The 57,671-nt window shown below is 46.6% G+C and carries 36 protein-coding genes, 1 tRNA gene and 2 pseudogenes; 25 read left to right on the top strand and 14 right to left on the bottom strand.

What is annotated here, in order from left to right:
* Window positions 1-56: 56 nt before the first annotated feature.
* Complete coding sequence (locus QUB52_RS11175) at window positions 57-311, bottom strand: type II toxin-antitoxin system RelE/ParE family toxin (protein WP_332973251.1); 255 nt, start codon at window positions 309-311, stop codon at window positions 57-59.
* On the bottom strand, window positions 308-715 hold the full coding sequence (locus tag QUB52_RS11180; protein WP_332973250.1) for a ribbon-helix-helix domain-containing protein: 408 nt from the start codon (window positions 713-715) through the stop codon (window positions 308-310). The genes QUB52_RS11175 and QUB52_RS11180 overlap by 4 nt, the downstream gene beginning before the upstream one ends.
* A gap of 25 nt (window positions 716-740) precedes the next feature.
* Here QUB52_RS11180 and QUB52_RS29255 point away from each other — a divergent pair, with 25 nt between their 5' ends.
* The 8 genes from QUB52_RS29255 to QUB52_RS11215 all read left to right on the top strand — a co-directional run bounded on the left by QUB52_RS29255 (window position 741) and on the right by QUB52_RS11215 (window position 8,661).
* On the top strand, window positions 741-887 hold the full coding sequence (locus tag QUB52_RS29255; protein WP_442923401.1) for a TPR end-of-group domain-containing protein: 147 nt from the start codon (window positions 741-743) through the stop codon (window positions 885-887).
* A 54-nt stretch (window positions 888-941) separates the two neighbouring features.
* Window positions 942-1,340 carry a type II toxin-antitoxin system Phd/YefM family antitoxin gene (locus QUB52_RS11185; protein ID WP_332973249.1) on the top strand — a complete coding sequence of 133 codons (399 nt, stop codon included), beginning with the start codon at window positions 942-944 and terminating at the stop codon, window positions 1,338-1,340.
* Window positions 1,327-1,668 carry a type II toxin-antitoxin system PemK/MazF family toxin gene (locus tag QUB52_RS11190; RefSeq protein WP_332973248.1) on the top strand — a complete coding sequence of 114 codons (342 nt, stop codon included), beginning with the start codon at window positions 1,327-1,329 and terminating at the stop codon, window positions 1,666-1,668. The genes QUB52_RS11185 and QUB52_RS11190 overlap by 14 nt, the downstream gene beginning before the upstream one ends.
* Before the next feature lie 282 nt (window positions 1,669-1,950).
* Window positions 1,951-3,153, top strand: a complete 1,203-nt coding sequence (locus QUB52_RS11195) for a tetratricopeptide repeat protein (RefSeq protein WP_332973247.1) — start codon at window positions 1,951-1,953, stop codon at window positions 3,151-3,153.
* Between the two features lie 79 nt (window positions 3,154-3,232).
* Window positions 3,233-4,756 carry a carboxypeptidase M32 gene (locus tag QUB52_RS11200; RefSeq protein ID WP_332969886.1) on the top strand — a complete coding sequence of 508 codons (1,524 nt, stop codon included), beginning with the start codon at window positions 3,233-3,235 and terminating at the stop codon, window positions 4,754-4,756.
* 133 nt (window positions 4,757-4,889) lie between these two features.
* The gene (locus QUB52_RS11205; RefSeq protein WP_265233378.1) at window positions 4,890-7,310 is read left to right on the top strand and encodes a sucrose synthase; all 2,421 of its coding nucleotides are present in this window, start codon (window positions 4,890-4,892) and stop codon (window positions 7,308-7,310) included.
* Between the two features lie 389 nt (window positions 7,311-7,699).
* Window positions 7,700-8,449, top strand: a complete 750-nt coding sequence (locus QUB52_RS11210; RefSeq protein WP_265233377.1) for a peptidoglycan-binding domain-containing protein — start codon at window positions 7,700-7,702, stop codon at window positions 8,447-8,449.
* Between the two features lie 130 nt (window positions 8,450-8,579).
* Window positions 8,580-8,661 (top strand) — tRNA-Leu (locus tag QUB52_RS11215).
* A gap of 162 nt (window positions 8,662-8,823) precedes the next feature.
* On the opposite strand, the gene QUB52_RS11220 is transcribed toward QUB52_RS11215, so the two are convergent.
* The 3 genes from QUB52_RS11220 to hetZ form a co-directional block, all read right to left on the bottom strand.
* Window positions 8,824-11,196 carry a transglutaminaseTgpA domain-containing protein gene (locus tag QUB52_RS11220; protein WP_332973246.1) on the bottom strand — a complete coding sequence of 791 codons (2,373 nt, stop codon included), beginning with the start codon at window positions 11,194-11,196 and terminating at the stop codon, window positions 8,824-8,826.
* Between the two features lie 345 nt (window positions 11,197-11,541).
* Window positions 11,542-12,597: a hypothetical protein gene (locus tag QUB52_RS11225; protein WP_332973245.1), complete on the bottom strand. Its 1,056-nt coding sequence runs from the start codon at window positions 12,595-12,597 to the stop codon at window positions 11,542-11,544.
* Entirely contained in the window at window positions 12,590-13,771 is a 1,182-nt protein-coding gene (gene hetZ, locus QUB52_RS11230) for a heterocyst differentiation protein HetZ (protein WP_265233373.1), read from the bottom strand. Before hetZ ends, QUB52_RS11225 begins: the two co-directional genes overlap by 8 nt.
* A gap of 151 nt (window positions 13,772-13,922) precedes the next feature.
* Here hetZ and QUB52_RS11235 point away from each other — a divergent pair, with 151 nt between their 5' ends.
* Complete coding sequence (locus QUB52_RS11235) at window positions 13,923-14,387, top strand: hypothetical protein (RefSeq protein ID WP_265233372.1); 465 nt, start codon at window positions 13,923-13,925, stop codon at window positions 14,385-14,387.
* A 187-nt stretch (window positions 14,388-14,574) separates the two neighbouring features.
* Here QUB52_RS11235 and sds read toward each other — a convergent pair whose 3' ends face one another.
* Window positions 14,575-15,546: a solanesyl diphosphate synthase gene (sds, locus tag QUB52_RS11240; protein WP_332973243.1), complete on the bottom strand. Its 972-nt coding sequence runs from the start codon at window positions 15,544-15,546 to the stop codon at window positions 14,575-14,577.
* Between the two features lie 1,272 nt (window positions 15,547-16,818).
* Between sds and QUB52_RS11245 the strand changes: the two genes are divergently transcribed.
* The 5 genes from QUB52_RS11245 to QUB52_RS11265 all read left to right on the top strand — a co-directional run bounded on the left by QUB52_RS11245 (window position 16,819) and on the right by QUB52_RS11265 (window position 23,530).
* On the top strand, window positions 16,819-16,962 hold the full coding sequence (locus QUB52_RS11245) for a hypothetical protein (protein WP_332973241.1): 144 nt from the start codon (window positions 16,819-16,821) through the stop codon (window positions 16,960-16,962).
* A gap of 373 nt (window positions 16,963-17,335) precedes the next feature.
* Window positions 17,336-17,659, top strand: coding sequence for a CBS domain-containing protein (locus tag QUB52_RS11250; RefSeq protein ID WP_265233369.1), 324 nt, complete (start codon window positions 17,336-17,338; stop codon window positions 17,657-17,659).
* Between the two features lie 42 nt (window positions 17,660-17,701).
* On the top strand, window positions 17,702-19,927 hold the full coding sequence (locus tag QUB52_RS11255; RefSeq protein ID WP_332973239.1) for an ATP-binding protein: 2,226 nt from the start codon (window positions 17,702-17,704) through the stop codon (window positions 19,925-19,927).
* A gap of 49 nt (window positions 19,928-19,976) precedes the next feature.
* A complete protein-coding gene (locus QUB52_RS11260; protein ID WP_265233367.1) occupies window positions 19,977-20,375 on the top strand; it encodes a response regulator in 399 nt (132 codons plus the stop codon).
* Complete coding sequence (locus QUB52_RS11265; protein ID WP_332973238.1) at window positions 20,372-23,530, top strand: PAS domain S-box protein; 3,159 nt, start codon at window positions 20,372-20,374, stop codon at window positions 23,528-23,530. The genes QUB52_RS11260 and QUB52_RS11265 overlap by 4 nt, the downstream gene beginning before the upstream one ends.
* A 55-nt stretch (window positions 23,531-23,585) precedes the next feature.
* Here the strand turns inward: QUB52_RS11265 and QUB52_RS11270 are convergent, their stop codons facing one another.
* On the bottom strand, window positions 23,586-23,729 hold the full coding sequence (locus tag QUB52_RS11270; protein ID WP_265233365.1) for a hypothetical protein: 144 nt from the start codon (window positions 23,727-23,729) through the stop codon (window positions 23,586-23,588).
* 154 nt (window positions 23,730-23,883) lie between these two features.
* Between QUB52_RS11270 and QUB52_RS11275 the strand changes: the two genes are divergently transcribed.
* The 4 genes and pseudogenes from QUB52_RS11275 to QUB52_RS11290 all read left to right on the top strand — a co-directional run bounded on the left by QUB52_RS11275 (window position 23,884) and on the right by QUB52_RS11290 (window position 27,814).
* On the top strand, window positions 23,884-25,833 hold the full coding sequence (locus QUB52_RS11275; protein WP_265233364.1) for a response regulator: 1,950 nt from the start codon (window positions 23,884-23,886) through the stop codon (window positions 25,831-25,833).
* A 123-nt stretch (window positions 25,834-25,956) separates the two neighbouring features.
* Window positions 25,957-26,562 (top strand): annotated as a pseudogene (locus QUB52_RS11280) (zinc ribbon domain-containing protein); the annotation flags it as partial.
* 510 nt (window positions 26,563-27,072) lie between these two features.
* Complete coding sequence (locus QUB52_RS11285) at window positions 27,073-27,363, top strand: hypothetical protein (RefSeq protein WP_265233363.1); 291 nt, start codon at window positions 27,073-27,075, stop codon at window positions 27,361-27,363.
* Window positions 27,347-27,814, top strand: coding sequence for a response regulator (locus QUB52_RS11290; protein ID WP_265233362.1), 468 nt, complete (start codon window positions 27,347-27,349; stop codon window positions 27,812-27,814). Before QUB52_RS11285 ends, QUB52_RS11290 begins: the two co-directional genes overlap by 17 nt.
* Window positions 27,815-27,817: 3 nt before the next feature.
* On the opposite strand, the gene QUB52_RS11295 is transcribed toward QUB52_RS11290, so the two are convergent.
* Complete coding sequence (locus QUB52_RS11295; RefSeq protein ID WP_265233361.1) at window positions 27,818-27,979, bottom strand: hypothetical protein; 162 nt, start codon at window positions 27,977-27,979, stop codon at window positions 27,818-27,820.
* 619 nt (window positions 27,980-28,598) lie between these two features.
* On the opposite strand from QUB52_RS11295, the gene QUB52_RS11300 reads away from it, so the two are divergent.
* Window positions 28,599-30,260 (top strand): diguanylate cyclase domain-containing protein, encoded by a 1,662-nt coding sequence (locus QUB52_RS11300; RefSeq protein ID WP_332973236.1) that lies wholly within the window; start codon window positions 28,599-28,601, stop codon window positions 30,258-30,260.
* A 294-nt stretch (window positions 30,261-30,554) separates the two neighbouring features.
* On the opposite strand, the pseudogene QUB52_RS11305 reads toward QUB52_RS11300, so the two are convergent.
* The 3 genes and pseudogenes from QUB52_RS11305 to QUB52_RS11315 form a co-directional block, all read right to left on the bottom strand.
* Window positions 30,555-30,785 (bottom strand): annotated as a pseudogene (locus tag QUB52_RS11305) (sensor histidine kinase); the annotation flags it as partial.
* A 273-nt stretch (window positions 30,786-31,058) separates the two neighbouring features.
* The gene (locus tag QUB52_RS11310) at window positions 31,059-32,297 is read right to left on the bottom strand and encodes a hybrid sensor histidine kinase/response regulator (RefSeq protein WP_332973233.1); all 1,239 of its coding nucleotides are present in this window, start codon (window positions 32,295-32,297) and stop codon (window positions 31,059-31,061) included.
* Between the two features lie 107 nt (window positions 32,298-32,404).
* Entirely contained in the window at window positions 32,405-38,890 is a 6,486-nt protein-coding gene (locus QUB52_RS11315; RefSeq protein WP_332973232.1) for a PAS domain S-box protein, read from the bottom strand.
* A 668-nt stretch (window positions 38,891-39,558) separates the two neighbouring features.
* Between QUB52_RS11315 and ppsA the strand changes: the two genes are divergently transcribed.
* The 4 genes from ppsA to QUB52_RS11335 all read left to right on the top strand — a co-directional run bounded on the left by ppsA (window position 39,559) and on the right by QUB52_RS11335 (window position 51,811).
* Window positions 39,559-42,036, top strand: coding sequence for a phosphoenolpyruvate synthase (gene ppsA, locus QUB52_RS11320; RefSeq protein WP_332966590.1), 2,478 nt, complete (start codon window positions 39,559-39,561; stop codon window positions 42,034-42,036).
* 384 nt (window positions 42,037-42,420) lie between these two features.
* On the top strand, window positions 42,421-42,741 hold the full coding sequence (locus QUB52_RS11325) for a DUF6464 family protein (RefSeq protein ID WP_265233356.1): 321 nt from the start codon (window positions 42,421-42,423) through the stop codon (window positions 42,739-42,741).
* Window positions 42,742-44,026: 1,285 nt separating this feature from the next.
* Window positions 44,027-50,605 (top strand): DUF4347 domain-containing protein, encoded by a 6,579-nt coding sequence (locus QUB52_RS11330; RefSeq protein ID WP_332973230.1) that lies wholly within the window; start codon window positions 44,027-44,029, stop codon window positions 50,603-50,605.
* 396 nt (window positions 50,606-51,001) lie between these two features.
* Complete coding sequence (locus tag QUB52_RS11335; protein WP_332973228.1) at window positions 51,002-51,811, top strand: AMIN domain-containing protein; 810 nt, start codon at window positions 51,002-51,004, stop codon at window positions 51,809-51,811.
* 53 nt (window positions 51,812-51,864) lie between these two features.
* Here QUB52_RS11335 and QUB52_RS11340 read toward each other — a convergent pair whose 3' ends face one another.
* Entirely contained in the window at window positions 51,865-52,464 is a 600-nt protein-coding gene (locus QUB52_RS11340) for a DUF3172 domain-containing protein (RefSeq protein WP_265233353.1), read from the bottom strand.
* Between the two features lie 841 nt (window positions 52,465-53,305).
* Between QUB52_RS11340 and clpS the strand changes: the two genes are divergently transcribed.
* The gene (gene clpS, locus QUB52_RS11345; RefSeq protein ID WP_265233352.1) at window positions 53,306-53,587 is read left to right on the top strand and encodes an ATP-dependent Clp protease adapter ClpS; all 282 of its coding nucleotides are present in this window, start codon (window positions 53,306-53,308) and stop codon (window positions 53,585-53,587) included.
* Between the two features lie 252 nt (window positions 53,588-53,839).
* Here clpS and QUB52_RS11350 read toward each other — a convergent pair whose 3' ends face one another.
* Both QUB52_RS11350 and QUB52_RS11355 read right to left on the bottom strand, forming a co-directional pair.
* The gene (locus tag QUB52_RS11350; protein WP_332966596.1) at window positions 53,840-54,184 is read right to left on the bottom strand and encodes an RNA recognition motif domain-containing protein; all 345 of its coding nucleotides are present in this window, start codon (window positions 54,182-54,184) and stop codon (window positions 53,840-53,842) included.
* 286 nt (window positions 54,185-54,470) lie between these two features.
* Window positions 54,471-55,748, bottom strand: coding sequence for a hypothetical protein (locus tag QUB52_RS11355; RefSeq protein ID WP_332973227.1), 1,278 nt, complete (start codon window positions 55,746-55,748; stop codon window positions 54,471-54,473).
* Window positions 55,749-56,244: 496 nt separating this feature from the next.
* Between QUB52_RS11355 and QUB52_RS11360 the strand changes: the two genes are divergently transcribed.
* The gene (locus QUB52_RS11360) at window positions 56,245-57,627 is read left to right on the top strand and encodes a UDP-N-acetylmuramoyl-tripeptide--D-alanyl-D-alanine ligase (protein ID WP_332973225.1); all 1,383 of its coding nucleotides are present in this window, start codon (window positions 56,245-56,247) and stop codon (window positions 57,625-57,627) included.
* The last annotated feature ends 44 nt before the right edge of the window (window positions 57,628-57,671 follow it).

The raw sequence follows: 57,671 nt of genomic DNA on the forward strand, positions 1-57,671 counted from the left end.
TGATTGTGTGAGTTATAAAATTATCCTATGTATTCAATTACTGTAATTAAATTTCACTACATATTTATTACTACCAAGATTAGATAATCCTGAAAATCTTTAATTCGCCACTGACGAATTTCCCCCATGCGAGAAGATACTAATCGCACGATCTTCCCCATTCCCGGTATCGTCGCTAATTGGACAAAAGTAGCTTCAGCTAACTGTAGAAATCGCTCGGCAGTACGAGCATTTCCATTTACCAGAATATAATTTGCTTGTTGCCTGATATCTTGAGTAGCACGATTTTTGACAATTAATTGATAACTCATGTCTGTTGCGAATCGTCACCGAAAACAGATGCGCGCAACTTCTGCCAGTATGCAGCATTCACGGGTTCTCCCTCTGAGTCTAAACCCTCTTGCAACAAATTTTCTAACTTCGCTTGTGCCTGTTTTCGCTGGCGATCTTGCTGCACCAAATCTAGGAAATACTCTACCGCACTGGTGTAATCCCCTGCCTGAATTTGAGCTTCAATATAGGTTTGCAGATCTTCTGGTATGGCAAGAATAACGTTCATCGTCACCACAGATTTAGGATATCTATCATTGTAGCAACTGGCTCTAGGTACGGATATCAGCCTAAAATTTATTGCATAAATTGTCACCATCAGGCTTCTGACCTGCTGAGGAACACAACCGCTGCTACCGAATACGGTATAATTTCCTCGTGACATAAAAGCATTTTATAATAAATATGCACTGCACGATGGACTCGATTTATGGATTCAAAACTTGCAGCGGGCGATCGATCTAAATCCTGACAAATACCGAGAAATGGCAAAAACAGACTCGGATTTTGACAACGTGCGATCGCACCCTCAGTTTCAAGCCTTGATTGAAGAATAGTGATAGCTAGCAGACGCGATCTGATAGAATAATTAATAATGAGGCAAAAGAAAGATGACTCAACTAAATGTAACTGTAATTAATGGCAGATTTCCCGAACTCATCGCCAGTATTGAAGATAGTGGAGAACGAATCGTCATAGAACAGGAAGGAAAGGCGATCGCTGCTATCATTACTTATGCTGACCTGAAGCGACTGGAAGCACTAGAAGCTGCCCTCATTAACAAAGCAAAACTACAAGAATATGAATGGCTAAAAGTTGCGATCGCCAATCCAGCCTTTGATTCTTTTAGAGATTCAGCCGAAGATATCTACACTTTAGCTGATGGCTTGCCATTCCATGACTCAGAATGGATTAAAATAGCGATCGATCCTGATTGTGGTTCGATTCTTGACCCCGAAGAAGACATTTATACCCTAGCTGACGGTAAACCTTTTCATGACCAAGGGTAAGATTTTCCTAGTACCGTTTCCCTATGATGATTTATCGGCAAACAAACTGCGTCCAGTAGTTTGTTTGAGTAATCCTTTGGGAGCGAGGCGTCATGTTATTATTGCTTATATTACAAGTCGCCTGCCCACAAATCTACTGGAAACAGATATCGTATTAGATGCTTCTCATCCCGACTTTCCTGCTTCGGGACTGCGGGTTCCATCTGCTATCAGGCTGCATCAACTGGTGACTGTTTCTACAGTGGTTGTTCAGCGTGAGTTAGGTGAATTATCATCAAATATACAGGCTCAAATTGCTGAAAAGCTCTGCAATTTTCTAAGTCAGTGATGGCAGATATTTGAAAATTATACTTGGGGTGAGGTTTGTCATACCTCATGCCGATCGCCCTTTCTGCTCTTCTACGCAATTAGCGGAAAAATTTAGTATTAATCTATACGTAGAAACTCAATACTTACGTATATAGCAGACAAAGTTGAAAAGATGGCAGAGTTCTTGTAGAATTGCCATAAATAATCAATTATCGGCGATCGCTAGCCTTCAAACTCCAGCGAAACCTTAATATAAAAGCAAAAGCGACAATTTTAAATAAAATTAATGAGGTGAAAACCCTTGCAAAATGTAGTTAGCAAAGAAAAGCCCCTCGATTCCGTGGAAAAAATCAGCTCCGTCAACGCCCAAAAAGCTCAAACGCTGTACGATCGCGGTAACGCCCTAGAAGCAATGGGACGGCTGTCAGCGGCGATCGCATCTTGGTCAAAGGCGATCGAACTTGAACCGAAATTTCACGAAGCTTGGTACAACAAAGGCGTAGCCCTCAGAAAATTGGGACAGCTACCCGAAGCGATCTCCGCTTACAACAAATCTTTAAAAATTAAACCAAAAAATGCAGAAGCGTGGTATAATCGCGCGAACGTTTTGCGGAAGATCAACAGACTCTCAGACGCCATCGTCTCCTACGAACAGGCGATCGAACTCAAGCCAAACTATCACGAAGCTTGGACGAACCGCGGCAACACCCTCGTAAACTTGGGAAAATTATCAGAAGCGATCGACTCCTACGACAAAGCGATCGCCATCCAAGCAGACTACTCCGAAGCTTGGTACAACAAAGCATTCGCCCTGAAACACTCCGGCCAAAATACAGCGGCGATCGCATCCTACGACAAAGCGATCGAACTAAAACCAGACTTGTATCAAGCCTGGTACAACCGCGGGTTAGTCCTAGCCGATGAAAAACTCTACCCCGAAGCCGTCGCCTCCTACGACAAAACCCTGCAACTACGCCCGAATTCCCCCGAAGTCTGGAACAAACGCGGCACGGCGATCGCCCAAATGGGAAAATTTGAAGCAGCGATCGTATCCTGGGACAAAGCGATCGAACTCAAGCCAGACGACAGCGAAACCTGGTACAACCGCGGCCTGGCCTTGGCCAACTTACAACAGTTTGAAGAAGCCATCGCCTCTTGGGACAAAACCTTAGAGTTGCAGCCAGACAACATCGAAGCCTTATACAACCGCGCTGTCGCCCTCAAAAAAATCCAACGATTTACCGAAGCAATCGCTTCCTACGATCGCATCATAGCCATCACACCAGACGATCCAAATCTTTACTATCAAAAAGCCTGCGTCTGGGCCCTAGAAAAAGCCGTGGGCGATCGCACAAACAGCCCCGAAGCTGTAGCAACCAGCATCCAGAAAGCTATCGAAAACTTATCAAGGGCGATCGAACTAAATCCGGACAAATACCGGAAACTATGCCAAAATGACTCAAAATTGCGTACAATACGGGAAGAAGTGCGGTTTTTAGCTTGATTTCAGGGTAGCAATGATTGATGGATACCAATGCCGCACTGTAACCTTTTTAGGCAAAACAGTACCTCCAACCCCAATCATGCAAACCCTAGACAAAACTCAAGCAAAATTTGCTCAACTTGCAGCCCACCTCAGAGAAGTTACTGACATCGAATCAGCCTCGTCGCTGCTGCATTGGGATCAGGCGACTTATATGCCCGCCAAAGGTGCAACCGCCAGAGGCCGTCAGTTGGCCACTCTCAAACAAATATCCCACGAAAAATTTACTGACCCCAAAATAGGCGAACTCCTAGAAGACTTGCGTTTCTACGAACAAACCCTTCCTTACGACTCCACCGCAGCCAGCCTGATCCGCATCGCCCGCAGAGACTACGATCGCGCCGCCAGAGTCCCCGCAGCCTTCATGTCCGCACTTTGCCGCCACCAAGCCGACTGCTACGAAGTTTGGGCCACAGCCAAAGCAGAAAACAACTTCGCAACCGTCGAACCCTATCTCGAAAAAACCCTAGAATTAAGCAGACAGTACGCCGACTTTTTCCCCGGATACGAACATATCGCCGATCCTTTGATCGATCGCAGCGACTACGGCATGAAAGTATCCCTGCTGCGCCCGCTGTTCGCCCAACTGCGTCAAGAATTAGTCCCAATAGTCGAAGCCATCACCTCCCAACCCGCCGCCGACGACTCCTGCTTGCACCAATACTTCCCAGAAGCCCAGCAACTAGAATTCACCCGCACAGTAGTACAACGCATGGGGTACGACTTCCAGCGCGGACGGCAAGACACCACGCTTCACCCCTTCATGACCAACTTCTCCATAGACGACGTGCGTATCACCACCCGCGTCTACGAAGATCATTTGGATCAAGCTTTGTTCAGCAGCATCCACGAAGCCGGACACGCCCTCTACGAACTCGGCAATTCATCGGAATTTGAAGGCACACTTCTCGCCGGTGGCATTTCCTCCGGTGTGCACGAAAGCCAGTCGCGACTTTGGGAAAATTTAGTCGGGCGGAGTCGCGGTTTTTGGCAGTGTTTTTACCCGCAACTACAAAGCCTATTTTCGCAGCAGTTGGGCGACGTATCCCCAGACGCATTTTACCGGGCAATTAACAAAGTCGCGCGATCGCTCGTCCGCACCGACGCTGACGAAGTAACCTACAACCTCCACGTCGCCATCCGCTTTGACCTAGAATTGGCAATGGTAGAGGGCAAACTAGCCGTCCGTGATCTACCCGAAGCCTGGAACGAACGCTATAAAACTGACCTCGGCGTTGTCCCCGCCACCGACAGCGATGGTGCGATGCAGGACGTTCACTGGTACGTCGGGACGATCGGCGGAATGTTCCAAGGTTACACCCTCGGCAACTTGATGAGCGCTCAATTCTACGAAACCGCAGTCAAAAACAATCCCGAAATTCCCGCACAAATAGAACAGGGCAATTTCAGCGTACTCCACGACTGGCTCAAACAAAACATCTACCAGCACGGCCGCAAATACACTCCTGTCGAATTGATCGATCGCGTTACCGGTTCACCTTTAAGTATCGATCCCTTTGTCCGCTACATTCGCCACAAATACGGAGAATTTTATGTCATTTGACGGATAGCAATTTCAGATTGCAGACTTTAAAATGAGATTAAAAAAAGTAGGCGCTCGAAAAGATAGGGCGATATTCAGATAGTATCGCTCTATTTTTCAGGTCAAATAAAAAATTTCAAATAAGGGAGTATGTATGTCTGAACTCTTTCAGGCTGTTATTGCCAGCGACGAAAAAACCGACTTGCGGCAGTTTGCCAGCGATTTGCGGGCTTTGGGGAATAAATATTTACTGCGAAACGACATAGTTAGCGCTTTTGCCGCCTACTGTACCAAATACGAAAAGCCCGAACAGTTCCATCAATCTTCTCATTTGAGCAAACTGATTTATTACGTTCAGGAAATTATTCTCGAAGAGGCCAGCCTTTGCGTCCTGCTGCGGCCAAAAATTGCGACAATGGAAATAGTGCGAGTGGGAGATGACTTGACACTGGAAGCGATGACAGTGCAAGAATTGCTCGATGTGCGCGATCGCTTCGTCAACCACTTTCACCCCCAAGAAGGCGACATCCTCGAACTAGATTTCGGCCCGTTTTACGACTATTCCCCCTCCATTCGCGACCCCAAAAATATCGGCAAAGGAGTACAATTCCTCAACCGATACCTGTCCAGCAAACTGTTTCAAGACTCCAAACAGTGGCAGGAAACTCTATTTGATTTCTTGCGCATTCACCGCTACAACGGCGTACAGTTACTAATTAACGATCGCATAAAAACCCAAGAACAACTTTCAGAACAAGTCAAAAAAGCCCTCACCTTTGTCAGCGAACTTTCTGAAGACGAACCCTACGAAAGATTTCGATTTGTCCTGCAAATGATGGGTTTGGACGCAGGTTGGGGAAATACCGCAGCCCGCGTCGGAGAAACCCTAGGAATTCTCGACGAATTAATCGATTCCCCCGATCCGCAAACCCTAGAAGCATTTATTTCTCGCATCCCGATGATTTTCAAAATCGTCCTAGTTTCTCCTCACGGCTGGTTCGGCCAAGAAGGAGTTTTGGGGCGGCCGGATACGGGAGGACAAGTAGTTTATGTCCTAGATCAAGCCAAAAATTTAGAGAAACAACTGCAAGAAGACATTCATCTTGCCGGTCTCGATAGTTTAGGCGCAAAACCTAAAGTAATTATTCTCACCAGGCTAATTGCTAACAGCGACGGCACGCGCTGCAACGAACGTTTAGAAAAAGTTCACGGCACCGAAAATGCTTGGATTTTGCGGGTTCCCTTCCGGGAGTTCAATCCCAAACTAACTCAAAATTGGATTTCGCGTTTCGAGATTTGGCCTTATCTGGAAACTTACGCGATCGATGCCGAAACCGAACTGCTGGCTGAGTTTCAGGGGAAACCGGATTTAATTATTGGCAATTATTCAGACGGCAATTTGGTAGCATTTTTGCTGTCGAGAAAACTGAAGGTTACTCAGTGTAATATAGCCCACGCGCTGGAAAAATCTAAATATTTGTTCAGCAATCTTTATTGGCAAGAATCTGAAGAAAAATATCATTTCGCGATGCAATTTACTGCTGATATAATTGCGATGAATGCGGCTAATTTTATTATCAGCAGCACCTATCAAGAGATTGTGGGTAAACCCGATAGTGTCGGGCAGTACGAATCGTACAATTGTTTTACTATGCCGGATTTGTACCACGTTGTGAACGGCATTGAATTGTTCAGCCCTAAATTTAATGTTGTGCCGCCGGGAGTCAACGAAAGCGTGTATTTTCCTTACACGCGGACAGAAGACCGGGTGCAGGGCGATCGCGATCGGCTCAACGAACTGCTGTTTACCCTAGAAGACCCCGAACAGGTCTTCGGAACGCTCGACGACCCGCAAAAGCGCCCTTTATTTTCGATGGCCAGGCTCGATCGCATTAAAAACATGACAGGCTTAGCAGAATTGTTTGGTAAAAGCCAAGAATTGCAAGAAAAATGCAATTTAATTCTGGTAGCCGGCAAGCTGAGAGTCGAAGAAACCGAAGATTACGAAGAAGCAGAAGAAATTAAAAAGCTCTACACAATTATCGAGCAATACAACCTGCACGGTAAAATTCGCTGGCTGGGAGTGCGGCTTTCCAAAAGCCTGTCCGGCGAAATCTACCGGGTAATCGCCGATGGCCAAGGTATATTTGTTCAGCCAGCCTTATTTGAAGCTTTCGGTTTGACAATTCTCGAAGCAATGATTACCGGCATTCCCACTTTTGGGACACAGTTTGGCGGCCCGCTGGAAATCATTCAAGATGGGGTAAATGGGTTTTATATCAACCCGACTAACCACCAGGAAACTGCCCAAAAGATTCTCGATTTCTTCTCTAAATGCGAACAAAATCCCAACTATTGGTATGAAATTTCAACGCGAGGAATTGACCGAGTTTACAGCACCTATACCTGGAAAATTCACACTAGCAGGCTGCTGACTCTGGCCAAGACTTACGGTTTCTGGAACTACTCGTCTCAGGAAAACCGCGAAGATATGCTCCGCTACATAGAAGCGCTGTTTTATCTGATTTACAAGCCGAGAGCGAAGGCTTTATTGGCAGAACACGCGAACCGATAAGTGACGATTTTGGATTTGTAGGGGCCGGTTGAGAGAAAAAACTTGGCCTCGGAGCGATCGACTTTGTACAAGACCCGCTAGTAAAGATTTGTGAAGGAGAGCAGGTTTTGTACAATAGGACTTACGCTAAAAAATCCAGTTTCTACGACAATATTGGCTTTGGTAACGAAACATCTCCTCAAAAACCCGGTTTTTGAGGAATCGCCCGAAACGGCCCCTACTTCCAATTCGTAACTTCCAACTAGCAACTCCTGACTGCTGCTGTCCCATTGCCGAACTTCTAAAGGCTTGGAAAGATATTTTTTAGAAAGCTATCCGGGTAATACAATGAGATTGAGAAACATGAAAACAGGGAAACCTTGTCAAACTTTAGCAACAGGATCAAACTTATGCGTGTAACTACTGTTACGATTTTCAGCTTGCTCGCTCTGCTCGCTCCAGGGCTGACTAAAAAGGCAAATGCAGCCTTCGAGTCCAAACCCTTTGTGCAGGAACAACAGTATCGCAGAGACTTTACAGCTCCCGCCGATCCAGGTGCGTCGGTACAGCCCGATGCGAATTCCCAAGGAGATATGTTTAACAAGCCTTTTTATGCAGGGGAGCAAAAGCCTGTCAGAAAGGAAAAAACTATCTCAGCAGGAGCAGACGGCCCAGAAGTTGCGGCCATACAGCAGCGGTTGCAAGTTCACGGTTTTGCGATCGGGACGATCGACGGTTCCTATGGTTCTCGCACCACATCTGCTGTCAGTTCTTTTCAGAAGTCTAAAAGCTTGAACTCCGACGGGATCGTGGATAAACAAACTTGGACAGCTTTAGCAGCAGATCCGGCGCGGGCTCCTGAAAAATTGCAGAGCGATGCTCCAATTCAGAACAGCGATTCAATTCAGAGCAATGCTCCAACTCAGAACAGCGCTCCTGTTCGCGGCAATCCTGCAACTGCTCTGACTAAAGGTGCTGCTGGTTCCAAGGTGAAGACGCTACAGGTGCGTTTGGAAATACAGGGTTACGAGCCGGGCCCGATTGACGGCATTTTTGGCGCTCGCACTGCTACGGCTGTCAAGAAATTTCAGGAGTCTAAGGGTTTGACGACTGATGGCGTGGTGGACGAAATCACCTGGAAGGCGATCGGGCAAAACTAAGTGACGAGTCCGAAATTGGGAAAATTCCTGTGGCAATAACTCATCATTGAACCCGGTGTCCAAAAATGACCGGGTTTCTCGATGTTGACATATCGCTATGTTGTATGTTAGGATAGTTGAATGTCCAAATGCGGATATGGCGAAATTGGCAGACGCGCCAGATTTAGGTTCTGGTTCCGAAAGGAGTGAAGGTTCAAGTCCTTTTATCCGCATACCATAGAGTATCCGGCGGTTGAAACCGCTTCTATACAAACAAAACCCGCCTCCGCGGGTTCAATAGTGCGCAGTTAAAATCACCAGATTTTATTAATTATCTTCAGTCCGCGGAGGCGGACTTCGTTTGTGTAGACGCGGTTTCAACCGTACGTCGTATCTTAAAACCAGCGCTTTTTCAGTTTCTTTAAGTGCGATCGCCTTAAATTGTCCACCAATTGCCGCAACTGAGCCAAATTTCCCGCTTCACCGCCATACTTCCAGCGCACGTAAGCCTGCGAAACTTCTTCAATTACCTCAGCTTCATCAGTTGGATGATTGCCGCGCATTGCCTCAGCATACTCCAAAGGCGTTTGAGCTTTTTGCTTGGCAAATCCCCGACTCGCCAAATCCTTCAACATTTGCTGATAAACCCCCTCCACCGGCGGCAATTTCCCTAGCCAGCGCCGGTAGCGCCATTTGCGCCAACCTTCCCAAATTAACCAGCCAATAAAGCCAAAGCCGATCGCACTAATTAACCCAGTAAATAACCCCACCCAACCCTTAGCAAACTGTCCCAGAAACCAGCCGAGAATCAAACTGATCCAGCCAATCACAAAACCGATAACTGAATCAAGCCCGCTTCTGAGAGGCGTTGGTAGCCAACCCGCGATCCACTTCCAAAACGATTCGATCGCGCTAAAAGTCTGGTTGTCTTCCACCGAAGCCGGAATCAGCGGATAACCGGGAATCGGATTAAAAGCGAACCAGCCGTAATTAGGAAAATATACCTCCGTCATCAAAAAAGCGTCAGTATTTTTCACAACATACAAACCAGTAAACGGGTTGAATTCCCCCGTATCGAAACCGCCAGCCATTCGCGCCGGAATCCCGATCGATCTGAGCATAATAGTCAGTACCGTCGAAAAATGGTCGGGATATCCGCCTGTAACTTTTTTGCCGTCTTGCGTGTTTTGATAGCCAAACAGAAAACCCTCGACTAAATCTTCACTTTCCTCTAAATAAGGCAAAGCTTTTACAAGTTTGTAGTTCGGGTTTTGCTTCAAATATTGAGCTAAGTACAAAGCTTTTTCGTAAGGAGAATCGATCGCCCTGTCCGACTTAGCCACTCTTGTTCTCGCCAACAAAATTTCTTCAGTTTTTTCTCGCACCTTGGCGGCAATTTTCGGCGGCAAATCCAAATAGAACTTGCGAACATTTTTCGGGTAATTAGTACCAGTTTGCCCCAACAAAGAGCGATCGCGAAAAGGTACGTTAGAAATCACCGTATATGTCAAACCATCCGCCAATTCCACAGGCGATCGCAAACCTCCCTCCGCATCAATCGCCACTTCCGTCGTCGGAAAATAAAGTTCCTTCGGCTTGCTTAAAGCCGGAATCAAATTCGGCAACTGAGCAAGAATAGTATAACTTTGAATCACCTCTTGAGTGCGAGGTGCATTGGGAAAAGGATTCAGATAAAATTGATAAGACCAGCGAGGTCGATTCACCTTAAAAGCTTGTTCGTTGCGAGAAATTTCCCAACCCTGACCAGTGTATTTGTCAAAGCCTAACACCCGCCAAAAACCCGCCGCCTGCGATCGCACGCGCATCACCACTTGAGGTTTCATTTCCCCCCGCAAATTTTGATTGATGCGCTGGTTGAAACCGTAATAAAAAGTAGAGTCCACATCTCCTGGCCCTTTGTCTGGGTTTCTCCCCCTTCCTCCGCCAGTTCCTTTTTGATTTCCTCCCTTGACATACCCCGGATTCAGAATGCTGCGCGAGTCAAACTCCCCCTGATATTGAATGGGAGCACTCACCGGAAAAGTCCGCAATTGATAGCCCGGAAGGCGCGGCAAAAACGCAAAAATACTCAGTCCCAACCCGACAGTTATCAGCAGCAGCCAACCAAAATACTTGGGGGATAAAGTAGCAGCAAATAACGACCAGTTGTTATTTTTTCCTTTACCTTCTGTCGAATCGCGAATGCTTTCTAGCTTCGTCGATGATAGTCCCAAGCGCGATCGATAATCTAGCACCAAAGTCGGCAGCGCTAAAGCCAAAAACAACAACAGCAGCGGCCCAAAAGTCAGGGTTTGGCTGATCGTCGCTGCTACACTCAACAGAATCAGCCCGATGACGATCGAATAGCCCAAATCCTTGCGGCGGGGCAAATCGAAGCTGTGCAGGACTTGAATGTTAATTAACAGTTGCGCCAAAACTAACCGCGTATCGTTTAATTCTCCTACCAAACGGGTAAAAAAAGCGAACAGCGCCACCAGCATGGCAATAGCTATGCAGAATTTAGCAGCTATATTGCGATCGCGGCGGCGATACCAACTCCAAGTTGCTCCCACAATACTGACAGGCACAGCCCACAGGTTCAGGCTTTCTTCAGCAGCAACGTCAGTAGCTACAATTCCCACAATTACCAACAACTGAACCAGGATTCGCAGCAGTAAAGAATCCTCAATCACCGGCGGAGGCATTGCCTCAATCTGCTCCCACAGCTTACCTAAAACAGGTATCTTTCGCAGGTTATCAGTTGTCATGTGCACCCATCCAAGTCAGTCTATTTTAGATTTTGGATTTTAGATTTTAGATTTTCTCGCAGCTTTGAATCTGGGAGGGCTTTAACTAATCTCTAAAATTTTTTGCTTTCCACGACAACAGAAGTCGGGGGATTGCATTTGTTTTTGTGTGAGGTCAAACCGCAGAGTAAAACATACATTGTTTACTCTAATTTTACCAGAAAGAATTGGTTTAAAGCCTCTTCCTTGTAGGCAAAAATTAAAATCAGACTATTCATTAATCCAATCCTCTTCCTTCCAAGTAGATGTAGCTGTCAACTGTCAACTGTCAACTGTCAACTGAACTTTCTATTTGCTATTTTGTCTTCACAAAGTTGGACGAATAGCAAACATCAGAGGTCGGCTATCGAAGTTTTGGAATCTCACTTCTAGAGCATAAGTCTTGTCAGGTTGCGGGTCAAACAACTCCACACTTAAATGCCCGGAATTCGGACGATGTGCAGTTGCTTCGGCATCTCCTCCCTTGAGTTCCAAACTTCCTCCCCCAGGAAATTCGCACTCAACTCTTAAACACGGCCTTGGTGGTTCTGTATTGCGGTTCGATAGGTATTGAGCTTGCAGAGTCAGCGAGCCCAAAGCAGTCAGCCACTCCCGCGAAACCGGGGGCTGATTTACAGGACAATTCAAAGTTAAAGACTCAATGATTTGTCGGGCGGCCAACAGCGACATTAGCATTTGTTGATCGGTAGTTGCCTCGGAGTAATTCGGTAAATCTTCTACTTCTGAAGCTGTAATTCCTCTGGCCGCACCCATGAGTACAAAACCAGCTAATTCGTTAAGTTCCTGAGACTGGCCCGGAAACAAACTATCTACAGCGCGAACTAACTTCGCACCTTCCCGCAGCGACGACATTACCAGTTCCTGACAAGGTTCTAGCAGTTGAGCAAAAACCCCTTGGGCGATCGGAATTGGCAGGCGACCCCATCTAATATTTTGTAGTTGGGGAGTCCAGATATGTAGGGGGGGAACCCATTGGGGGGCTACATCGTCTGGGTAGTCGTGTTCGTAGCTTTTGATTTCTGTTTCCCAGGGGAACAGTGGCGGGTTGGATTCAATTTCGGCTCTAAGCCTTTGTTTTAACAAGGTCTGAAAACGGTCTTGCACGGTCGGTATATCTCCAATAGTCAGCGGTTGTGCGGGTGCATTGCTGTGCGCCCCCACTTGATAATCCAGCGGGTCTGGTTCGTCCCATTCCCAGTATTCCACCCCAGAATTCTCTTCGTCGCCCCACTCTTCTGAGGGATGGGGCTCATTGAGGTTGTCATGATCTTCGCTAGAGGTATTCGCGATTGGCGCCTGCAATATCCAGTCTAAGAAATGGCGATCGAAAGCCTCTGCATCCCTGTTCGTTTCGTTATTCATCAGTAGATGCCCCTTCTCCGGAATCTGAACGATTTCGCAATTCCCAGGCAAGTTCGAGTAATTTAAACCACCGTTTCTGTACCTGGGCTACCGTGCTGCCGAGGGTTTGCGCGATCGCTGACTCTGACAGACCCTGTTGTTTCAACTTTAGCAAACGCTGTCCCTCTGGGCCAATTTGCTCACCAAAAATTTGCCACTCAGAAGGCAGTAAACCCAGATTGCGATCTAAGTCTGCTTCCAGCCACTGGTGAACCAGTTCCCAGCGGTGCGACATGGCAAACCTGAGCAAATGGTACTTGAAGCGCTGCTGCAAATAGTCCCTTTGGCGCGGAGTTATGTTTAGAAGCGACTCTATTTCATTAGTCGGCAAGTCTTGCAAGCGCAATATGAAATAATCGGCGCATTCTTGTTGGTTGCGCTCTTTCAAGTAAGCGACTAATTCGTCAATCACATTTTGGCGCAAAGATTCTGACTCGTCGCCTTGGGGGCGAATTGCCGAGGAACCCTGTCCCGCCATTGCTTCCCGCACCGAGTGCACCGAGGTGTCGTTCCAAGTTTGGTCGGAATCTGAAGCCCCACCGTCGGCGGCTTGTTCCATATCCACGGAGGTTTCTTTGGGTTGTTGCTGGGAAAAGGTTTGGGCCCGCAAAATAATTAGTTGCTGGCTCCGGTTGCGAGGCAAAGGAATGCGCCGCTTGCCGAAACGCTCTACAAAAGCCATGTACTCTGCTAGTTCTAAGCGAGTGCGGGGACTGTAGGTAGGTGGCAGTTGGGTTTCCCGCCGGAATGCCTTTAAAGCTTCCAGATAAAATCCCTGCAAGAAATCTTTGATCAGTTCTACTCGCGCCTGATAGCTAGACTGCACCTGGGGAGGGGTGATGTAGCGATAGACGATCGCGCTGAGGGTACTGTGCAATTCTACTCGCCCGGGCCCGGAGCCTAAATTTTCATAGTGGAGACATTGTTGCAAGCGGTGCCGGGCGAGGCTCTCGGCTGCACCTTCTATGTCTCCTGAGTCTTGAATCCGCTGACTTTCTGTGCATATCCTGGTGACTTCTGCTGCGAGTCGCCCTGCTACATCTTGGCAATTCTGCTCAGACGCGCGAGTGGACTTTTTGAGTTCGTCTAACAGCAGTTGAAATATGGTTTCCACGCTCTGGCAGATTTCCCGCATGATTGTTTACAGCTCACATTGAAATTAGCACACTCTGGTACGTTAAATTTGGGATTTTACATTTTATAGTGGGCAGTGCTAGGTATCACATACTTGCACCTGCACCTGTTACCGTGAAATTCTTAAACTCAAATCTCAAATTAACTGACTAATGGATTTAGATCTACAGATTCGATCGCTGATCGACAAAGCTCCGCCTGACGGTTCGACGCCACAAATCTTAGAGGCGATCGCCCCGGCGCTGGTTTTAATTGCCCAACAGCTACAGCACCTCGAATACTCGATCCTGCAATCGGTAGACGAAAGTTGGGCGATCGTGGTTTTGAGCAATCTCAAGCAACCGGGACGGGAGAAGAAGGTGATTTATGCTTTTCCTACTTTTCAAGATGCTTCCTCCGCTGCGGCGGCTGGGGGCGATCGCGTGAGGCCGGTGCCTTTGCCTGTCACTCACATTTTATTTCAGATGATCGCTCTCGAAGGTCTCGACAGCATTGTTTTTTTTGAAAATCCCGGCAATCAGGAAGTCGGGACGGAAATCCCTCGCCAGCAAGTGCAAGACTTAATTAACCTTTACTTGCAACAGTATCGATCGGCTCCACCGCCAGATATTGCATAAATAACTCAATTTCTGATTAATTTGTAATAGATCGGACGTACGGTTGAAACCACGTCGATAAAAACGAAGTCCACTCGCCTGCGGTGTAAAGAAAAAAACGTAATTTTAACCGCCCATTCTTCAACCCGCTTGGAGTGCGTGAGTGTTTGTATCGACGCGGTTTCAACCGCCCGGTTTTCTTAACCTGCTAATAAAGCCGACTCAAAACGTAATCTGCCAAGTCAATCAAGGCTTGACGGGACTCAGAATGGGGCAGCGCAGCCAAGAATTCGACGGCTTTCTGGGCGTGATTTGTGGCTAGTTCTCGCGAGCGCTCTATGCCTTGAGAATCTTCTATCAGTGCCAGGGCCTGCTCTAAATCTCCTTCTTGGGCGAACTCCCGTTCTATGAGAACTTCCAAATAAGGCTTTTCTTCTAGGGCAAATAGCGCTGGCGCTGTCAGATTACCGCTGATTAGATCCGATCCTGCGGGTTTCCCCAAAGTTTCCGTTGAAGCAGTGAAATCCAATATATCATCTACTATTTGGAAGGCTAAACCAATGTTGCGACCGTAGTTGTACAAATCGTCTGCTATTTCCGCTGAAACCTCGCTCAAACAGCCCGCTGCTTTAGAACTGTTGGCAATTAAAGACGCTGTTTTGTAATAACTTTTTTCTAAGTACGCTTCGATCGACAAACTGGTGTCAAATCCATTTAATCCCTGTTGAATTTCCCCCTCAGCTAAATCCATAATCACTTCTGAAAGCAGTTTGACTACTGGCAGGTTGTCCAGATTGGCCAAGTGCCAACTCGATTGAGCAAACAGAAAATCTCCCGCCAATACTGCCACTCGGTTGTTAAACCGACTGTGTACCGTCGGTACTCCCCGCCGCAGATCGGACTCGTCCACCACGTCGTCGTGGACTAGACTGGCTGTGTGGATCATTTCGGTGATTTCCGCGAGGCGGCGGTGTTTTTCGGTGATTTCCCGATCGGGCATTGTCGCCTTGGCCATCAACAAGACTATTGCGGGTCTCACCCGTTTTCCCTTTGTGCCGAATAAGTATTCCGCAGCCGCGTACAAGATGGGATGACGGGCACCCACTAACTGTTTCAAGTTTTCTGTCAACAGTCGCAGGTCTTCTTCAACCGAGGAAAATAGGAGAGTGCTAGAGATCATGGATACGCCGACTCAAGCCGTAAAGTAACAAAATTTTACATATCATATCTTTATTTTAAGGTAATTCTCTGCAATAGGGAAGAAGAATCTAGGCGATCGGCAGTTATTTGTTGTCTGCCACCAGCTAGGACTGGCCCAACTGCCAGAGGCGGGTAGCCGACTGTCAGAGGGATTGTCCCTATTGTATCGAATTGTTAAGGACAGTGATCAAAAATATCTAAATCCCAGAAACCCTGTGCTATTATAGTTATTAAGGATTTAAACAATTCTATACATTAAGTACAGGCTGTACTTGAACCTAGCTGGCAGGTAGTTTTCAGATGCCTGTAAGAATTTCGTAGAGCCAGCCTTGTTAGTCGATCGCAGCGAAAATTTCTGGGACAGATTTTTAGTTCCTCGCGGCTAAAAACTTTCAGGAATTAAGACTAGCGCATGAGATGTGCACGGTAGCTCAAAGCAGCTAAAGTGGATGGTTTTACGCTGTTCAAGCATTTGTAAAGCAGTAAATCATTATTGACCCCGCCCAAAAACAGGTAGAAGCCGCGACAATCGTCGTGGAGATCCCAAAATTTTAGACATTAGTTGAAGCTCCCAGATTCATCTGCCGAGTCAATCTAAAATCTAAAATCTAAAATCGACTAACCGGGAACGCCTAAGTGTTCCGGGAAGCCTGATATGGAAAAGTAGCCTTCAGAACCAAGGCATAGTCTTGCGTGCTGACTTAATGTAGTAGGTCTTGAACTTGTCCCCCTCCTCCTCCTCGTCCTTGACTTTTGGTTCTAATTATGATTTATCGCGATATTCCTCTAATTATTCCCATTCTGGCCGCCGGTTATGTAATGACTATTTATATAGTGTTGATGTTGGCCGAACGTAGCTCTAAAATAACTCGATTGGGTGAGTAGTTAACAGCTTGTTAGCCGAATCCGGCCTCGCTCGCAATGGACTACTCGCTCAGAATTCCGAATACTCAATAATAACCCTGCCTTGACTGCTTGCGCACAAAGGCAGGGTTATTGTTTACAATTGCGGGCATCGTGATGTTTAGCGGTACGAGTGACGATCGATCTCTAGTTTACCGCGGAGTGCGATCGACCGACAGCCCGCAATCTTCAAGATACTCAAGGTGGAAATCGCCGATTTTTTCCACAAATATCCCCAAAGGCTACTCGAATTTACTGACGCTGCTGCCAAAATACCAGCCGCGGCTGTTTCAACCGAGAAAAACCCCAGATTAAAAGAGCTTTTGTTCGGCAGCTATCAAACAATTCTGTGGCAAATCATGAAACAGTAGCCGACACTTTAGTTGACATCGGCATTTACGACAATATCGAATCAATTTTGGAGCATCTCAATCAATGCAAAAAGCATTTTTTGACAGTGCGAGCTCGCAAGCGCTCGCGAGTCTTTTATTGATCGCGAGTTATACGAGTTCGCACTATAAATGCCAAAATGAGATAATCCCAATCAATTGGGTGCATCTCATTTTTGTCAAAAGCATTTTTTATGTTATGGAGCGTCCCCGCATGGGCTTATAGAAGCCCGTGCGAACTCGTATAACTCTCACTCTTAAAGCAAAACTGAGATGCACCCAACGACTTTTACCGCGCCAATTCCGATCGCCATTTAGCCCTATCGCACTAGAAATCATACCGATGCGCGACAAAAAATGCAACTTTAGACTGATGTCAAACCTGGATTTCGGTCAGCGTGCCATCACTGTCAAATATCAAATCTAAAATGGTATTAATTGCGGGCTCTGCCTGGATCTCTCCCCCTTGATTTACCCATGTCAACCACAGTTTCTGATACCCAAAGCTTGCTAAAACAGGCGATCGACCCCAAACTGCCGGTGCTGCCTCCAGACACATTGAAAGTTGCGATCGCCGCGATGACTCAGGCGAGCGCCAGTTGCGTTTTGATCGCGTTTGAACAGCAACTGATCGGCATTTTTACGGAGCGCGATGTTGTGAAAATAACTGCTAACGAAATACCACTAGCAGGGATGATAATTGCTGAGGTAATGACTCAAAGACCGATCGCCATTTCCCTCGATCAAGCGGAGAATATCTTCAAGGTATTGGACATATTGCGATCCTCTTCGTTGGCGTAGCCCCCGTAGGGGCGGGCTGCGCTAACGGCAAAAATCCGTCACTTGTCCCTCACAGACGCACCCGGAAACTTGCTGGGCGTCATCACCGGCGAAAGCATCCGTCAAATCCTGGAAGCGGGCGACTTGCTGCAAATGCGACGCGCCCAAGAAATTATGACCGCAGAAGTAATAGTTGCCTCAACTAGCACCTCAGTTTTAGAAGTCGCAAAACAGATGACAACTCAGCGCAAAAGCTGCATAGTCATTTGCAATGAGTGCGACAATAAAAAGCAGAAACCTGTGGGCATAATTACAGAATGGGACATTGTTAAATTCCAAGCTGCCGGACTCGATTTTGCTGGCACTCGCGCCGCCGCCGCGATGAATTTTCCGCTGATACCTTTGCAAGGAGAAGCCACATTGTGGGAGGCTCACCAGTTCATGCAGCAGCACCACATCCGGCGCTTGGTGGTGGTGGACGAGGGAGGATATTTAGCCGGAATTATCACCCAAAGTACCCTGCTGCACGCCTTAGATCCGGTAGAAATGCACGCGAATGTCGAGCTTTTGCAGGAAACAGTTGCCGAAAATATCCTGGAGTTAAAAAAAGTGAACGAACAATTGCAAAAAGAAGCGCTGCGGAGAACCGAAGTAGAAGAACAGTTGCGGCTATTAAATGAAAATCTAGAAGAACAAATTAAACAGCGAACTTTAGAATTAATTAACACGAACAGTCAGTTAAAGAAGGAAATACAAGACCGCGCCACCGCTGAAGCTGAAGTCCGCCGCCTCAACACCGAACTGGAAGAGCGAGTTCGAGAGCGCACGGTTCAACTAGCAGCCAGCAACCAAGAATTACAGCAAAAAATTTGCGATCGCAAATTGCTAGAAGAAAAACTACACTTTTCTGAAACCAAAGTCCGCGCAGTTTTTGAAGCGATGACAGACATCGTTCTCGTGCTAGACATTCAGGGCAATATAGAAGTGTTGCCGACAAATACCACGGCAGTTTATGAGCCAGATTGCGATCTAGTCAGCCTGACAATAGAACATTTTTTTGACGATGACAACCCCGATGATTGGTGGATGCTAGTTCAACAAGTGTTAGAAACGCAACAAACACTCAATTTCGACTACAGCTTAGCAGTTGGCGGTCGCGAAATTTGGTTTTCCGCCTGCATTTCTATGTTCTCAACAGATGCAGTAATTTGGGTTGCCCGCAACATCAGCGATCGCAAACTAGCAGAGTCAGCATTGTCCCAAAAAAATACAGAATTAGCTCATACGCTGGAAGAACTGAAGCGCACTCAACAAGAACTGATTCAATCTGAAAAAATGGCTGCCCTCGGACAGTTAATTGCCGGAGTTGCTCACGAAATTAATTCTCCTTTAGGGGCGATTCGCTCCTCGGTGCAGAACATCGCCGACTTCTGGGCCGAACAATTGCACCAGTTGCCAATATTTTTCAAGCAACTATCCCCGGAACGGCAGCAGGATTTTTTTGCGCTGCTGCACAAGTCAAGTCAAGAAACAGACACCTTATCTAGTAAAGAAAAACGTCAGTTGAAAAAAAGTTTACAACGGCAATTAGAAGCAGAAAAAATTGACGACGCCGACAGCCTTGCCTGTACTTTATTAGATATTGGTATCTGCAATAATGTAGAACCTTTTTTACCTTTGTTGAAAGACCGCGAAAGTCCAAATATTTTACAAATCGCCTATGAATTTGCTACGGTACAAAAAAGCACTAAAAATATTGCTACTGCGACAGATCGGGCAGCCAAAATCGTTTTTGCATTGAAAAGCTACTCTCGTTACGACCAGTCTGGTTCCAAGGCGAACGCTAATATTACCGAGGGCATTGATACTGTTTTAACGCTTTACCACTATCAAATCAAACACGGTGTGGAAGTCGTCAGAAACTATGGTACTGATTTGCCCTCTGTGCTATGCTATCCTGATGAACTAAATCAAGTTTGGACAAATTTGCTTCACAATGCTTTACAAGCGATGGGCAACAAAGGAGTGTTGAAAATTGATGTCAAACACCAAAATAACGCGATATCAGTCAGTATAACCGACAACGGCCCCGGCATTCCCCCAGAGATTATGCCGAGAATTTTTGAACCGTTTTTCACGACTAAACCTCCAGGAGAAGGCACTGGTTTGGGATTGGATATTGTCCTGAAAATTATTGAAAAACATCAAGGTAAACTGCAAGTAGAAAGCGTGCCAGGTCAAACCAAATTTACTGTATATTTGCCTATTGAAATCACTGATGGCAATTAAAAACCTGGGGTCAAATGCCCTGAAGAATTAAATAGAAGTGAAAAAAAATATGCCCAAGCCAGTAATTTTGTGTGTTGACGATGAAGTTGTAATCTTAAACAGTTTAAAAATCCAACTTAAAAAGGAATTTGGCGATGTTTACCTCTATGAAGTAGCAGAAAATGCCGATGAAGCTCTGGAAATTATCGAGGAAATTCAAGAAGAAGATGAAAGCGATATTTTGGTCATAGTATCTGACTGGTTGATGCCGGGTATTAAAGGAGATGAATTTTTGATCCTGGTTCACCAAAAATATCCCAAAATCGTGAAAGTCATGCTGACCGGGCAAGCCGACGCAGTAGCAATAAAACGGGTGAAAGAGCAGGCAAACTTGCACCGCTGTTTGTACAAGCCGTGGGATAGCCAAGAATTAGTAGAAACTATAAAATCTGGTTTGGCAAAAATATGAACAATAAACCTGTGATTATTTGCGTGGATGACGAACCTATCATCCTTGAAAGTTTGAAGATTGAGTTAAAAAAAGCCCTGGGAGAAGAACATTTATTAGAAACCGCTGAAGGCGGCGAAGAGGCTTTAGAGTTAATAGATGAATTACTGGCAGAGGGCTGCGAAATCGTGGCCCTGATTTCCGACTACCTGATGCCGAATATGAAAGGGGACGAATTGCTGAAGCAGATTCACAAAATTTTGCCCAAAACTATCAAAATTATGCTGACGGGGCAAGCAGACCTCGAAGCAGTGGCGAATACTATTAAATATGCTAAATTGTACCGCTACATATCGAAGCCTTGGCAGTCAGAAGATTTGAAGTTGACCTTAAAAGAAGCGGTCAACAGCTATTTTATGGAGAAGCAATTAGCTGAACAAAATACTCAACTCCAAAAGCTGAATCAAGAATTGGAAACTTTAGTTGAGGAGCGGACTGCACAACTGCGCTTGTCTGAGGAAAAGTTTGCTAAAGCTTTTCGTTCTTCTCCCAACCCGATTACTATTGCTAGACTTAAAGACGGTCGTTATTTAGAAGTTAATGAGGCTTTTTGCCAGACAATCGGTTATTCGGCAGCAGAAATTATCGATCGCACGGCGCTTGATTTCAATCTTTGGGAAAGCAAACCAGCCCGCGCCAAGTTGTTTGCAATGTTAGACGAACAAAAAATTGTTCGCAACTACGAATTTGATTGGCGCACTAAAACTGGGGAACTCAGAACCGGGCTGCTGTCAGCAGAAATCATTGATATTCATGGCGAAACCTGCGTGATTTCTGTGATTCAAGATATTAGCGATCGCAAATTAGCCGAACAAAAACTCCGAGCTGTAGCGGCCTCTTTAGCAGCAGCGCAAAGAATCGCCCGCCTGGGGAATTGGGAATGCGATTTCTCTGCCGATACAACTACTTGGTCGGAAGAATTATCTCATATTTTCGGTCTCGATGCAACCCAGGCTGCGCCCACACTAACTGAGTTTCCGCAATACGTGCATCCAGACGATCGCCCAAAATGGCAAACAACCATCGACGCTGCTATTGCTAGCGGGCAATCCTACACTTTAGAATATCGCATCCTGCGCCCGGAATCGACAATCGCTGCGGATCATTGCCCGTCACAGACAAGTGAAGGCGGCTCGATCCGCTACATCGAATCCAGAGGAGAAGCAGTTGTCAACCAACAAGGACAAGTGACAAAACTCTTCACAACTTTGATGGATATTACCCCCCGCAAGCTAGCAGAAATAGCCCTAGCAGAGAGCGAAGAAAAATACCGTCATTTAGTTGAAACTTCCCAAGATATTATCTGGTCTTGCGATGCCCAAGGACACCTTACTTTTGTGAACCAAGCAGTCAAACAAATCTACGGTTATGATCCTGAAGAAATGCTCGGTTGTTCTTTTGGCGATTTCTTAGCTCCAGCACAAATAGACCGAAATATGGAACTTCAGCAGCGATTGCTGACGGGAGATGATGTCTTTCAGTACGAAAGTATAGTATTAGGAAAAGACGGCCGGCAGATTGATGTCAATACGAAGGCGATCGCGCGCTTGGACGCCGAAGGAAATATCACTGGCACAACAGGAACAGCCAGCGATATTACTGAGCGCAAACAAGCAGAAATAGCCCTGCAAAAAGCCAAAGAAGAAGCGGACAGAGCCAACAAGGCGAAAAGTGAATTCCTCTCGAATATGAGCCACGAATTGCGAACTCCCCTCAACGCAATTCTGGGTTTCAGCCAACTGCTGACCCGCGATACAGCCCTCGGTGCCGACCAACAGCAATACTTAGGAATTATTAGCCGCAGCGGGGAACATTTGCTCGTTCTGATCAACAATATTCTGCAAATGTCAAAAATTGAAGTTGGGCTGGTGACAGTTAATAACAGCACCTTTGACTTGCACAAAATGCTAAAAAATACTGAAGAGATGCTGAAGTTGCAAACAGAGAAAAAAGGGTTGCAGTTGATTTATGATTGTCCGCCCGACGTGCCTCAATATGTAGAAACAGACGAAAGCAAGTTGCGCCAAGTATTGATTAATGTGGTGGGAAATGCGATTAAATTTACGGCGGAAGGTGGTGTGAATTTGAGAATTAAGCATGAACTATTGGAGAATAAAAATCACGGACAGATTCCGCCAATTGACAATTGCTGCTTGCTATTTGAAGTTGAAGACACGGGGTCGGGGATTGCTGCGGCAGAAATGGATAATTTGTTTAAACCTTTTGCGCAAACAGAAAGCGGGAGAAAAGCTCAAGAAGGAACAGGTTTAGGCTTGCCGATCAGCAAACAGTTCGTGCAGTTAATGGGAGGGAAAATGACGGTGACAAGCAGTGTCGGTAACGGCAGCATTTTTAGATTTGACGTTAAGGTTTCGCTCCCTAATGCAGTGGAAATTCAGGTGGCTCAAACCGCTCGCCGCGTTGTGGGCCTGGAACCGGGACAGCCGGAATACAGGATTTTAGCTGTGGACGATCGCCTGGAAAGCCGTTTGCTGTTGTTCAGAATGTTGTCATCCCTCGGTTTTGCTGTGCGGCAGGCTGAAAATGGCCTTCAAGCTCTGTCGATGTGGTCGAGTTGGGAACCTCATTTGATTTGGATGGATATGCGGATGCCGGTGATGGATGGCTATGAAGCTACTAAACAGATTAAAGCGCATTTGAAGGGTCAAGCAACGGTGATTATTGCTCTGACGGCGAGTGCTTTTGATGAGGAGCGATCGGTTATTTTGTCTGCTGGTTGCGATGATTTTGTCGCGAAACCTTTTCGGGAGCAAGTGATTCTGGAAAAGATGGCTAAGTATCTGGGAGTTCGCTATGTTTACGATCGAGAAGCTTCACCGAGTTCTGATGCTGTGGCTTCCGGTGATGTTTCCGCGCACACTGGAACGCCTCCTTTGCCTTTTACGCTGAATGCTTCATTTTTTGAAGCTATGCCTTGTGAATGGGTTGATGAGTTGTACGCTGCTGCGGATGCGGTGGATAATGAGCGGATTTTTGCGCTGCTGTTGTTGATTCCTCCGATTCATGCTAGTTTCGGCAGTGCGATCGCCGATTTGGCGCATAACTTCCGGTGCGATCGGATTATTGATTTGATTGAGGAATTTAGAAATGTTTGAGGGAAGTTCGGCAACGGATTATATAACAGATTTAACGGATTTAACGAATGGATATTCAGTCGTAGAGTGCGTCGCCATGAAAAATTTCCAGAGAAATATCGACAATTTTATAACGACGCACCTGACAAACTCTCGTTCGTGTAAAAACAACCAACATTTGTTTCGTAGGAATAATTTTTCCAATTGGTATTACTGGCATCTATCGTCTTAAAAAAACCAGTTTCTTGGATTGGTGTGTGTAAGTGATATAAATATGAAAGTAGTTGATTTACGATCAAGTGCTATCATAACGATTTAACTGATTTTTTTCATAATTTCAGCAATTCCTAAGTTGGCAAAAAAAATACCTAGCGATGACCAGCAATCAAACAGAAGATAATAAAGGTAACATATTAATTGTTGACGACACTCCAGAAAACTTGCAAGTTTTATCGGCAACGCTGTCGGATCAGGGCTACAAAGTCCAGGGTGTAATTAATGGCAAAATGGCAATCAGAGCCGCGCGATCTAGTTCTCCCGACCTGATTTTGCTCGACATAAAAATGCCAGAAATGGACGGCTACGAAGTCTGTACGCAGCTCAGATCAGATCCGAAAACATCAGAAATTCCAATTATTTTTATCAGCGCTTTAGATGAAGTATTAGACAAAGTAACCGCCTTTAAAGTTGGATGCGTAGACTTTATCACAAAACCGTTTCATGTAGCAGAAGTTTTAGCGAGAATCGAACATCAACTGACTATCCAAAGACTGAAAAGACAATTGATCGATCGCAATATCGAACTACAACAAGAAATCATAGAACGCAAAAAAGCCGAAGAAGCCGCGGCCGCTGCATCCCTAGCAAAAAGTCAATTCGTTGCCAACATGAGCCACGAATTGCGGACTCCCTTGAACGCCATCCTAGGTTTTACCCAAGTCATGAGCCGCGACTCTTTGCTCAGCCACGAGAATATCGAAAATCTCCGAATTATCAACCGCAGCGGTCAACATTTGCTGGAACTAATTAACGATGTTTTAGACTTGTCGAAAATAGAAGCAGGGATAATTGGCTTAGATGAAAGTAGCTTTGACCTTTATCAACTCCTCGATACTCTCGAAGAGATGTTTCAAATCAAAGCTGAAACTAAAAATTTGCAACTGAGATTTTTCGTGCAGGCGGATGTTCCGCAATATATAAAAACTGACGAAAAAAAGCTGCGCGTCTGCTTGATCAATCTGCTGGGAAATGCCATAAAGTTTACGGAAAACTGCGGCAGTATTTGGCTGCGTGCGACCGTGCAAGGCAATCAGCAGTCGGGAAAATGGGAGATTTATCCTAACTCTACTTTGGCAGAGGAATGTGTAATTTGCTTTGAAATTGAAGACACGGGAGTTGGCATAGCAGAAGGAGAAATTCACAAGTTATTTGAGGCTTTTGTGCAAACAGAAGCTGGTAAAAAAGCGGCTGACGGTACGGGATTGGGTTTGACAATTACCAAAAAATACGTAGAAATAATGGGGGGAGATATTGGGGTAGACAGTGTTTTAGGTGAGCGAACCACTTTTAAATTTAATATCCGAGTATTTCCCGCTGTTTCGTCTGAAATAACAGTGGCGACGTTGCAACGGGTAATGCAATTAGAAGCAGATCAACCGGTTTATCGGATTTTAGCGGTTGACGACAATCAAGAAAATCGGCTGCTGCTGGTTAAAATGCTGCAACCAATTGGTTTTGAAGTCCGAGAAGCGGAAAACGGCCTCCAAGCTGTTGAACTTTGGGAAAGTTGGCAGCCTGATTTAATTTGGCTGGATACGCGAATGCCAGTAATGGACGGTTTTGAAGCTGTCAGACAAATTAGAGCTAAAGAGAAAGAGAAACAAAATCAGCATCAGCGGCAAACTATAATTATTGCTCTGACTGCTAGCACTTTTGAGGAAAGAAAAGGCGAAATTATCGCCGCAGGTTGCGACGATTTTATACGGAAACCTTTTCAAGAACAAATCCTGTTTGATAAGATGGCTGCCTACTTGGGAGTGCGCTATATTTATCAAGAGTTGTCCGGGCTTCCTGTCGGGGCTTTACGGCGTTATTTTGTGAGCGAAAAACCGGATTCATTTTTCTGGCCGCTGCTGGCCCAGATGCCTCGAAATTGGGTGCAGGAACTCTACGATGCAGTTAATGATGTTAATGAAGAGTTGGCGATTCAAATTGTCGATCGCATTTGGGAAAGTCATCCAACTTTAGCTGAGGCTTTAAAAGATTTGCTGGCAGATTACCGACTCGACAGGATAATGGATTTAACTCAATCGATTTTAAAATAAATGGATCATCGTGAAATTAGGCGTTACTGATTTACGGTATGAAAGGCTAAATATGCAATTCATAAAAACCAGCGTCTACAAAGCTTCTGGATTTTAAAATTATTTATTTCATACCCTGATTAAGCAACGCCCAAATTTAGTGCTGTCTTGGCAAAAGAGTTCCCGTTTTGTGACGAACTAAATAGCATGGTTCGGCAAGCAAGCGCAGAAAGAACATGGTCGGTAATTTCCCTATTTTACGACAATTGCAGAAAGAAGAATCCTGGTAAGAAAGGATTTCCACAATTTCAAAAATAGAATCGCTCAGTTGTATACAAAACTAGCGTTTGGAAATTAGCGTCAGATCGGAAATTTATCACATTCACCGACAAAAAAGGAATTGGAAAACTGAAGCTGAAAGGAACGCGCGACTTGCACTTCTATCAACCTACTCAAATCAAACGATTTAGGCTGGTAAAGATTTTGCTATGAAATTAGCTCTCCGGTGTCATCCAGTCCAACGACTGTGTAGCCTAGGTCTACTTGAGGATTAAAAAAATTGTAAAAAATCGCTGTCTAGCCAAATCAATTAACGATGCTTCTTGGTATATGTTCCGGGTCTGGATGGAATATTTCGGCAAAGTATTCGGAAGAATTACGATTACTGTAACAGCCAGTGGAACAAGGCAAAAATGTTCTAGTTGCGGAACGATTGTCAAGAAAAGTCTATCAACACGAACCTATACCTGTCGGTAGAGTGTCAATTTTCTATTCCTGTATCAAAGTGAAGTCAGTAGCCCGCAGGCAGCATTCAACAGCCATTTATACGATTTTAGATTTTCAATTTTAGATTTTCAATTTTAGATTTGAAAATTTGAAATGACTAATGGCGATCGGGATTTGGATCGCGGGACAGCAGTTGCATTCTTTTTTGAAACTGGTTTGACTGCAACTGTAAAAATCTTTATCGTTTCTTTACACAAATCCTCAAAAAGTGTAGCATATTCACTGATGACATTGAGCGAAAGATCCATCAGTATAAATTAATACGGTTTAGGTAAGACTGATCCCCGTAACACCCCTTAACAAGGGGGGACAAGAGTATTCTCTTTCGTTCCCCTTCTGAAGGGGGATGCGAGGGGGATCTCCGAAAAAAAACACTGTTAACCCAAGCGTATGGCAGTATAAATCTATTACCTCGATCCCTATACAACTTAAAATCAGCCGTGCGCGCCAGACTTGTCAGTTTGTTTCAACTGTATGCAGAGGATCTTGTTTTGGGATGCAGTAGTTTCCGTAGTAATTCGCGGACAAGCATTTCTGATGTCTTTGGTGTTTGAGGGTTCTCGGACAGACTGCCAAGTGAAACAAGTATTAGTGGTAAACCTTCGCAAATTATGCAAAAATCGTCAATTGCTGCAACACAAATTCAGTGTCGTCGGTCAGATTTGCCTGATGATGCCAACAGATGCTTTGCAGGCGATCGGAAACGGCTCCAAGTCCCGCCCACAAAATTCGTTAGTGAGGCAAAGACGTGAATTATCAAAATAAAAATGAAAATAAAAAATTTACTATTTTAATAGCAAACGATGATGAGGACACGCGCTTTTTGGTGAAGGAAGCACTGCGAGAAGTTCGATTAGCAATTAGTAGCGAATTTGTGGAAAATGGAGAACAAGTGCTAGACTATTTGTACCGTCGCGGTGAATATGCTGCTGGCAGCAATTGGCATCGACCAGATCTGATACTTTTGGATCTGAATATGCCGAGGCTTGACGGGCGAGAAACACTAACTTTGATGAGGTCTGACCCCAACTTGCAACAAATTCCGGTTGTGATTCTAACTACATCGCACCGCAGCGGAGATATCTTGCTTTGCTACCGCTTGGGTGCGAATTCTTTTATATCCAAACCAGTCACTTTTGAAGGATTGGTGGAAGTAATGAAGACTTTATGCCAGTATTGGTTTGTAATCGTTTCGCTCCCGCCCCAGGCTCTGTAAGCTTTAATTTAGGGCTAGATCGATACAGCAGTTCTCAGAAAGATGAGGTATGGCAAATTCTCCTACAATCACTAGGAAGAAGATGCACTGCGGGCGATTATTTTTACCTCCAGAAACCTCAGTCAGCTTATAGGAACTACCAATTACCCATGACCAATTACCCATGACCAATTACCCATTACTAATTACCCATTACCAGACATACCTCATCTTTCTGAAAAAGGCTATAGTTTGAGTATAAACTGAATTTTATAGACCGACATATTGCTGCAATACGATTCTATTAAGCCCGATCGCCCCTTGCCAAGGCCACGGTGTACACACAATTCCTAAAAACTTGGCTCTGTCTGACACAATCGTGAGTAGGCAAAGTTTTTAGACGATAGATTTATTTATCAATAATTTTAGCTTATTGATAATAAGTAACGGAAAATCAAGGATTAAAAAAATAAATTTCCGTTTTTTCCGTCATTTGATTTCCAACTTGACTTGTGTGCACACCGTAGCTTGCCAAGGGGGGACAAGAATCTGATCAAAGTCCCCGCAACCATTCGGGGGATGCGAGGGGGATATCCGGGGAATAAATAGCCCGATCGCAAGTAAGTAGATAGGTAAAAATAAACTGGCTGATGGGGATGGTGGGTGAGAGCAGCGCTCCACTAGCTGCTAGTAAAGATCCGGTCTTAACCCGCCTTTACAAGATATTATTGTTGTTTCGTGCCGATCGCCAGTATCGCTCTCAAAACAAAAAAGTTTCCTTCAACCTGCTCCGAACGCTATAGTTGTGTTAACACGTAACCAATCTCTGAAAATTTTGTTGGTTGAGGATGACCTCGCAGATGCGACGCTGATCGAAGATCTTTTAGGGTCATTCAGCGAGGCTCTGTTTCGCCTCCAAACTGTTACATCCCTGGAGAGGGGACTCACGTTTCTGGAAGCTGAAAAGTTTGACGCCGTACTATTAGACTTGTCCGTGTCAGACAGCTTGGGGGGAAGCGAGGCGATCGCAATTTTGAAAGCTCGATCGCCCACAGTTCCGGTTCTGGTGCTGACAGATAGCAATGATGAAAATACGGCGCTGTCGGTATTGCGAGCGGGCGCTCAAGATTGTTTGGTAAAGGGAAGATTTCAGAGAACTCTGCTGGTGCGGGCGATTCATTACGCGATCGAACGCCAGCAAGTCGAAGAACAATTGCGACAGCAGGCGATCCGACAGCGGCTGTTGGGACAAATGATCGAACATATTCGATCGTCAATAGACACCGCCAGCATTCTCCAAAATACGGTAGCAGAAGTGCGCCAATTTTTCAAAACAGACCGCGTTTTAATTTATCGCTGTCAGGATTGGGCGGAGCAATTTGACCGGGAAGAGCAAAAAGGTGCGATCGTCGCAGGTGACGGTTTACCAGACGGTTATATTGAAAACCAAAATATTAGTGCTGCTTTGGCGGTGTCATGCCTTTTTTTGGTCGAATCCCAGTCGGTACAAGCAATAGCAGATGTCAGCACTGCCGCATTGTCTGGCAGTTGCAAAGAGTTGCTGGCAGATTGTGAAATTGCAGCAGTTTTAAGCGTGCCAATTTGGCAATCTGGCGACTGGGGAACGGCAAATAAAAGACTAAAAAGCAGTGTTTGGGATGCCGAAAAAAATCAAGATACAGCAGAAGATTATATATCGCTGCTGACTGTTGGCAAACCGCAGGCGCAGGGAAAAAGTGTGCCGGATTTTAGGAGTGAAAATCGCAATAGTTTGTGGGGAATGCTGACAGCATACAATTGCAGCGGTGTCAGGGAATGGCAGCAGTGGGAAATTGATTTTTTACAGCACTTAGCGAATCAAGTGGCGATCGCGATCGAACAATCTCAACTTTACCGCCAGCTCGCAATAGCGAATCAAAAATTGCAGGAACTGGCAACTACTGACGGACTGACGGGCATTGCCAACCGCCGCCAGTTCGATCGCGTTTTGATGTTGGAGTGGCGCAGATTTGCAAGAGAGGAACTGCCGCTGTCTTTAATTATGTTGGACATCGACTTTTTTAAACTTTACAACGAGTTTTACGGCCACGTCGGCGGCGACGATTGTTTGCGCCAAGTTGCTAGGGCGATCGCCTCTTCTACCAAGCGGGCTGGGGATTTTGCCGCCCGCTACGGCGGCGAAGAATTTGCAGTAGTGCTGCCGAATACCACCGCCGAAGGGGCAAACCTTGTCGCCCGGAAAATTTGCGACGATATCGCCAGTTTGAAATTGCCTCACGCGCGATCGCCGATCGGCTTCTACGTTACCCTGAGTTGCGGCATTGCGACTGTGATTCCTTCTCCCCAGGAATCTCCAGACAGCCTAATTCGCAGCGCTGACAGCGCCCTTTTTCAAGCTAAAACTGAAGGCAGAAATCGCATTTGTCACGCTAGCAGCAAGTCGGAATCTTCCCCGATTTTGATGTAATTGGTAATTGGTAATTGGTAATTGGTAATTGATTGTTTACCACTAAGAATTGATTTAAAGCCTCTCCCTTTTAGGGACAAATTAAAAGAAGACTATTAATCAGGTTCACTTAAGCTCTGTTTGTCATTGCGCTTCGGGAAAGCAATCGCAGCGTCTGTTTGTCACATCGTTTTTCTCCGTGCACTGTCTTAACTGAACCGTATGGGACTATTAATTACTCGAATCCTCTTCCTTCCAGGTTAACTGTCAACTGTCAACTGTCAACTGTCAACTGTCAACTTGCCAATTCCTAATTTATTCGCCTACATTTGAACTCGTACCAGTTAAATTCGATCGCACTGGAATTTCAATCAAAAACTCCGCTCCCTCTCCCAGTGTCGAAAGACAGCTCAATCGGCCGCCGTGGCGATCGACTACAATCGAGTGAGAAATCGACAATCCCAAGCCAGTGCCCTTGCCCACAGGCTTAGTCGTGAAAAACTGGTCAAACAGCCTCGATCGCACCGACTCCGGTATCCCCCCGCCTCGGTAATATCAAAAATCGCTCCATCGAGCCACAAAACTAACCCTTCTGGATGGTACGCCCTGCCTCTTTCCGACACCTACGGCACCCGCGCACAATCCGGTATTCTAGATGATACGGCTGTTTGGAGTCTACCGCTGCTCTGATTGTGCGATCGAGCATTTCCCTGTCTGCCTTATGTATGGATCATGCTAGCAAAACTCAAGCGGTTGTTGTGAATAAAGAAGGACTAAAGTCCTCACTACGAACCCAATTATGAACTTAATTATAGTTGTTTAATCGGACAGAATTTTACTCTGTTGAGTCGATAAAGTTTTCTGCTGTTTCGGCAGAACAACTGTAAACACGCTGCCTTGACCGACATTACTGCTAATAGCAATCTCGCCGTTAAAAGGTTTTAAAAGTTCAATACAAGTGTAAAGTCCGAGACCAGTTCCAGTCGGTTCGCCTTCGATTTTTTCCTCACCTTTAGGCGGCTTTGATGTGTAAAAAGGGTCAAAAAGTTTTGACAAATCTTCAGGTGCTATGCCGCATCCGGTATCGGCAATATCCATGTATATGTTCGAGTCGTCTTGCCGAGTCACGATAGTTAGTTCCCGCATTTTCTTTGCCCACATAGCATCCATTGCATTATTTATTAAGTTATAAAAAATTTGAGATATATAGGAATAACTTAAGGGAAGGTTGGAAATTTGTTCGTCATAAAAGTATTTTTTTCTAATCTTATTTTTAAAATACAGATTGCCTTCTAATAGCTGAATTTCTCGCTGGACTAAATCGTTGATATTTACAGGATGCAAATCTTGGTTTTGTTCTTTTCTGCTTTTCATCATCAGATTATCCATAATCTGATTGATTTTTGTGACAGCTTGAAAAATATACTTGGTATAATTGAAAAGAGAGTCTTCTTGAATTTTTGTGGCTTTTGTTTCAATCAAATCGACGCTAGTCTGGATTACTTGTAGCGGGCTTTTGAGGTTGTGCACCATGCCCTGAGTCAAACGTCCGATGATGGCTGTTTTTTCCTGGTCGATTAATTGCTTGGTTTTTTGTTCGACAAGTCTTTCTAGGTTTTGGTTGAGGTGGGCTAGTTCGAGGTTTTTTTCTTCGAGTCTTTGTTGCAAGTTGCGGATTGTCAAGTGAGTTTCAATGCGGCTCAACACTTCTTCGTGCTGGAAAGGCTTAGTGATGTAGTCAACGGCTCCTGTCTGAAAGCCTTTTACTTTATCAAGCGTCTCGGAAAGGGCGCTCATGAAGATGATGGGAATGTCTCGCGTTGACGGGTCTGCTTTCAAACGCAGGCAAGTTTCAAAACCGTCAATTCCTGGCATCATGATGTCCAAAAGAATCAAATCTGGATGAATATATTCAATTTGCTCGATCGCACTTTCGCCATCTAGAGCCACTAATACTTTAAACCCGTAGTTCCTCAACAGCTCGAAAAGTACGTCAAGATTTGTTTGGTTGTCATCGACAATTAGTATGATGCTTCTTTCGGAATTTTTATTGTTCATATTCAAGGGAAATATTCAAATTATTGAGTTGTGAGTTGTCGGCTGTGACTTGAAATCCGATTCAAAGAATTTTTTGTAGCTCTAGAAACCCGTAGCTACCGTCAATTTCAGGACAAATGTTGTTTCAAAAAATCTCGAATTTGCTTGAGCTGAAATCCTTTAGCAAGTTGGCGCAGATGATGAACGAAAGGCACCAATGTCGGGTCAGAATGTTCGAGGTTAGTAGTTTCCTCCAGAATAGCTTCAATATCGCCCATTGCAACCAATCTTAACAAACTTAAGACTGACTCTGAGGCAGGAGAGATCATCGTTTGAGATTGCTGCGAGTCAGTAGCAGCCATCTCAGGTGATGTTTTGCGAGTTTGAGGTTTCCGCTTTTTGGTTTCCGATCCGTCTTCGTAAATCCATTCTAGTCTCAAATGCAGGCGCAACAGTTCTAAAAGCTCGTTAGTTTGAATCGGCTTGGTGAGAAAATTATCGCAACCTGCAAGTATGCTCTTTTGCCTCGTAGTCTCGTAAACGCTAGCGGACAAAGCAAGGATAACCGCATCTTTTAATTCCGGCAACTGTCGCAGCCGCCTGGTAGCTTCCCAACCGTCCATGATGGGCATCAGTAAGTCCATTAAAATGATATCCGGTAAAAATTCCTGTGCTTTGTGCAAGCAGTCTTCGCCGTCTGTGGCTTGGGCAATTTCAAAACCCAAACGAGAAAGCAGCCTGTGCAGCATGGCGCGATTTACTTCGTTATCGTCCACGATCAGCACTTTGCGGTGGTGGCCGCTAAAACCGACAAGCCGGCGTTTTTCTGGCGCGGAGGGGAGTTGAGAAGACTGGGCGACTGCGGGCAAGTCTAGATCCAACGAAAATATGCTGCCTTTGCCGGGGGTACTTTGGACGCGAATTTTGCTGCTCATCATGTTGACTATTTTTTGGCTAATGGAAAGTCCCAGTCCGGTACCTTCGACGAAATTGTGACGATCGCCCACTTGATGAAAAGGCAAAAATATTTCTTCTAATTTATCCTGCTCGATACCAATGCCAGTATCTTCGATTTGAAAGCAAATTTTAGGGTTTGGGGCGCGATCGCCGATATTTGCTGCTGTTTGAGCTTCCGGCGCGAATGGTGTGAAGAACGGCGCGAGAGACACTTGCTGTGCGTCGTCTAAATTCGCAGTTAAATTGATTGTTTGAGTGGCAACTCCCGCTATCAAAGTCGAATTCGCGGCTGAATCTTCTGCATAACCGACTTTGAATGTCACGCCGCCGCTGTTAGTAAACTTAACCGCATTGCTGAGCAAATTAATCAAAACTTGGCGCAACCTTATTTCGTCAGCTAAAACGCAGTCGGGTAGCGGCGACACCTGCTCGTAATTAAAGGCAATTCCTTTTTGATGCGATCGCATTTGGAACAAGTCAACAATACTTTTTACTAAACTCGGTAAATCCACCTCTGTGGCAGACAGTTCCATTTTACTAGCTTCGATTTTTGCTAGGTCTAAAACATCGTTAATCAGCGTCAGTAAGTGGTTGCAGCACTGGTGAGCGCTATGCAAGCTTTCCTGTTGTTCGGCTGTTAAATTGCGATCGGATTTCAGCAGTTGAATGTATCCCATAATACCGTTCAAAGGCGTCCGCAATTCGTGGCTCATGTTGGCGAGAAAGTCGCTTTTGGCACTGTTGGCGGATTCTGCGGATTCTTTAGCTAATTGCAGGGCGGCTTCTGCTTGTTTGCGATCGGCAATTTCGGTTTGTGCTTGTTCAAATAGGGTCGATTGCTGAATGGCGATCGCCAACTGCACCCCCAATTGTTTCAGGCACTCTGCCTCAAATTGCTGCCAGGGACGCGGGCCCGTACAGTGGTGGGCAATTAACAGCCCCCACAATTTTTCGCCTTGCAAAATCGGTACTACCAGATTGGCTCTCACATCGAACCGAGCCAACAAACTCAAGTGGCAGTCGGCGAGGCCAGCATTGTAAACATCATCTGTGGCTCTAATTCTGCCCTCTTGGTAAAGAGTAACGTAGGTTTCTCCAAAACAAGGGTCGTAAATTTCCATTCCCACAATTGGTAGGGAATTTTCGGCAACCGACTCAACAGCGATAAAGCCGCTCCAATCAGGATTGAATTGGTAAATAACAGTGCGGTCTACTTGTAAAAAATGCCGCACTTCTTCGACAGCTTTGGTGAGAATTTCTGCTAAATTCAGAGAAGAGCGAATGCGTTCCAGCATAGCTACGGCCAACTGTTCACGCTTTAATTGCTGGCGCAAGATTGCTTCAGATTCTTTGCGTTCTGTGATGTCAGTAATCACTGCAATTAAGCCGATCGAATTGCCATTTACATCTTTAATGCTATCGGCTCGCACCAGAGCGGTAACAGCTTCGCCGCTCTTAGTTCGGAGGGCAACTTCGCCGCACCAAGAGCGACCTTGGCGAAGGTTTTTATAGATTTTCTTGTAACTTTTAGGCCGGACGTAAAGGGCGGCGCGATCGCCTAGATCGTTGAGTTCTTCCACCGTATAGCCGTAACGCTGAATGAAGGCTTGATTGTGGTAAATAGACCGCTCTTTCAAGTCGGCGATCGCGATCGCATCGCTGGTACTTTCCACGGCTTGAGTGACCCGCAGCAAAGCTAATTCTGCTGCTTTGCGATCGCTGATATCAGTCATCGAACCCACCATCCGCAGGGGGTTTCCGGCTTCGTCCCAGACTGCTTGAGCGCGGGCGAACACCCACTTGTAGCTGCCGTCTTTGCACTGCAAGCGGTATTCAGCGGCGTAATGGGGGGTTTGGCGATCGAGATAATCTTGGATCGCTGCTTGCACTCGTGAGCGATCGTCTGGATGAATGCGATCGATCCATTCGCTGTTGCAACTGTCGATTTCGCCGTCTGCGTAACCGATAATTTCTTGCCAGCGAGCCGATCGAAAAGCTTGATTTGTTTGAAGATTCAGATCCCAAATTCCGTCTTGATTGGCTTTGAGAACCAACTGCCAACGTTCTTCGCTTTTACGCAATTCTTCTTCGGCTTGTTTGCGCTGAATATGAGCAGCTAACTGAGTCGCTACCGCCTTAACCAACTCTACTATCCGCGGCTCCATAATTGATCGAGCGCGCTTGCAGAATACCAAAACTGCCAGCACTTGTCCGCTAGCGTGAATTGGCACTCCGAAACAAGCTTTCAATCCCACTGCTTCCGCCATTTGCGTCCGGGCAAAAAGATGATTTTTGGCTCTAGAAATATCTTCAATCCATTCTACATTTCGGGTTGACCAAATCCGTCCCGGCACTCCCACTCCAGAAGCGAATCTAATTTTTTTAGTTTCACAGCCGAACCTATCTAAATCGCGATCGCTAGCGTACCAAGTTTCGCTGTATTCCAAAACAGTACCGTTAGCAGCCGGTATCCAAGCTTCCGCAAAATTCCAGCCGATCGCAGTGCACAGCAACCGCAGGATATCTGGGAGGGCGCTGTGAAAATCTACCGACTGACTAATTGCTTGAGTTGCTGCCAGCAACAGCTTGATTTCATCTTCTGCTTGCTTGCTTTCTGTAATATCAGTTCCCGTGCCGAGAATTTGTTTTAACTTGCCCTCTGCTGTTTTCGCAAATACAGTATCTCGGCTCACAATCCAGCGCCAAGAACCATCCTTGTGCCTGATTCGATATTCAATTTCAAAGATATCCCCTTCCGTACCCGTTTCGACTTGCTGTAAATAATCAGGTATTTTGATTGAATCTTCCGGGTGGATTAAAGTTGACATCATCCACGGCCCGATTGCCTGAATTTCCTCAACTGTATAGCCGAGAATGTGGTATATAGAAGCGTTTGCATAAATATTTTTTTGTTCTATTAAGTCGTAAACATACAACATATTAGGACTGGCCTCAGCAATGCGATCGCCGAACCGCTTGCTATTTTCCAAATCGGCTTCTGCTTTTTTTCTCGCAGTAATATCACGAACAATACAAATTATTTCGCCATTAGGCAGAACAGTCAACGACATTTCTTGAGGGAATTGAGAGCCGTCGCGGCGGCAGCCTACTGCTTCAGTGTTGCAATAACCTTGGCGGGCTAAAGCCGGCATAATTTCCCGCTCGAACCTTTGGAATTCTGCACCTTCATAAAACATTTTCCAACTTTTCCCCAACATTTCTTCGAGGGAATTGTAACCATAGATTTTGAGTTTAGCTGCGTTGGCATAAATCACCTCTCCGCTGGCATTGATAATGCCGATACCTTCCGAAGCCGCTTCCATTGCTGCGGCTTGTCGGTGGAGTTTTGACTCGAAACGTTTCCGGCTGGTGATGTCGCGGACGATCGCGATAATTTCGTCATCAGTGCAGAATACTATTCTCGCTTCAAAATCGCACAGTGCATCCTTAATTGGCAGTTGATATTCTACAACTTGAATCTCGCCGGTGTCGATCGCTTGTTGATTGCCGGACAAAATCTTGTTAGCAAAAGCAGCAGGCAATATGTCTTGTGCTTTTTTGCCAATAAATATGTTTGCCGATACGAGAGTCTGGAGGTCTTTTGCGGGTTTAAAGTCTACCAAAGTACCGTCGGCGCGACAGCGAAAAATCATGTCGGGTATCGCGTTTAAAAGAGCGCGGTTGGTGGCTTCGCTCTTGCGTAATTCAGCTTCAGCTTGTTTGTTCAATGTCACATCGCGGCCCCCTGCATAAATTAAACCTTCTTCGGCAAAGGGCGATGCCGTCCACGACAGCCATTTATAACTACCATCACGGCAAATATAGCGGTTTTCTAAGTTAAGAACAGGGTTGCCGTTTTTTAGTGTTTCTACTGCTGCTGTAGTTATTACTCGGTCTTCGGGATGCAAGAATTCTAGAAAAGGTTTGGCTATAAGTTCGGCTATGCTGTAACCTAAGAGATTTGACCAAGCGGGGTTTAAGCGTTTGAAATAGCCATCAAAACCTGCAATGCAAAGTAAATCTAGGGAAATATTAAAGAAGCGATCGCGCTCTTGCTGGGTTTGTTTTAATTCAGTGATATCCATCACCAAACCGTCCCAAATTATATCGCCGTTGGCTTGTTTTTCCGGTTTCGCCGCGCATTGCAGCCATTTCACTCGCTCTCCCACAACTTGCCGCCACTGGTGTTGCCAAGCTTGCTGGGTTGCCGCTGAAGTTGCGATCGATCGCTGCAAGTCCAAGATGTCGTCGGGGTGAACAGTTGCAAAAGCCAAGCCAGCATTTTCTTCTATTTCTTCAGGGTGTAAATTGTAAAGCTGCCAACTCCCCGAAGAAACGTAAGTAAAAGATGTTTTACCATCTACATAAAACCGATATTGATAAATCATTCCCGGCACATTATCGGTCATGATTTGAAATCGAGCTTCGCTTTCCTGCAAAGCTATTTGCTGGCGCTTGTACTCAGTCACGTCTCGCATGATTCCGACCAACATTTTAGTGCCATCAGCTTTATTGAAGACTGTTTTTTTAGTAGAGATAATGCGTTCTTGCCCTGCGCTATCTGTAAAAGTCTCTTCCGTTTGCTCAGGAATGCTTCTTTGCAATACTTGCTCGTCTTGTTGCTCAAAAAAATCGGCTTCTGCTGGGGGCAAAAAGTCATAGCCTGAATTGCCTATTAGTTCCGAGCGCCCTGTTCCCATTAACTCGCAAAAAGCGTCGTTTAATAGGACAAACCTGTGCTGCTCGTCTTTGACAAAAATTGGGTCGGGAGTAGCATTGATCGTGTGATTCAAAAACTCTTCTGATGCTTTTAGTTCTGCTTCGTAGCGATAGCGATCGCTCACGTCTAAAATTACTTTAATCATCCGGTCGATCGAGCCGTCTCGGCCGCGAATACAGCGCAGGGAAACTCTCGTATAAACTATTTTTCCGTCTTTTTTGCGCCATCTTTTGTCTAAAACATAGCCTTCGCTCTGTCCTGCCAAAATTTTATTTAACTGCTCTAAACTGGCGGTTTTGTCTTCAGGAAAACCCGACTGATCCCAATTTGGGTGCAGAATTTCTTGGCGGTTGTATCCGAGCAAATCGCACAAAGCATCATTAACTTCCAACCACTGGCATTTTTCGGGTTCGGAGGGGGAAATTGGAGGAGCAATAATCGCAATTCCGACGAGGGAATTCTCGACTACCGAGCGATATTTTTCTTCGCTTTTTTGCAAAGCTTCTTGGTTGTGCTGCCGCTCGACTGCGTAGCGGAGCGATCGCATTAACACTTCGCTGTCGATTTTTCGCTTGATTAGGTAATCCTGAGCTCCGGCTTGGATTGACTGCACGGCGAGTTTTTCATCGTTGCGGGCCGTCAGTACGACGATCGGAGTATTTAGGCTGTATTCTTGTATTTTGACAATTGTACTTAAGTCTTGGCTATCGGGCAGCGAAAGGTCTAGTAAAATCACATCAAAATGTTCGCCGAGCAAAAGTTGCTGCGCTTTGCTGAGACGGTCTGTACAGCTTACTGACAGCCTTTGGGATTTAGCTCTGCCGACATTTGTTTCTAATAATAATTCTTCGATCAGATCGGCTTCGGCTTGATTGTCTTCTACGAGAAGAATTTTAAAGCCGTTTCGCTTTGCGGCTGGGCTCAAAACTGATATCATATACCTTCTTATTTGTCATAAGGCAGTTGAGATAACCATTATAGCATACAAAGAATTTAAGCCCTAAAAAACGAAAGCAAACACAGAAAAATTATTTGGTTAAACAATTACAATGTTCTACATCGACTGGGTTTGTGTTTTCAGTAGGTAAACCCACTCACAGGTAAAACTTTTACGGTTTTTAGAATCTCGGCTTTTTCTGGGAACCCAAGCTGCTCGGTTGTGTTTTTTGGGCGATCGCCCCGGACAACCGATCGCCCTCCTCGAACCGACCCTTTGTTGGCCGTAGATTGCGCTATCAACGCAATCCGAGCAATATCCCCGCACCACTGCGCAGCGCAAAAAATCGGTAGGAACTATGTTCAACCTGCACATTTTTACTACTTGTTTTTTTATAATAGCTTACAGAAACTCCCCGCTACCATTTCTTTACTTTTTGCAATCAAATAAATTTTCTCCACAGGTCTTGCTATTTAGCAAAAAAGTGATATTCTTGAAATAGAGGCAATCAAAAACTCTGCTGGATACAGCCTCAGAAAAAAACTCGATAATTTTTGCAACAAAACTACGTTAAGACATTGACAGGCCTTTGTTTACTGTCATTTGTTTGCTGTCATTTGTTTGCTGTCCTTTGACCGAACTGAGCTGAAGTTGAGAGGAAAAAAGCAATGCTGGAAAATTTAGCAAATCAACAAAAACAAGTTTTAATTCCCAAAGACAAAGCCTTGGTATTGTGGTTTGATGAAGTCGGCATCGCCGACATCCCATTAGTAGGCGGAAAAAATGCTTCATTGGGGGAAATGATTCAACAGTTAACCCCCAAAGGAGTCAGCGTCCCCAACGGATTTGCAACTACAGCACACGCTTACCGCGACTTCATCGAATCAGCGGGTTTAGAAGCTAAATTGCGCGCAATTTTTGCCGATTTAGACGTAGAAAATCTCCAAAACCTGCGACAAAAAGGCAAGCAAGCGCGGGCATTGATTCTGGATACACAGTTTCCGCAAGACTTGCAAACGGCGATCGCCCATGCTTACGATCAACTGTGCGATCGCTACGGCGAGAATACAGACGTAGCAGTGCGTTCCTCCGCCACCGCCGAAGACTTACCAGACGCCAGTTTTGCGGGACAGCAAGAAACCTACCTCAACGTCCAAGCTTGCGCTGGCGTCCTCGAATGCTGTCACAAATGCTTCGCCTCCATATTCACCGACAGAGCGATTTCCTACCGCCAACAGCGGGGATTCGACCACTTTGAAGTCGCCTTATCTGTCGGCGTGCAAAAAATGGTGCGATCGGACTTAGCATCCTCCGGCGTCATGTTCAGCATCGACACCGAAACCGGATTCAAAAACGCCGTATTAGTCACCGCCGCCTACGGATTAGGCGAAAACGTCGTCCAAGGCGCCGTCAACCCCGACGAATACTTCGTCTTTAAGCCAACATTAAAACAAGGTTTTCGCCCGATTTTAGACAAACGCCTCGGCAGCAAAACACTCAAAATGGTGTACGATATCGGCGGTTCTAAATACACCAAAAACGTATCGGTGATCGCAGCCGAAAAAAATAAATTTGCCATACAAGATGATGAAATTCTGCAACTAGCAGAGTGGGCAGTAGTCATAGAAGAACACTACTCCAAAGTGCGCGGGACTTATACCCCGATGGACATTGAGTGGGCAAAAGACGGCAATACAGGCGAATTGTTTATCGTCCAAGCGCGACCCGAAACAGTACAATCTCAAAAGTCGGCTACAGTTTTACGCAACTACAAATTGCAAGGTATCAGTGCAGTTTTAGCAAAAGGACGCGCCGTTGGCGAAGCCATCGGACAAGGAAAAGCCCGCGTGATTTTAGATGTTCACAGAATCGCTGAATTTCAATCAGGAGAAGTTCTTGTCACCAACAAAACAGACCCGGATTGGGAACCGATTATGAAAAAAGCAAGTGCGATCGTCACCAATTCCGGCGGCCGCACTTGTCACGCCGCGATCATCGCCAGAGAAATGGGAATTCCCGCCATTGTCGGCACCGGCGACGCCACCCAAATCTTGAAAAACCATCAAGAAATCACTGTTTCTTGTTCGGAAGGAGACGAAGGCAAAGTTTATGCCGGTTTGCTTCCTTTTGAAATTCAAGAAACTGCGATCGAGAATTTGCCCCGCACCCGCACTCAAATTTTAATGAATGTGGGAAATCCAGAAGAAGCTTTTGGTTTGTCAGCAATTCCTTGCGACGGCGTAGGCTTGGCGCGGCTGGAATTCATCATTGCCAATCACATTAAAGCACACCCGCTGGCACTGATTCACTTTGACGAATTAACCGATGAATCAGTCAAGGAAGAAATTGCAGAAATGACAGCGCTTTACCAACACAAACCCGATTTCTTCACCGACAAACTAGCCCACGGAATTGCCACAATTGCCGCCGCATTTTATCCAAATCCAGTCATTGTGCGGATGAGCGATTTCAAGAGCAACGAATATGCTAATCTTTTGGGAGGGCGGCAGTTTGAACCCAAGGAAGAAAACCCGATGATCGGGTGGCGCGGCGCTTCTCGTTATTATGACCCGAATTACCGCGAAGCTTATGCTTTGGAATGCGTTGCGTTGAAGCGAGTTCGCGACGAAATGGGCTTGACAAATGTGATTCCGATGATTCCGTTTTGTCGCACGCCGGAGGAAGGGCGAAAAGTGTTGGCCGAGATGGCGAAACACGGTTTAGTTAAGGGCGAAAATGGCTTGCAGGTGTATGTGATGTGCGAATTGCCCAGCAATGTCATATTTGCTGACGAATTTGCCCAGGTTTTTGACGGATTCTCGATCGGCTCCAACGACTTAACTCAGCTAACATTAGGATTAGACCGCGATTCTGCTTTAGTCGCGCATATCTTTGACGAACGCAATGAAGCTGTCAAGCGGATGATAGAAATTGCGATTAAAGCCGCCAAGAAGTACGATCGCAAAATAGGGATTTGTGGCCAAGCCCCCAGCGATTATCCTGAGTTTGCTCGGTTCTTAGTTGAGTTGGGAATTGATTCGATTAGTTTGAATCCCGATTCGGTTTTGAAGACTTTGTTGGATGTTGCTAAGGTGGAAGGTGCGGGTTCGTTGATGGATTTAGCGGGGGAGGTTGCTAAGGTTTAACCGTTTTTGTTGTTGATAGAAACCGGGTTTTTCAAACAATAGCTGCGCCATTTTCGGGCTTGGTTGTTTTTGATCTAGACCCGGTTTCTCATATCTAAATCTCTAAAATAACCGATCTTCCGTTTGTAGTGAGGACTAAAGTTCTCCGATTTTTATGATGCCTAAACTCCTGACTACAAACTTATCCAGAACACCCCTCATCGGCGCCAACAGCGATCGACCTCCTCATGGATCGCCATAGATCGCCAGCAAACGGTTAACGCACAGGCATAGTTTGAGACTTTTCCGGGAACTTTTCTGATTTAAAACCGTCTCTTCGGGGATAATTTTCTGTTGCCGATCATCTAAATTAAAAAAAATATTCTCCACAAAAGCTCTGAAAATGTGTTTACAGTTCTCCTGATTATTTTCATAGGTTTAGCTCCGTCGCTGGTGTCTTTGTGGGTGATGCGCTCTGCCCAAAGTCAAGCCAGCGCCAGAATTGCGGCGGCACAACTTGCGGTAGCAAATAGACCGCTGCGAAATGAACTAGCAATGGGCGATCGCACTTACGTAGAAGGTCTCGGTTATCCGATCGGCGATATCACTTGCGAGTATAACGCCCGCTCTAATTACATTCGCTGCGCTGTCAATCCTGCTGGGCCCTGTCAAGATTGTCGGTACTACCAAGCCAGAACTCTTGACGTTCGCGGTGAAAAGATATAGGTTGTATTGGGGCTTGTATATACGCATATTTGCGGATGTAGTCATCAATAAGTTAATATATACTTACGTGTAAGGATTGTTGCTGGAGCTTGTTCAAAACGAGCCGCGCCCAAACTCAGCAATAAAAACCTAATCGAGCAGTATTGCTGGGTTACAGTTGCCGTAACTGGGGGATTACAGTCAGTGTTTTTCTAGTTGAGGACTTACGATCCGAAACCAGGTTTAGACGATAAACCTTGGTTGGGGGGCCAGAAATCTAGGAATAAATCAGGCTTATCGTCTCCTGAGCGTAACTCCTGCCCTTAAAAAAATTAGCGAATAAAAATCGCAAATAGCTGACAGGCAAATTTGCAAGTCGATTTCTCCAAAACATCATGAAAAATTCTGCACGAACAATTGTCCTTCTTGATTTACCTCAAACAGAAACCCGCTAGACTCTAAGTGTGACAATTTGAGAAGTTGCTGGTGGGCGACAATATTCTGTTTTTGCGATCGCAGCAAAGCAGTCTCAAACCTTGATTGTTGTCTCCAGACTACAATTCATAAATTTTTAAGACGCCTCGTCGATACAGGGTATGTATATTTCAATTAAATAACACCTCGGTCACTGCCGGCCAAATTATGTTACGGCCAGCACTCCCTAGTAATTTCCTCCCTAATAAAGGTCTGGTTGCTCTTGTGAACAGGGCTGGCGCACCAGAACCAAAGAAACGGGGTTTCGACTTCGCTCAACCAGTAGGCTTTTTACTGGTAGCGAGGGCTGGAACGAATTTTTTTCGTCCATAAAACCCTGTTTCTGCATCCAGAAATGGTGAAATTTCTCTGCAATTAAAGTGCATTAGACGATCTACAGAAAACCTCATCAAGTAAATTTTTGAGCATTTCTGTGATTATCTACGGCGGGATGTAAAACATCTGCGTGTAACAGATACACTCCTTAGCCCAAAGCCGAAGGCAAAATATCACTCGATAGATAGATTGTGGGGGTTTAAACTCTCAATCCTTAACGCTTGCATCGGCGATCTTTGCAATGTTATCAAATAGCAAGATAGCACAGCTTTGTGATGGATAAAATTTGCCTATTCCTCTTTCTGGCAGTCAAGCACCAGAGCCTCAAGCTCTGCAATTAAACGTTGTAAAGAGGCGGCTTTTATTATCTTAAACTGGGCATATTATATACAATCAGTCAGGTCATTCTACCATGCGAACCATCTGTAACCAACCAATTTTCTCAACCCACAAAGCAGGTGACACCACCGCAAGCATTGCTACCAAAAAATCTCCAATGACAGCAACTGATCCTCATGAAAAACAAATAAAACAAGTAAAAGTAGAGGAGTGTTTCCTGTCCAAAAAACCCGGTAGCAGTGCGGGAATTGGGCAGCCCCACAGAGAATTTTTGCTTTTCACCGAGTCGGTGGGAGCCGGGACTGTAAAAAATTTACTGTTCATCGATTCGAGAGTAGAGAACTGCGACAGCTTGGCAAGAGGAGCAACAGCCGATACAGAGGTATTTGTACTAGATTCGACACGGGATGGAGTCGAGCAAATTACTAGAATTCTGGCTAATTGCAGAGATTTAGAAAGCCTTCAGATAGTGTCTCACGGTCGAGAAGCCCGAGTGCAACTAGGGTCGATCGAACTCAGCGGAGACAACTTAGAAACCTACAGCCATTTGTTGCAGCAGTGGGGAAAGGCCCTCAGCGAGAGAGGAGATATCTTGTTATTCGGGTGCAGCGTCGCAGCGGGAGAAAGCGGCAAAGCCTTCGTGCGGCGGCTGAACGAAATTACTGGTGCAGATATTGCAGCGAACGACGGCTTGACGGGGAGTGCGGCACTAGGCGGCGATTGGGAATTAAAATTTGCGATCGGGGAAATAAAAGCGAGCATTGCCATTGAAAAAGAAGTGCTCGAAGCATACACTTACGTGCTCGGCACATTAGTTAACGAAACTTTCAAGAACTCGACAGTGAAGGGGCCTTGGCTCTACCGAGGCACTAACGGGGTGCTGTACGATCCGACTAGCGGGATTCCAGCTAACTTGCAATCTATACCAGGCATCACTGGAGGAACAGTATCAGGCTTACTTCCGGCTTTAGGTGGGGATATTCCTGGCAATGGCGTTCTGCAATTAACTCCAGCATCACAAGACAGGCGGGAGGCTTTCGTCCTCTACAACAACCCCATTCCTTCAAGCGACGGTCTGATTGTCAGGTTTGATTTCTATTCCTACGGTTCCAATCGGCAAATTAATGAACCCGTGGGTTATTTTACTGGCAATCAGCCTGGGGACGGCATTGGTTTCTTCTTCATTAACGGTACTGCATCGCCAGACAAGCCAGGGGGTTATGGCGGTTCTCTGGGCTACGCTCAACGACTAGATGGAACCGTGGCCACACCCGGTATTGAGGGAGGTTATTTAGGCGTTGGCTTTGACGAGTTTGGCAATTATTCAGCACCGACGGAAGGGCGAGCTGGCCCGTCTCCCGATCCGGTTCCCGGCTCCTCCAATCCGCGTTTGGTGAGACCGGATTCAGTAACAATTAGAGGCAGGCAAGAGAATAATTACCCGTTTTTAACCCAAGCATTTGCTCCCTTGGGCATCGATAACATTCCTACCAGTATTGACTTCACCGAACCCAATTTTAACTTTAGCAATACGATCACGACCGATCGCACGGCAGCGAAAAGATCCGTTCAAGTTACACTGAATCCCTCTAACGATCGGGACAATCCCAATCGCCTCACCGTTGCCTTTGATACGGATCTTAACGGCAGCTACGAAACTACTCTGATCGACATTCGCAACTTGGCAATCACCAACGGAATCCCAATACCGCCTACTTTCAAATTTGGTTTTGGCAGTTCCACAGGAAGCGCCAACAACCTTCACGAACTTCAAAACCTGGTAGTTGAAACTGTCAATCCTCCTAGTATCTCGGCTGACGTTGTTACGATCAAGAATGGGCCGCAATCCGTCAAGCCTGGGGGTAGCATTACCTACACCATCACAACCACCAACAGGGGGACAGCGCCCGCTGAACAAGTCTTGGTTCTAGACCAAATACCAGAGGAATTAATTCCGTCATCATCAACAGTTCCTACTGTCATTGCCTCGAACAGCGGCACTTACTCAAACGTCACGCGGAATGTCACCTGGCCGAAAATTCCCGTTCTCAATGTCGGTCAAACCGTCACTTATACGCTGACAGTTGGTTTGCCACCTAATTTAGTTAGCGGCGGCACATTAACCAACGTTGCATCCAGCACTGCTGCGACTTTCGACCCCGATCTCAGCAACAACGACGGTTCAACGCCCATCAGTAGAGTTCTGACTACTGTCGCCGATAGAGTTGCCGACCTCGTTACTATCAAAAGTGGCCCTCTCACCAGTGCGATGGGGTCAACCGTCACCTACTCCCTGACCACCACCAACAACGGGCCTGACCCAGCCACTAACGTCACCATCAGTGACAGCATCATTCCGGGGTTAACAGGAGTGAGTATATCGGAGGGCGGTACTTACGACCCTGTTTCGGGCATTGTCACCTTCCCAGCAGTGACGACGCTGGAAAATGCAGGTACTCTCAGGCGAACCGTCAGCTTTGTCCCGCCAGTCACCCTTACCACCATCAGCAACACGGCTAAGAGTAGCTCAGCGACTCCCGACCCGATACTCACCAACAACAACGGCTCCGCAACGAACAAAGACGATACTCCAACCGGCTCGTCTGTTACCACCACACTCACTCCCAGCGCTGACATTGTTACCACCAAAAGTGGGCCCACAGCTACTAATGCTGGTGCCACAGTCAGCTACACGATCGCCACAGTCAACAATGGCCCTAGTCTCGCAGCAGGCGTCACCATCACTGACAGCATCATTCCGGGGTTAACGGGAGTCACGGCATCCGACGGGGGCATCTACGACCCAACGACAGGGATTATTAGCTTCGGCCCCGTGGCGATCGCCAACGCCCAGACAGTCACTCGGACGATCGGCTTTATCGCCCCACCCACCCTCACTGCCGTCCGCAACACGGCAAGAAGCACCTCAGTCACTCCCGACCCCACGCCGGGCAACAACGACGGTACAAACCCTAATTCCAGTGTTAACACTACGATCGGTGCTCTTGCTGACATTGTTACCACCAAAAGTGGGCCCACAGCTACTACTGCTGGTGCCACAGTCAGCTACACGATCGCCACAGTCAACAATGGCCCTAGTTCCGCAGAAGCCGTCACCATCACTGACAGCATCATTCCGGGGTTAACAGGAGTCACAGCATCCGAGGGTGGAACCTATGACTCAGTTACCGGGATTGTGACTTTCCCGGCTGTGGCGATCGCCAATGGCACTACAGTCAATCGGACGATCGGCTTTATCGCCCCAGCCAGCATCAGTGCCGTCGGCAACACGGCAAGAAGCAGCTCAGCTACTCCCGACCCCACCCCAAGCAACAACGACGGTACAAACCCTAATTCCAGTGTTAACACTACGATCGGCACAGTCCCCAGTCTTGCTAGTGCCGACATCGTTACCACTAAAAGCGGACTCACATCGGCAGAGCCTGGGCAATCTGTCACTTATACAATTACTACGGCAAACATCGGGCCTAGCGACGCGGCCAACGTCACCATCACCGACAGCATTGTTCCAGGTTTAACGGGAGTTTTGGCTTCCGAGGGGGGCACTTACGACCCAATCTCAGGAGTAGTTAATTTTCCGGCGATCGCCAGCGTGACCGTTGGTCAAAGCGTTACCCGTACCGTTACTTTAGCAGTCCCCAACAGTGGCAGCATCACCAATGTTTCCAGCAGCAAATCAACTACTCCCGACCTCAACCTCAGCAATAACGACGGCTCCTCTGCCGCCGCCAAAGTCACTACCGCCGTTGCTCTGGTTACTGTCGCTGGTAGTGCAGACTTGGTGACTACCAAGACTGGCCTCACATCTACGACCGCTGGTAGTTCAGTTACTTATACTATAACTACCACCAACAATGGACCGAATGCTGCTGAAAACGTAGTGATTACTGAAAGCATCATTCCGGGTTTAACGGGAGTCAAGGTGTCCGATAACGGCACCTACGATCCAGTTTCAGGGGTTGTCACCTTCCCAACTATTCCCAGTTTGGCTAGCGGCAGCAACACAAACCGCCAGGTAACTTTAATTGTTCCAGCGATCGGCATCACAAGTATATCCCAGAGCCGATCGACCACTTCCGACCCCAACCCCAACAACAACAACGGTTCCCAACCCGATGCCACTGTCATCACCACCGTCAGCTCGACCACTGAACCCGCCAACCTACCTCCGGTAGCGGACAACAGCAACACGACATTACCGCCCAACAGCACCATACCCATCAAGGGAATCAAAGGAACAGACCCAGACGGCACTGTGGTTTCCTTCACCATCAACACCCTGCCACCAACAAATCAAGGCGTCCTGTTCTTGGGCGACCCGGCTCAAGGAGGAGTGCCGGTCACGTCCGGTCAAGCCTTGACGCCAGATCAAATCAGCCAGTTGTTCTTCCAGTCGGCGGGCACTTTCACAGGGGCAAACTTTACCTACAGCGCCACGGACAACAGCGGTGGCATCAGTCCCGCCCCTGCGACAGTAAACCTGTTTCCGCCTAAAGTTGACCAACCGCCAGTAGCCAACAACTCCAGCGTTACTTTGTTGCCGGAAAGCAACGCCAAAATAACCGGATTGGGAGGAACAGACCCCGACGGCACGGTTGTTTCCTTCACCATCAACACCCTGTTGCCACCCAATGAAGGTACATTGTTCTTGGGCGACCCAACCCAGGGCGGAGTCCCGGTTACACCCGGTCAAGTTTTGACGCCGGATCAAATTACCCAGTTGTTTTTTCAGTCTAGTAGCAGTTTCACAGGAGCCAAGTTCACCTATAGCGCTACGGACAACCTCGGCATTACAAGTCTGGGGGTTGCCACTGTGTCCGGTATTCTGCCGACACCCGAGCAAACAGAAACGCCGACTACGACGCCGACTACGACGCCGACTACGACGCCGACTACGACGCCGACTACGACGCCGACTACGACGCCTATTTTCGGCAGAGTTCCCGAACCGGATACTGCCTGCGGTTGCCAACCACTGCCCTTGCTGGCCCCGATCGCATTTATCCAACCCCAGACAGGGCAAATACTCAACTTCGACTCCAACGCCGTAGAACTCACCTACATCCAAAACACGATCCTCGGCACTCCCGGAAATGACTATTTAAGCGGGAACGACGCTAACGAACTGTTTCTTGCCGAAGCTGGGGATGACATCGTTTTAGGTGAAGGCGGCGCCGATATCGTCTTCGGAGACCAAGGGGCTGATTTCATCGCTGCCGATCAGGACAACGATATCGTTTACGCGGGCAAAGAAAATGATGTGGTGTTCGGCGGGAAACAAAACGATCGCATTTTTGGCGATCGCGGTGCGGACTTATTGTCGGGCGATCGCGGTGAGGATACGATCGTCGGCGACAACGGCAACGACATCAACCTCACGGGCAATGACGGCGACGTAATTTTCGGTGGCGAAGCAGGGGATGCGATCGCTGGTAATCAAGGCAACGACATTGTTTTCGCCGGCAAAGGCCCAGACATCGCCTACGGGGGCAAAGAGGGAGACGTAATTTTCGGCGATAAGGGCCGTGACAGCCTCTACGGCGACAACGGGGACGATTCGCTGTTCGGCGGCGTCCTCAACTCCCTAGATAGCGACCCAGACGGGCAAGATTTGCTGTTTGGAGGCAATGGCAATGACTTACTATTCGGCCAAGAAGGCGACGATACTTTGCTCGGTGGTAACGGCCGGGATTTGGCCTATGGAGGCAAAGGGGGCGATCGCATTTTTGGCGAAACTGGTTCCGACACTCTCTACGGCAATCAAGGTTTTGATACCATCATCGGCGACTACGGTACTGCTGTTGCGACCACAATTGCCACATCTGAAGGCGACTTAATTTTCGGCAATGATAGTGGCGACATCATCGGCGGTGGTAGCGGTAACGACAGCATTTTTGCCGGCAAAGGCGATGATTTAGCTTACGGTGGCAAAGACAATGACTTGATTTGGGGCGAACTCGGTTCCGACACCCTTGTCGGCGACGAGGGAGACGATTCGCTTTACGGCGGCTTGCAAAACGAGTTAGTCAGCGATGCCAACGGCCACGACTTGCTGTTGGGGGGCGACGGTAACGACTATCTCAACGGCGGTGAGAGTTCCGACTCTCTCGGCGGCGGTTTTGGTAACGATACTGTTCACGGCGGCAAGGATGACGATTTGGTGCACGGAGATGCCGGCGATGATTTGATGTACGGCGATGGTGGCAGCGATATTTTGTGCGGCGATGATGGCAATGATACCATTTTTGGCGATCGCGGGGAAAACGAGCGAGGCCCCGTGGGCGCAAACGGCCAGCAAGACTGCATCAACGGTGGCAGCGGCGACGACCTTTTATACGGCAATGAAGGCCAAGATACTCTCAACGGTGATGACGGTAACGACACTCTCTACGGAGGGAAAGATAGCGACATTCTCAACGGGGGTGCAGGGGATGACTGGCTATTTGGCGACGGCGGAGAGGATACTTTAATTGGAGCTAGTGGGAGCGATCGTTTTGTGTTAGATAGCAACAGCGGTATCGATACTGTCCTCAATTTTGAAGTAGGAATCGACAAGTTTGCTTTAGCTGGTGGCTTGAGTTTTGCTCAGTTGCAAATTAACTCCACGGCGAACGGCACCGTCCTGCAATTAGCCTCTACTGGTGAGGTTTTAGCTAATGTTTTTGGGGCTAACAATGCGATTACTGCTCTGGATTTTGTGACTGTTTCTCGGTAATACAAATCTCAGAAAGGTTAGTATTAAGGACTTTAGCCCTCTACTGAATGCGGGCTAAAGTTCTGACTACGCAACTAACTGCGCGATTCCAGTAATTTCCATTTAGTTGATTTTTTCATGTTAATTACTCCTGCTTCGGGCAACTACTACCAGTTTTAATTCGGGTGTTTGTGGCGCAATTATGCTAGTTTAAGGGGAAGGAAAAAAAATAATTATGAATGCGTATCTGTTGGCATTAGGTGATTTTTTTTTAACTGACAATTCCGAAATTACCAGAAAGAATTGGTTTAAAGCCTCTCCCTTTGAGGGAGAAATTAAAATAAGACTATTCATTGCTTCAATCCTCTTCCTACCAGGTAAAGTGCTGTCAACTGTCAACTGTCAACTGAACAATTAATGTTAAATCTCAACTTTCACCCAGCACCCATGCAATACCAAAAATTACCGCCGAAATTTTGGGCAGACTTACAAAAATTGACTGCTAAGTGTATTTTACGCTCATGGTTCGGCTCTGTGTCGATCGCCCTGAGCATAGCAGCAGCCACCACAGTTGCGACTGTGCAAATCACACAGCAACCAGCCAATGCTTCTACAATCACCAGTTGGCAGTTCGATCCCGCCACAAATCAGCTAGAAATTACTCTCCCAGAGGGAACAACTCCCACCTATTCTCTACTCAACCCGTCTCAAATTGCTGTGGATTTGCCCAATACTACGATCGGCGTTGATGTCACTCAACTATACCCGCAAGGCAATGTGCATTCCGTGGGGGTGACTCAACTGCCATCAGGAAGCGCCAGAATTTTGGTAAATTTGGCTCCAGGAGTGGCTTTCAACGGTGAGCAAATTAAATTCCAAAGAGTCGGAGAAAATCGCTGGGTGTTGCGTCCATCGATCGAGCCTGCTTCCTATCAGGCAACTCTCGAAACGCCAGCACAGCCTGCAATACAAGTACCGCCTAATCAACCTCTGACAGATTCTAACTCAACTGCTGCGATCGCGCCTGTCCAACCTGCCTCGGCTGAGGTGATAACTTACGAGCAAAACTCTTTGCGGCAGTCAACTCCAAACGACCAAATCCGACCGATAAATGTGCCTTTAGTCAGGGTTCCGGTTAACCGACCCAAGGGGGTAGGTTCTGCCCCTGTACGCCGTCCTGCTGCGCCCCAAGAGCGGATTATCGATTTTGGTGAACCGCTTCGCTAATAGTCGCTTTCAGTCGCGATGACCTATGGCTGGCGATAATCCGATCCTCGCCATTAGAAATTTTGACCTTCTGTCGCTGGAGCTGTCGAACCCGGTTGGTTGAGGAACAAGTTTTTAGCGCCGTCGTTTTGGTAAATACAGTTAATTTCCGGTTGACCTTCCAGAGGGCCGGTGAAGCCAAAGGTGTTCATGCGATTTTTGCACTCGCGCACTTGGTTTTGGTTGATCAGTTTTCTTTGTTCGAGAATTGCCCAGTTATTGGTTCGCAGGACGCATCCGGGACGCATACTCGGCTGGGAGATGTAGACGTTGAAAGGGTTGAGGGTAACGAAGAGGCGCATATCAGTCACCATCGCGCTGGCTCCAAACTGCACGCACAGTTCCGGGTTCGGGGCGCTGCGATCGATAAATTCCCTGGATGCTACGTTTTCTGGGCTAATTGTCGCTGTGGAACTGAAGGCAATCCCAATCCCAATTCCCAGAATAAACACGGCTGTTAAAATCCCTAGGGTGGCGGAATTTAGGAAAGAGGGTTTGTTAGACTGAGGTTGTCGTCGCGATTGTCCGCCAAATGAGCCGGAGTCTTCGTCTCCTCGGAATGGGTCGCCACCGAATTTGTCTCTGTCGTTGTAGGAGTTAGGTTTACGTTTCATATAATGTTCAGTCCGTTCTGGGGAGTTAACAGGTAGTAGTTTTTTATTTTTAACCGATCTTGCCTTTCTATTATTATGGCGCTAGATAGGTCGCGGCTACGAGCCCAGGACGGCCGATCTGCGTTTGGTGTGGTTCACGGCGAGCGATCGACCAGGCTACAACCTTGCTTGAATTTGAAGATTTCAATAAAATAACTGAAAGTGAGATACTCTTGCACAGCGGAGCAATCCCGGCTCAAGATTATTGACCGAAATTAATGAGATACAAGCCCTATCATAGAAAAATTCGGTAAGTGGGAAACTCAGTGGCTTTAGCCCTGAGAGGAAAACGGCTCGGCGGTTTGAACCGCCTTGAATCTTTCCATTACCGCCTTGGGATTGCTTGGCTAGGTGTACTTTTGTAATGTACTCTCAACGAGACAATTACCATTTCAAGCTTCGCAATCCTGTACGCATAATGTTTGGCATTTCTGCCTCTCCTTTGTGGGGTGATGTTAGCTTCGCCAATGTTATTAGGGCTTGTTAGGCTTATGACACTGTTCCAGGGACTTTAGAACTGTTTAATCGCAAGCGACAGAGCGGGGAACTAGCTTCGCATTCCGGGGTGTCGTGACCTAAATAACGTAGTCAGTTAAGACTTAGGCTGGTCAGAATAGCTTGCTTCAACTTTCGTCTTACAAGCTCAGTGGCTTTAGCCCTGAGTTCCTGACAGTTCGACTTCTAGTGTTTTAGGTGCGAGCCTATCTGAGAAAGTTCTCTCTATGAACGAAGAATCCCCTCCCACGAACGGTAGGGGAGTGTCAAAAATTTTAACATCCTACAAGTCAGGAGGTATAGATTAGTGTCTGTCGAAATTATTCAAAAGCCTTCTACAGTCCGCAAGCTTGCACCACGCTACCGCGTGCTGCTGCACAATGATGATTTCAATCCGATGGAGTACGTGGTGCAGACTTTGATGGCGACGGTACCGAGTCTGACTCAGCCACAGGCTGTGAATGTGATGATGGAAGCCCACACTAATGGACTGGGATTGGTGATTGTTTGTGCTCTGGAACACGCTGAGTTTTATGCTGAAACGCTCAACAATCACGGATTGATCAGCAGCATCGAACCTGACGATTAAAACAGTAGAGGCACTCCCAGGGCTTCGCCCAGATTGTTTCTGACTCAAACCTCATCTTCATACCAAAAAGCCAGGGGACTAACCCCTGGCTTTTTGGTATATTTAATGCGGTCGATCGCGAGACTTAAAGAGTAAAGGTTGGGAGCAACCGGGCCGGAAATCTTTCGGACGGTGGTTCAAAGCTAGGTGGCCTCGATCCCCAATTTCAGCTCTCCAATCTCAAATCTCGATCCTCGGGAATTAATTAGGAAATTAATAACGTCCGCCGCCGCCGCCGCCGCCGCCACCGCCGCTGCGACCAAATTTGCCTGGGCCGCCGCCGCCCCGGTTGCCGCCGCCCCGGCCGCCTTCATCTTCGCGGGGCTTGGCTTTGTTAACTTTGAGATCGCGACCCATCCACTCTGCTCCGTCGAGAGCAGCAATTGCTGCATCTTCTTCGGCATCTGTTGACATTTCTACAAAACCAAAGCCGCGGGGGCGACTGGTTTCTCTGTCGGTAGGTAGATGTACTCGCTTAACGGTTCCGTATTCGGCGAAGACGGCGGTGATGTCTTCTTGGGTAACTTGATAGGATAAGTTACCGACGTATATCGACATGAGGAATAACTCCAAAAATTAGACAGTGCAAAGATTTCAGTTTCGGAGAGTCCCCTGCCGATACAGAAGGGCAAGTTTTTAAACAATTCTGTAGCAATGAACAAAGCCTGCAACCGAATCTGATACACTTGGGATTTTAACACAGAATAGCGTCTTTTGAGTAGCTTTTAGCAGTTAATTAAGTCGTTTTAATTCAATTTCCATTTTTTAGGGTATTCAGAAACCCGATTTTGACCTGTGATGTTTGGGGCAAGGTGGCATCTGAGAGAGTTGTGGCGCCGGCCGACTACCGCAGGAAAGATACGTCTAGATTGCCGAAATTGGTACTCAAAGCTAGATTCAGGTTTTCCAGGGCTTTGACTAACCACACCACGCCTTCTCTGGTAGAAAATTCGTAGTGACCGAACAAAATTGCCAACCGCTTTTCTAGGTAGGCCTTGACTTTGCTGCAAATTAGCACGATTTTCAGCAGCAAACCTGTGGTCTGGGTGGGCCCGATGTTTGAGATTAGGTCGATGAAGACGAAGTGGTTGGGGCGCGCAGGACTCTCTACTACTAAAAAGTTCAATAACTGGCTGCAAGTTCTGATCATTAAAAATTCGTTGAAGTTCTGAGCATCGTTGTGGGGAAAGGTATTTTGTAGTTTTTTATACAGTTTTTCGTTAAATTGACGTTTGCCGTAGCGATCGTCAGTGACGGAAGAAATTAGGTATTCGTACAAGTCGTCTTTAAAGGAGCTGTAGGACACAGTTGTGCTGGTGTTCGCCATGAAGCGGCCCGCTAGCTGTCTGTAGGTATCGGCTCCTTCTACTTTTCCGACAAATTGCTTGAGGGCAAAGAACAGTTCCGGGTCGCTCAACAGTGTGGGGTTTTTTATAGTTTGTATATTCCTAACGAAGGACATTGAGGTTTCTCGGCGGGCTGTTTGGGCTTTTCTCACTTGGTGAGCGACGTATTGTGAGAGGTCTATTTCAAATTGCTGTTGCTTTTGAGTTTGGATTTTTTTAATGATTTTTTGCTGTTCGTAGGTGCTGTCGTCGCTGAGGAGGCAGTGTTTGTAGAGGTAAGGGTATCGGGGAATTAAGGTTCCGAGGGCTAGGGTGGCGGGGGTTTTGCTGTTGCTGCTGTCTTCATTGCTGTGAGTGATGACTTTGGCTAAGCGTTGGAGGGTGAGGTACTGTTCGCTTTCGGTAAATTGATTTACTAATTTGGGGATGGAGTGAGCCACCCGCGATCGACTGTATCCCAATATTTTGGGGGCTTCTTCAAACAGAGCGATCAATTCTGGGATGGCTGCTTGCTTGCTTGGGTATGTTTGCCAGCGGTTGATCAGGATGTGGCAGCAACGGTTGAGGATGTACTTGAATTCTTGTTGGGCGTATGGTGAGGCTGCTATTTTTTCTAGTGCTTCAGCGATGGTGCGATCGCCATATCCGTTACCGTGGATAAACAAAGTGCGAAAACGGTCAATGAGTTCGATCGGCTGTTCTACTTGTACCAACTCCAGCCAGTGGTTGTAAAGTAGCTGTTCTTCTTCTTGGCTCTGTCTGTTGTAGTCGTTCACTTTAGATTAACCCTCCAAGGATTGGGCAGGAGCTTTAAGCGCCATTGGCAGATGGGAATTGGCAGATGAAGCGCCTGAATTGACTCAACCGAGCTTCTCGCCTCCCCAGGCTTACGGGTGGAAGCGGTCAGCATCTTAAGCCGATCGATCTTTTTTACTTAGTTAAACTATTTGTCAACACCAGCATGACATGAATTGTTTGCAATTAGCAAGGCCTAAAATCACCACAAACTTTGTAAATTCTTGATAAAGATTGTGGGTGTGTTCTAAATAATTTCTGGGGGGTCAGAGGATTTATTATTACCAGTATCAAGGTCAATCCTAGTCAGTAGCGCGCACTTATACCATTGGGGATGGGAATGACTGATGACTCCCAGAGTTTAGATCGCGGGGAAAGCAGTTGCATTCTTTTTGGAACTGGTGTCAGTTAAATTGGAGGTCGGGCGAGGTAGGATTAGCTGTGAAAATAATGATTTGAAATGTGAGTGCTGGTAATATGGTCTGTCGCGTAAGTGTCGCTCAACTTGCTGAAATTTTAACTGTACTTTTGCCTGCTTTGTCTGAGGACGTTCTGACAGCTTTAGGGACAGGTATTGCCACAGATACGCGCACCATTGAGGGGGGCGAAGTATTTTTAGCGCTGCGGGGAGACAATTTTGACGGGCATCAATTTGTGGCAAAAGCCCGGGATTTGGGGGCGATTGCGGCGGTAGTCGATCGCGATTGGCCGCTTGAATTACCCGATTTTCCGCTGTTGCGCGTTGACGATACTTTAAAAGCATACCAGGCGATTGCCCGTTGGTGGCGCGACCAATTCAGTATACCGATAATTGCTGTTACTGGTTCCGTCGGTAAAACTACTGCCAAAGAATTAATTGCGGCGGTTTTGTCAACGAGGGGAAATGTTCTTAAAACTCAATTTAACTACAACAATGAAATTGGAGTCCCCAAAACTCTGTTAGAGCTTTCGCCGACACACAATTATGCTGTAATTGAAATGGGAATGCGCGGACTAGGCGAAATTGCGCTGCTTTCGCAAATTGCGCGTCCTACTGTGGCCGTAATTACTAACGTAGGAACGGCGCATATCGGGCGATTGGGTTCGGAAGATGCGATCGCCCAAGCTAAGTGTGAATTGTTATCTGAAATGCCTGCTAATAGCATTGCTATTATCAATCACGATTCTGACAGATTAATCACAACTGCGGCGAAAGTTTGGCAGGGGAAAACTTTAAGTTACGGATTAGAAGGCGGGGATTTGTGCGGAGAATTAATTAATAATGATACCATGTCTGTAGAAGGTATAGAATTGCCGCTGCCATTGGCTGGACGACATAATGCTGTAAATTATTTGGCGGCTTTGGCAGTAGCTAAAGTTTTGGGTATTGATTGGGAAGTTTTACAGCAAGGTTTGTCTGTGCAGTTACCGGATGGACGGGCGCGCCGCTACGATTTACCGCAGGATGTTGTGGTTCTGGATGAGACTTATAATGCTGGTTTGGAGTCGATGTTGGCGGCGCTGAGATTGTTAGCGGATACTCCGGGAAAGCGCCGGATTGCGGTGTTGGGCACGATGAAGGAATTGGGCGAAAGGGCGATCGAATTTCATCGACAAGTGGGAAATGCGGCGCGAGATTTAAACCTTGATGCTTTGTTTATTTTTGCGGATTTTGAGGAAGCGGCGGCGATGGCTGCGGGTGCGGCGGGTTTGCCTTTTGTGCAGGTGGAAGATATTACGGGGGAGGATTCTCACGCAGATTTAGGTAGGCATTTGATGGATTTTGTCGCTGCGGGCGATCGTATTTTATTTAAAGCTTCTCATTCGGTGGAATTGAATCGAGTTGTGGAGAAGTTTCGCGCTGATTTTGGCGGTGAGTAATATTAAGGAAAATCGGCGCTTGAAATCACATTCAACCGCCCTTT

It is taken from the genome of Microcoleus sp. A6-C6 (assembly GCF_036705955.1).
Lineage (GTDB): Bacteria > Cyanobacteriota > Cyanobacteriia > Cyanobacteriales > Microcoleaceae > Microcoleus.

Excerpts from the sequence above, each read along its gene's own strand:
- QUB52_RS11175 (WP_332973251.1), bottom strand. The coding sequence starts at position 311 with ATGAGTTATCAATTAATTGTCAAAAATCGTGCTACTCAAGATATCAGG.
- QUB52_RS11180 (WP_332973250.1), bottom strand. The coding sequence starts at position 715 with ATGTCACGAGGAAATTATACCGTATTCGGTAGCAGCGGTTGTGTTCCT.
- QUB52_RS11185 (WP_332973249.1), top strand. The coding sequence starts at position 942 with ATGACTCAACTAAATGTAACTGTAATTAATGGCAGATTTCCCGAACTC.
- QUB52_RS11190 (WP_332973248.1), top strand. The coding sequence starts at position 1,327 with ATGACCAAGGGTAAGATTTTCCTAGTACCGTTTCCCTATGATGATTTA.
- QUB52_RS11200 (WP_332969886.1), top strand. The coding sequence starts at position 3,233 with ATGCAAACCCTAGACAAAACTCAAGCAAAATTTGCTCAACTTGCAGCC.
- QUB52_RS11205 (WP_265233378.1), top strand. The coding sequence starts at position 4,890 with ATGTCTGAACTCTTTCAGGCTGTTATTGCCAGCGACGAAAAAACCGAC.
- QUB52_RS11210 (WP_265233377.1), top strand. The coding sequence starts at position 7,700 with ATGCGTGTAACTACTGTTACGATTTTCAGCTTGCTCGCTCTGCTCGCT.
- QUB52_RS11220 (WP_332973246.1), bottom strand. The coding sequence starts at position 11,196 with ATGACAACTGATAACCTGCGAAAGATACCTGTTTTAGGTAAGCTGTGG.
- QUB52_RS11225 (WP_332973245.1), bottom strand. The coding sequence starts at position 12,597 with ATGAATAACGAAACGAACAGGGATGCAGAGGCTTTCGATCGCCATTTC.
- hetZ (WP_265233373.1), bottom strand. The coding sequence starts at position 13,771 with ATGCGGGAAATCTGCCAGAGCGTGGAAACCATATTTCAACTGCTGTTA.
- QUB52_RS11235 (WP_265233372.1), top strand. The coding sequence starts at position 13,923 with ATGGATTTAGATCTACAGATTCGATCGCTGATCGACAAAGCTCCGCCT.
- sds (WP_332973243.1), bottom strand. The coding sequence starts at position 15,546 with ATGATCTCTAGCACTCTCCTATTTTCCTCGGTTGAAGAAGACCTGCGA.
- QUB52_RS11250 (WP_265233369.1), top strand. The coding sequence starts at position 17,336 with ATGTCAACCACAGTTTCTGATACCCAAAGCTTGCTAAAACAGGCGATC.
- QUB52_RS11260 (WP_265233367.1), top strand. The coding sequence starts at position 19,977 with ATGCCCAAGCCAGTAATTTTGTGTGTTGACGATGAAGTTGTAATCTTA.
- QUB52_RS11265 (WP_332973238.1), top strand. The coding sequence starts at position 20,372 with ATGAACAATAAACCTGTGATTATTTGCGTGGATGACGAACCTATCATC.
- QUB52_RS11270 (WP_265233365.1), bottom strand. The coding sequence starts at position 23,729 with ATGCCAGTAATACCAATTGGAAAAATTATTCCTACGAAACAAATGTTG.
- QUB52_RS11275 (WP_265233364.1), top strand. The coding sequence starts at position 23,884 with ATGACCAGCAATCAAACAGAAGATAATAAAGGTAACATATTAATTGTT.
- QUB52_RS11285 (WP_265233363.1), top strand. The coding sequence starts at position 27,073 with ATGCAGAGGATCTTGTTTTGGGATGCAGTAGTTTCCGTAGTAATTCGC.
- QUB52_RS11295 (WP_265233361.1), bottom strand. The coding sequence starts at position 27,979 with ATGGGTAATTGGTCATGGGTAATTGGTAGTTCCTATAAGCTGACTGAG.
- QUB52_RS11310 (WP_332973233.1), bottom strand. The coding sequence starts at position 32,297 with ATGAACAATAAAAATTCCGAAAGAAGCATCATACTAATTGTCGATGAC.
- QUB52_RS11315 (WP_332973232.1), bottom strand. The coding sequence starts at position 38,890 with ATGATATCAGTTTTGAGCCCAGCCGCAAAGCGAAACGGCTTTAAAATT.
- ppsA (WP_332966590.1), top strand. The coding sequence starts at position 39,559 with ATGCTGGAAAATTTAGCAAATCAACAAAAACAAGTTTTAATTCCCAAA.
- QUB52_RS11330 (WP_332973230.1), top strand. The coding sequence starts at position 44,027 with ATGACAGCAACTGATCCTCATGAAAAACAAATAAAACAAGTAAAAGTA.
- QUB52_RS11335 (WP_332973228.1), top strand. The coding sequence starts at position 51,002 with ATGTTAAATCTCAACTTTCACCCAGCACCCATGCAATACCAAAAATTA.
- QUB52_RS11340 (WP_265233353.1), bottom strand. The coding sequence starts at position 52,464 with ATGAAACGTAAACCTAACTCCTACAACGACAGAGACAAATTCGGTGGC.
- QUB52_RS11350 (WP_332966596.1), bottom strand. The coding sequence starts at position 54,184 with ATGTCGATATACGTCGGTAACTTATCCTATCAAGTTACCCAAGAAGAC.
- QUB52_RS11360 (WP_332973225.1), top strand. The coding sequence starts at position 56,245 with ATGGTCTGTCGCGTAAGTGTCGCTCAACTTGCTGAAATTTTAACTGTA.